We start from the raw sequence: 56,049 nt of genomic DNA, 5'->3' as shown, positions 1-56,049 counted from the left end.
GCACCACCCTGCGCCGGGCCGGCCTTGTGGCCGGTCTCACCTCGGCCGCAGTCCTGGCCGCCGCGGGCGCGGCCTTCGCCCATGTGACGGTTCACCCCGAGAGCTATGCCAAGGGCGCCACGGACGGCGTTCTGACCTTCCGTGTCCCCAATGAGGAGGACACCGCCAGCACCACGAAGGTGCAGGTCTTCCTGCCCACCGACCATCCGGTCCTGGGGGTTCTGGTCACTCCGCAGAACGGTTGGACCGCGCAGGTGACGACGACCAAGCTGAAGACCCCGGTCAAGACGGACGACGGCTCGATCACCGAGGCGGTCTCGGAGATCACCTGGACCGGCGGCAGGATCCGCCACGGGGAGTACCAGGACTTCAACGTCGCCTTCGGTCAGCTTCCGGATGACGCCGACCAGTTGGCCTTCAAGACGCTGCAGACCTACTCGGACGGCAATGTCGTCCGGTGGATCGAGGAGGCGGAACAGGGCGGCGAGGAGCCGGAGAACCCGGCACCGGTGCTGACCCTCACGGCCAAGACGGCGGCCGACTCCGGAGAGGCCGCGTCATCGACCTCGGACTCGACCTCGGACTCCACTTCGGCGGCCGAGAGTTCGACATCGAGCAGTGACTCGACCGCTCGCGGCCTGGGCATCGCCGGTCTGGTCGTGGGTGTCCTCGGCCTGCTCGCGGCCGGATTCGCCCTCGTGCGCGCCCGCGCCGCCCGCTCCTAGCCCGCTGATGGCTGCCGCCCCGCCGGTCTCAACTCCCGTCGGCGGGGCGGCAGCCCACCCCTGCTCCACCTAGGCCGACCGCCAGTAGGCCACCGCCGCGGACCGGACGGCGGTCACTCACTGTTGAGTTGCCAAGGTGCTGTGTCGCTCAGTGCTGCTCCGGTGCGTTCTTCTTGTTGACGAAGATCAGCGCCGCGCCGCCGATCACGACGAGGGCGATGGCTATGCCCCCGATGATCGGGGTGGCGCTGGAGCTGCCGGTCTCCGCGAGGTCGGTGCCGTCGCTGAAGGTACCGGCCGATGTGGCCGGGCTCGGCTCACTGACCGTCTGGGTCGTGACGTCGCTCGCGCTGCCCTGTGTCTCGCAGTCGAGCATGCCGGTGAACCGCTTCTCGAAGCCGTTCTCGCCTGTGGCCGTGAAGTCGTACGACCGGTCCTCCTGGAGCGTCACCGTCACCGTCCGGGACTCGCCCGCCGGGATGGTGTGCTTGATCCCCACCAGCTCGAAGGTGAACGCCTCGTCGCCCTGGTTGGCCGCCGTGATGTCCACGCCGCCCCTGGCGCAGTTCTTCTCGGCGGACAGCGCGGGTATCGCGCCCTCCTTGGCCCAGTTGGCGGTCGCCGTCGCGGAGACCGTCGACTCGCTGGAGCCGGCGAGTATCTGGGTCTGACTGCGGGTCTCCGAGGCGAAGGCGCGCCCGACGGGCACGGTCGTCGACGCCTGCACGGTCAGCGAGGCCGAACCGTCCGTGCTGTCCTTCGGCACGTCGAAGTAGAGCCGGCTGCCATCGGCCGCGGAGGTGATCACCTTGCCGTCCGCGTCCACGATCCGCACTCCGCTGGTGGCGGCGTCCGCTGGTGGCGTCACCGTCACACTGTCCGCGTTGGTGTGCACCGTGACCGGGCCGAGCTTCTCGCCGGCGTGGCCGGAGACCGCCGACGAGTCGAGGGTCAGCGAGGCCGCGGGCTCCGCCAGGTTCTGCGCGTTCTTCTCCAGGTAGTCCGCGAGCTTCTCCGCCTGCGGGTTCACCGCGTCCACGTCGGCGCTGTCCGAGTACCGCCAGATGGCCACCTGGGTGCCGGCCGCCGCGTCCTGCTCGGTGAGACCGCTCGCCCCGGCCTGCTCGGCCAGCGCCGCGAGGTTGTTCACCTGCGGATAGGAGTTCTGCAGGATCCAGCGGATCTTGCCCGCTTCCGCGTTGCCGTTCAGCGAGGTGCCGCTCCAGGAGGTCTCCTGGTACTTGGCGTCCTTCTGTGTCGGGTTGTGGAGGTCGATGCAGTAGGTCTGCAGAGTGCCGCCGTTGTCGACGGACATCTCGAACAGGCCCGCGGACACCTGTAGGTCCTCGCCGTTGTCGTGTATCACGGCGGACCCGTAGGTCTTCAGGCCGCCTATGGTGGCCGTCGCACCACCCTGGTTCTGCGGCGTCTCGTCGGCGACGGCCGTACCTGCGGTGGCCATCGCCCCCGCGGCGACAAGCCCTGACACCAACCCCGCGGCGGCGAGGCGAGCGGCCCCTCGCCTGCACGCGGACAACGCAGAGAACGAAAAAAACACAGAATCCCCTTCGAGCAGGACCCGTTGACATGGGGGGACGGTCCCGCCAGCAGAATGAGAAGCCCAGTGATCCATGAGCTATGTCCGGCATCCTAAGGACGCGGCGCACCACACTCCCCAGTGATGTCATCCGATAACCGATCCGACTCGGAATCGTTATCGCTGAACACGCCTGTGAGCTGCGCTTATCGACAAATCCATGGAGTTGCTGTGAATGTACTTGTCGATAAGCCGCAGTTCGGTCAGGTCGTCTCCGACCCTGACATCACGTCACTCCGGCCGGTTCGGGCTGAGCTCCTGGCTCCGATTCCCAACTGGGTTCCGGCGGAGGGGTAGGACTCGATCCCGTGTCGCCCTTGGACGGACGTCGGTAGGCCGACGTACCGCGTGAAAGGTCGTGGCCGATCGCCACCGCGTCGATGTCGGCCGACGTCCAACTCTGGCCGTCGCGTTGCTCGGTGCGCACCTTCAACCTGCCCTGCACGATGACGGGATCGCCCACCGACAGCGATGCCCCCACATTCGTGGCGAGCGCTCGATTGGCCCACACCGTGAAGAAGTTGGTGTGCCCGTCCGTCCACGCGCTCTTCTCGCGGTCCCAGTACCGAGCCGTCACCGCCAGCCGGAACCTCGCCGATGCCCCGTTGGCCAAGTCCCGGTACACAGGTGGCGTTGCCACGTTGCCCACTGCGCACACCGTCGTCTCGTTCATCCCCGAACCCCTCTCCCGTACGAATGCGCCTGATGCGTTCGACGCGTCTGTCGCGTCTGTCGCGGCGACCGCATGCGCTGCGATCGCCGCGAGTTCAGACTGCCTTCGCCGGGCCGGGCCCGCTGAGCGCTGTGTCCTACCGGCCGGTTGTGGACAACCGCGTCACCCGGCGGGGTGATGCTGCATCGAGCGAACGCGGTTTTGCCGTGTGCAACGGACGCGGTTGTGCTGTGTCGAGCGGACGCGGTCGTGCCGTGTCAGCCGACAGGCGCTGCCGCCCCAATGACCCGTACGTACTGCTCCCGAACCTCCCGGTACCGCAGCAGTTCCGCTGCCACCGGATCGAGCACGCGTGCCCTTCCGCACCCGGCGGCGGCCTCCCGCAGTCGCCGTTCCGCTTCGAGCCCGTAGCGCCGGGCGGGGCCGCGCGCCGCCATCCTGCTGCTCCACTCGACGGCGGGACCGCCGATGATGCCTGTCACCATCAGCAGCACCGGCACCCCGAGATTCGGTGAGGTGATGCCGATGATCTGCCCCAGCAGCCACAGTCCGCCGATGACTTGGAGGATCGTCATCGAGGCCTGCGCCAACACGGCGGCCGGCCACCAGCCGGGCCGCGGCGGCCGGCCCACCGGCGCTGTGGCGCGCGCCGCCATCTCGTCCAGCGCCTCGGGCAGCCCCTGCGCCCCGCGCGCGGCGGCCTCGCGTACCGCCTGCGCCCAGGGAGCGGGCAGTCCGTACGCCGCCCGGTCCGCCACCGTACGTACGGCCTGCTCGACGCGCTGGCGTGCGGTGGCCTCCTCGTCCTCGGGCGCCCGTACGGCCAGCCGCCCGGTCGGGGGCTCGCGCCGGTCCTCGTACCAGCGCCACAGCCGCAGCCAGGGCGTGCCACACGCGCGGTTGGCGTTGCGGCGCCACGCGCGCTCGGCCGCGTCGCCGGCCGCGACAGCGCCCACCGAGTCCGCGAGCCGGGCCGCGAACTCGTCGCGCGCCTCCTCGCTGAGGCCGGCCCGCCGCCCGGTCGCGTAGACCGGGCGCAGCCGCGCCGCCGCGGCGTCCACGTCGGCCGAGATCCGGCGTGCGGCGGCGCCGCGCTCGCCCACGAACTGGCCGAGCGACTCGCGCAGTTCGCCGACGCCGTCCCCGGTGAGCGCCGACAGCGCGAGCACGGTCGCGCCCGGTTCGCCGTACTCGCCGAGCGCGATCCCGTCCTCGTCGAGGAGCCGCCGCAGGTCGTCGAGGACCTGGTCGGCGGCCTCACCGGGCAGCCGGTCCACCTGATTGAGGACTACGAACATGACCTCCGCGTGCCCCGCCATGGGCCGCAGATAGCGCTCATGGATGATCGCGTCCGCGTACTTCTCCGGGTCCACGACCCAGATGACCGCGTCGACGAGCGCCAGGATGCGGTCCACCTGTTCGCGGTGCTGGACCGCCGCGGAGTCGTGGTCCGGCAGATCGACCAGGACGAGGCCGCGCAGTTGCGCCTCCGCCTCTGCGCTCTGCAACGGGCGTCTGCGCAGCCGTCCGGGGATGCCGAGCCGGTCGATGAGCGTCGCCGCGCCGTCGCTCCAGCTGCACGCGATGGGTGCCGCGGTCGTCGGCCTGCGCACACCGGTCTCCGAAATGGCCACCCCGGCGAGCGCGTTGAAGAGCTGCGACTTGCCGCTCCCGGTGGCCCCGGCGATCGCGACGACGGTGTGCTGCCCGGAGAGCCTGCGCCGCGCCGCCGCCTCGTCGAGGACCCGGCCCGCCTCGGCGAGCGTCCGGCTGTCGAGCCGGGTACGGGACAGTCCCACCAGCTCGCGCAGCGCGTCGAGACGTGAGCGCAGCGCTCCGTCGTACGCGAGGGGGGCCGGCGGGGCCTGTACCGCGGGCTTGGGCTCCACCACCGGCGCCGCCTGTGCGTTGGCCGTCTCGGACACGCGCCGCGCGATCAGCCCGTCGTCCCACACGGGGCCGCCCTCCGCACGTGCGGAGGGGTCGTCGGCCTTCACACGTGTGTGCCCTGCTTCTTGACGCTCCAAGGGTGCGTGCCCCCCTTCCTGACGCTCCACGCGCGCGTGGTCGTCTCCTGAGGGGGCGTTGCTGGGAAACTCCTCCTCGGGGGGCTCGCTGTCGCCGGTGTTCTCTTCGGCTTTGCCCTTGCCCTCGTTCTCCGCCTCTTCCTCGGAACTCGCGTTCCCGGAGAGGTCGTTTTCGGATGTGGCCTCTTCGGAGGAGGTGTTTTCGAGCTGGTCCTCCCCGGGCTGGTCCGGGCGGTCGGCTTGATCCGTGTGGTCAGTGACGGCAGTCACCGCGGTCACCTCTCCTTCTGCAGTACGGACAGCGCGGCGATGAGTTCGGCCTGGGGTTCTGGATGTACGTCGAGTGCGTCGAGCGGGGCGAGCCGGCGCTCGCGTTCGGTGTGCAGGGCCTTGTCGAGGTAGTCGGCGAGCAGCCGTCCGCCACGGTCGCGCAGCCGCAGCGCACTGTGTGCCCCGATCCGCTCGGCGAGCCCCTCGCCCGCGGACCGCGCTCTGCGGCCGCCCAGCAGCGCGGTGGCGACCAGTGCGGCCACCACCTCGGCGTCCTGCGCGACGCTCCTGTCGAGGTCGCGCACCTCCTCCTCGGCGTACTCCTCGAGGATGCGCCGCCACCGTCGTACGGCCATTCCGATCCGGTGCTCGGCGCTCTCCAGCGTCGGATCACGGTCGGTCAGACCTGGAGCGCCCGCGGCCGGTTCGCGACGCCAGGTCTCGTCCACGCGCTCGTCGGCGGCTGTCACGGAGCACAGCAGGAGCGAGCCCAGGCTCTCGATGAGCGCGTCGAGCAGTTCGCCCGCGGTGCAGTCGAGCGGATAGGCGCGCCACCGCTTGAGCGCGTCCCCGGAGAGCACGGCCCCGGCCTGGAGACGCCCCCTCACGCGCGCGTGCTCGCTGTCGTACGCCCCGTCGACGGCCGCGGTGAGCCGCAACGCGGCGGCGTACTGAGCGGCGGCCGCACTGGCCAGCTCGGGCATCCGGGACTTCAGCGAGTCGAGGACCCCGTACGCGGTACGGGCCATCGAGTCATGCCGGGCCGCCGGGTCCTCCACCTGGTGCGTGAGCCACGTACGCAGTGGAGCGACGGCGGTGGCGGGCAACAGACCGCCGCCCCAGGCGGACTCGGGCAGCTCGGGCACGGTGAAGCGCGGCACCTCGCCCAGTCCCGCCTTGGTGAGCAGGGCGCCGTACTGCCGCGAGACCTCGGACACCACCTGATGGGGCACCCGGTCGAGGACGGTGACCAGGGTCGCCTTGTGCTCCTTGGCCGTGCGCAGCAGATGCCACGGGACGGCGTCGGCGTACCGGGCGGCGGTGGTGACCATGACCCAGATGTCGGCCGAGCAGATCAGCTCGGCGGCGAGTACGCGGTTGTCGGCGACCAGGGAGTCGATGTCGGGCGCGTCGAGGAGGGCGAGGCCGCGGGGGAGGGTGTCCGCGGTCTCGATCCGCAGCACCCGTTCTCCGCGCTCGCCGAGCGCGGGCAGGTCGTCGCCGGGCTCGTGATGGGGCACCCACACGCGCGCGAGGTCGGGCAGCACGCGCATCCCGCTGAACCAGTGATGGTCCTCCGGGTGGCACACCAGGACCGGCGTACGAGTCGTCGGCCGCAGCACGCCCGCCTCGCTGACCCGGCGCCCCACAAGGGAGTTGACCAGCGTGGACTTCCCTGCGCCGGTCGAGCCTCCGATGACGGCGAGAAGGGGTGCTTCGGGTTCTCTCAACCGGGGCACCAAATAGTCGTCGAGCTGTGCGAGTAGTTCGTCGCGGTTGGCACGCGCGCGTGGAGCCCCCGCCAGGGGCAGCGGGAAGCGTGCGGCGGCGACACGGTCGCGCAGGGCGGAGAGTGCGTCGAGCAGCTGAGGCCGTACGTCCAAGGTCACCACATGCGAAGAATGCCCAATTTTGGAGCCTTTCTGAAGCATATGAGTATGTCTGCGCGCCGACGGGACACACAGGGGCGGAAGGGACGACTGGGGCGCAGGCATAACGAGTGCACAACACCCGATGCGTGAGACGCCAAAAGCGGTGCACGATTCGTACCCGCCTGCGATTATCAGGACCGCTTCACTGAACCTCCACATCGAGCCACGGAGGCGAAGCGCGAGGGACAGGGAATCAGGAGCCCTATCCTTGTCCCCGGCAAGGTCAGGGATCAGCCCACACCCGGGCACCAGGACACAGGCCGCCACACCCGGCCCCCGTAGCTCAGTGGATAGAGCAGGCGCCTTCTAAGCGCTTGGCCGCAGGTTCGAGTCCTGCCGGGGGCGCCTACAGCATCTGTACGCGCCCGTACCTGCCGTGAGCTGGTACTTTCCGGCACGGTAGCGGTACCGCGGTTGCGTCGTCGCTGCTGCTGGCCAACCCCCTGTACGCGGCGCTGATGGGCGATCCGTCCCCGTGGCGTGGCATCGAGCGCAACGGCGTGTGGCGCAACTTCCTCGGCCCGGGCAGCCGGGTCCGTCACACACCGCATGAACAGCGCGCGTTCGAGACCGCACTCGTCGCCGACCTGCGCGCGACCGTCGGCCGATACCCCGCCGGCCAGCACCTACGATGCCTGGTCGGCCAGTTGCGCACGAACAGTGGCCGGTTCGCCGAACTGTGGGACTCCGGCGCTGTCGGCCGAGACGGGGCTGCGCGCAAGACCGTCGAACATCCGCAGGTGGGCGCCTTGACGCTGGACTGCGACGTGCTCAGCGTGGAAGGCAGCGATCTGCGCATCATGATCTACACGGCCGAACCCGGCACCCAGGACGCCGAGCGTCTGGCCCTTCTGTCCGTAGTGGGGACACAGCCAATGGTCGGATGAGCGCCCTGGCCGGGCCACGGGCAGGCCGCCACCGATCAGGTCCTGTGGCAGGTCGTCCTCCGGGTTGCGCCGCGGGGTTCGCCCCACCACCGGCTACTGAACAGGCTGAGCCGCCCCAGGAATTCGTGAGTCCGGTTCACGACGTGGACACCCCCCCCGATCGCCGCTATCACCGTCCGCACGCCGCTGACCAGCCCATTGGCCACCGTGTTCAGGTTGTGTTCAGGCTCGGGCCAGCCTTGGGCAACTCGGGTACCGGAAGCGCCAAAACTCTGGCAAAGGGGTCTGGGGCAAGCGCTGGGCCCCGTGCCATCGTGCCTGCCATGACGACAGATCACCTCACTCACGACCGGCCCCCGCGTCACGCGCGACACGCGGCGAGCAAGGTGCCGGAGGTGACCGTCTACTTCTGGATCATCAAGGTTCTGACGACCGGCATGGGCGAGACGGCCTCCGACTGGCTGGCCCACCTGTTCGGCCCGGTCCCTGCGGTCGGCCTCGGCGGCATCGCCCTGCTGGCCGCCCTGACGGTGCAGTTCGCCGTCCGACGGTACGTGGCCTGGATCTACTGGACTGCGATCGTCATGGTCAGTGTGTTCGGCACGATGGCCGCCGACGTCCTGCACGTCGGCCTCGGCGTGCCCTACGCGCTCTCGACCCCCTTCTTCATGGCCGCGCTGGCTGCCGTCTTCGCCCTCTGGTACCGCAGCGAGAGCACCCTGTCCATTCACAGCGTCCACACCCGGCGCCGCGAGATCTTCTACTGGGCCGCCGTTCTGGCCACGTTCGCGCTGGGCACCGCCGCGGGCGACCTGACCGCCACGATCGGCTTCGGTTACCTGGGTTCCGCCGTCCTGTACGCCGCAGCGATCTCCGTTCCGGCCGTCGCTCACCGCTGGGGCAGCCTGAACGCGGTCGCCGCCTTCTGGGCGGCGTACGTCATCACCCGCCCGCTCGGTGCCTCCGTCGCGGACTGGATGGCCGTCGGCCATGACCGGGGCGGGCTCGGCCTGGGTCTGGGGCCGGTCACGCTGTCCTGGACGGTGGCCATCCTCGGCTTCGTCGGCTATCTGGCCGTCTCTCGCAAGGACATCGGGAACGATATGCCGTGACGTGCGGTACCCCCGGTGGGGCTGTCCGCCGCCGGGATCCGCGCGTTGCCCGGGCTCGAAGTACCGTGAGGCGAACGGGGGCGGTACGACGGCCCCCAGACGCGGGCCGTCGAAGGTGACCGTCAAGTGGTCTGGTGCGTCCAGGAGTTCTGGTGAGCTGGAGGCGCTGGGTGTACGTCGTCCTCGGCGATGGCGACGACGCGGGGTCGGCGGGGGCTTGTCGGCCTCGATGCGTCAGGCCGGGCGGGGCCATCCGTGGTCGCGCAACCGGCCTACCTCGTAGCCCCGTTGCTCACAGGTGTCGAGAATGCGGGGGAGCGCGCCCAGGGCCGAGCGCCAGGCGCCCGGGGCGGACGTGCAGTCGGAGTCGTGGAGCAGGATGGTGCCGCCGCCGTCCAGGTCGGATGTGACGGTGTGGTGGACGGATGCCGGTGTGGCGCGGGCGGTCCAGTCCTCGCCCCAGCAGGTCCACAGCACGGGGGTGAGACGGAGGCGGTGGGCTGCGAGATGGGCGGCGGTCGACATGACGCCGTACGGGGGCCGGAACAGGGTGGGTTGAAGTCCGGTGATGTCGGTGACGGTGTCGCGGGCGCGGGCGAGGTCGTCGTACGTGGCGCGTGGACCGCGTAGCAGCAGCGGGCGGTGCAGCCAGCCGTGGATGCCGATTTCGTGTCCCGCCGTGGCGATCTCGCGGACCAGGCCGGGCGAGCGTTGCGCCTCGCGGCCCAGCAGGAAGAAGGTCGCTCGGATTCGGCGCGCGTCGAGGAGGCGCAGGAAGTGCGGGGTGGACAGCGGGTCGGGTCCGTCGTCGAAGGTCAGGGCGATGTGGTCCGGGCGGCCCCGGCCTGAGAGGCGGGGCATGGTGCGGTTGCGCAGTGGCCCGAAGGTGGAGAGGGCGGGTGCGCAATGGGCGGCTGCGAGGGCGGGCAGGGCGGCGAGAGCGGCGGTACGGAGCAGCCGTGCGGCGGTCACGAGTGATGGCCCTCGGTGTGGGAGGTGAGGCCCGGGGGCGGGTCCTCCGGGTCGTCCGGGTCGAGACTGTGCCCGATGGCGTGGATCATGCCGGGCCCGTCGTACGCGGTGGCGATCCCCGTGCCGACGGCGCAGGCCCACACCGCGCATGCCACGGCGGCTGTGGCGAGTAGTCGGCGTGCCGCGCGGCGCCGTCGTCGCGCGGTGGGCCGGGCGGGCAGCGGGGGCGGCCCTGTGTGGTGAACGCGCGCTATCTCCGTGGCGGGTCCGCCGTCGGGCTCGGTGGCGAAGAGGGCGAGGCCGACCGTGCGTTGGCTCAGTCCGAGCGAGCCGTCGATCAGGTCGCACAGCACGGACTTGAGGCCGGCCGGGTCACGGATCCAGACGGCCGCACCGGCCTTCTCCAGAGCGGCGGCGTTGGTCAGACCGTGGCCCGGTATGCACCGGTAGCTCGCCACGGGCAGACCGGTGGCGAACGCCTCCAGGGAGCTGAGCCCGCCGGCGTTCTGGACCAGCACGTCGGCGGCGTGCATCAGGGCGGGCATGTCGTCGACCCAGCCATAGGTGTGTTCGATGCCGTCCGCTCGAAGCCGCTCGGCCAGCGTCTCGTTGCGGCCGCAGACGACCACGGGGACGGCGGCGCCGCAGTCGCGCAGTTCCAGGGCGACCTGCCGGACGGGGCCGACCCCCCAGGAGCCGGCCACGAGCAGCGCCAGCGGAGCGTTCTCCGGCAGCCCGAAGCGTGCCCGGGCCGCGTCGCGCTCCTGTGCGCTGCCGGGACGGAACCGCGGGTCCACCACCGGGCCTCCCACCCTGACGTTCCGTGCTCCGGCGGCACGCGCCTGGGCGGCGGGCACGGCGTGTGCGGCGAGGTGGACGTCGACACCGTCGGCCACCCACAGCGGGTGCACGGAGAAGTCGGTGAGATAGGTGAGGACGGGCGCGGCGAGCCGCCCGCGCAGCCGCAGGCTGCCCAGGACACGGCTGGCCCCCGGGTACGTGGAGACGACCGCACCGGTGTCGGGGTGCAGGGCGTCCAGCATGCGCTCTTCGGCGGTTCGCAGCAGGGCTCTGGCCAGCGGCCCGCCACCGCCTGCGCGTTCTGTACTGCGGTAGACCCGCTGGTAGGCCCAGGGGGCCTGGACGAGCATGCGGTGGTAGCCGTCCCGGACGAGCCGCCCCAGGCGGGCCGGCAGCAGGTCCAGGAGGTCGAACCGGTCCACGACGAGGCCGTGGGCCGTGAGTCGGCGGGCCAGTTCGGCGGCGGCGCCGTCGTGGCCGGCGCCGATGCTCGCCGAGACGATCGCGACGCGTTCGACCCGTGCCGTGGCCGGCACCGGACCGGGGTGCGGGGTGGCGGCCGCCAGGGCAAGCGGATGTGCCGGACTTCCGAGGTGGGGCATGGGCTCGTTCCTCCGCAGGTGGAGTGGGCGGCCAGACTCTACAACATGTAGTAGGTAAACTCGTACAAGATGTAGTAGTTCCTGTGGTGGAGATTCCCCCGGCGTCCTACATGCCGTAGTAGGTCTGCCGGTAGGCTGGGGTGCCGAACGGAAAGGCGGGTGAACGATGGGCGACCGGACGAGCGGCGGAAGCGGCGGGGCGACCGGCAGAAGGGCACGCGGAGAGCTGGAGAGCGGTGTCCTCGCCGCCCTGTGGGCCGCGCACGAACCGCTGACCGCACGGCAGGTCTTGGAGCGGCTGACCGGAGATCTCGCCTACACGACGGTGCTGACGATCCTGTCGCGCCTGCACGACAAGGGCATGCTCGTACGGCATCCGGCTGGCCGCGGATACGCCTACGCGCCCGTCCGGGACGAGGCGTCCGACACCGCCGTACGGATGCACGGCCTGCTGGAGCGCGGCTCGGACCGGGAGGCGGTGCTCACCCGCTTCGTCGACGAACTCTCCCAACAGGACGAGCAGTTGCTGCACCGCCTGCTGGGTGAGCAGGACGCCGGACGTAGCGACGACGGGCCGTGAACCGGTGACGATCAGCGTCTACATACCCCTCCTTGTCACCGTGGTTCTCGCGGTGCTCGCCCCCCGGGCGGCCCGGCGGCCGGCACCGCGGCCCGCGGCCTGGTTCCTGGCGTGCGCGGCGCTCGTGACGGCGACCGGCTGGCTCGGCTCACTGGCCCTGCTGGCCTTCACCGGGTTCGCACAGATCCCCGAGGTCGCTGAGCAGGGCCACTGGTCGGTGGCCCTGCTGCGCACGCAGGACCCGGTCTCCCTGGGCGTCGCGGCCGTCAGCGCCCTGGCCTTGACGGCGGGGCTCGTATCGCTGGGGGTGGCTGCCGTACGGCAGGGCCGCCACATGCTGTGGGCCCGGCGGGAATGTCTCCGGGTACCGGGAGACACCGAACTGGCGGTGCTCGACGACGAAGCCCCGCAGGCGTTCGCGCTTCCCGGCGCCCCCGGACGGATCGTGGTGTCCCGGGGGATGCTGCGCTGCCTCGGTGACGCGGAGCGTGAGGCCCTCCTGGCGCACGAACGGGCCCATCTCCGAAGCCGTCACCATCTCTTCCAGGCCGTGTGGAGACTCACCGCGGCCGTCAACCCGCTGCTGCGACCGTTGGCTGGGGCAGGCGGGTTTGTACTGGAGCGCTGGGCTGACGAGGAGGCCGCGGCCCAGGTCGGCAGCCGAACAGTCGTCGCCCGCGCCGTCGGGCGGGCGGCTCTCGCCTCTGTCGGCATGCCACGCCCCGCCGCCCTGGCCGCGACCGGCGGGGCTGTGCCCCAGCGAGTGCAGGCGCTGCTGGCCCCGCCGCCCCCACGCCGTACCCTGCCCTTCGTGGCGGGCGCCCTCCTGCTCACCCTGTGCTGCGCGAGCCTGGCCAACGCCGCGTCGGACAGCGAGGGCCTGGTCGACAGCGCGGAGCGGGCCCAGTGCGCCGCGGACGCTGGGGCGTCGGGCGCGGGGCATCCCATGCCGCGGCCGGACGCCTGCTGCGACCACCGCGGAGCCGACGGAGACGGATAGCGCCGCACGTCGTCGCGTAGTAACGCGACGAGCGGGGACGGGAAGCTGGGCAGCCTGCTCGCCTCTGCCGAGACGCCGAGACTTGTTTACTGCGGAACTCTCGCTGGTTGACGACCGGGCAGCGAGACAGCGGAAAGCTCAACGAGACCAGCTGCAGCGCACTCTCGATGGACTCTCGAGCCGACAAGAGAACATCCTCCGCCAGGCCGAGAACGCAGGCCCCGGTGATCCCTTCACGAAGGGGCTCAGGACGATCTGCAACAGGCTGGAGTCAGAGCGAGCGGCTGCTCTGGCAACCCTCGCGGAGCTGAACGCGGCCGACGCCGCCGAACCCGTCCGGCCGACCGAGGAAGACGCGGACCTGCTTGATGCACTGCCGTACTTGGTGCTCAATCTCGTCCATGCGCCCCAGCAGCTTCTTCGGCGGCTGTTCGAGGTCATACAGCTCACGATCCAGCTGCACTACGACCCGAACGAGGCAACCATCCGCATTACGTTGCCCGCCGACATGTTGCCCGACATCGCCACGACCGCGGAAAGGATGCAAGACGTCATGCCTGCCACGTCGAGGTCAGAGGTCCCAAGGTCCACATCACGTACAGATGCTGGCGGCGCCACCCCGGGGGCGCCACTGACGTCCCGTCGGATCGGCGACGTTTCCGCAGGTCGGACTGTAACCAGCTGGTCATCCAGGCGAATTGGACTGCCTCCCTTCGCCGGTGGTGGCGCCCCGGTGTCCTCGGATGTGCCGTTTGCGGTCGCCGATGCCTTTGAGTCGGTGCCCTTCGCGCCGTTCCGGGCGTGGCAGAAGGGCCATGTGGCCGTCTGGCGACAACCGACCGCCGCGTTGGCCTCGGTGGCGGCTGGTCACTGCGGCCGGTGCCTTCCGTTCGTGCCGTGGCGGAAGTACGCAACGTGCCACCACGAGCGAGTAGCCGCCTCAAAGTTCTTTGGCGGTGGATAGGCAACTCCGGTCGCGCCTCGATGAGAGCCATGCGCGAAACATCCGCGCTCACCGGCCCGACGGGCACCGCACCGACGGCCACCTGTCCGTCGTTGTCGGCGTTGCCCATCCCTGCCGCTCTTCCGGGGCCCAGTGGCGGCCCGGCGGTCGCTCCCCTCATGCTGCCCGACGCCCCGGAGGGGTCGATCCCGGCCTGCCGCGCGACGCCCCGATCCGGATGGTGTTCGCCGGTATGAGATTCCTCGATGCCTTCCGAAAGACCTACTCGGACATGGTGACCGACACAGTGTTGGACACTGTGTCCAAAGCGCGCTACGGTCGTATTCGGGTGATCTCGTAGGGCTTCGCCGGAGGAGCCCAGTCAGAGGCTCGCTCGCACGATCTCGACCCACAGCGTTCCCGCCTGGGCCAACCGGATTCGAGGAGGTGCTTTGTCGTGCAGCTACGGGCACACCAGCCCTCCGAACAGTGCACCGGCCCGTTCGTGGCGGCGCTGGCCTTCGCAGGGTTCGTCGCGGCCATCACCCAGACTGTCGCCGTCCCGCTCATACCCAAGTGGCCGAGCCTGCTGCACACATCGGCTCTCTCGGCGTCATGGGTGGTTACGGCGGCTCTGCTGGCCGGCGCCATCGTCAATCCGATCGCCGGACGACTGGCCGACATGTACGGCAAGCGGCTCGTCATCCTGGGGAGTCTGGTGCTGCTCGCCATCGGCTCCCTGATCTGTGCCGTGAGCGAATCGGTGGTACCGGCCGTGATCGGCCGCGCCGTACAGGGCGCCTCGCTGGGGATCATCCCTGTCGGCATCAGCCTCTTCCGGGACCGGTTGCCCGCCCATAAGAGGGGGGTCGCGACGGCGGTGATGAGCTCCATGCTGGGGACCGGTGCCGCCCTCGGTCAGCCGTTCTCCGCCGCGGTGGTGGCCCACTTCGACTGGCACCTGCTGTTCTGGTTCACCGCCGTGCTGGCCGTGGCCGCCCTGCTCTGCGTCGTCGTCGCCGTCCCGGCGGATTCATCCGCGGCCCGGACGGGCTCCTTCGACGGGGTCGGAGCGCTCGGACTCACGGTCGGCCTGGTCTGCCTCCTGCTGCCGATCTCCAAAGGCGAGGAATGGGGGTGGACGGCAACTCGCACCCTGGGGCTGTTCGCCGCCTCCGTGGTCGTGCTGGCGGCATGGGCGGTCTGGGAGCGCAGGTCGCCGGCTCCGCTGATCGACGTGCGGACCTCGATTCACCGCACCGTACTCATCGTCAACGGGGCGGCCGTACTGCTCGGGTTCGCCACCTACGCGATGACCCTGACCATCACTCAACTGCTCCAGTCACCCAGTGCCGACGACGGCCTCGGTCAGTCGGCGCTGACCGCCTCACTGCTCATCGCACCCTCGGGTCTTGTGATGCTGGCCATGTCACCGGTGGCCGCCCGGGTGCTGGCCCGGCGCGGGGCGAAGGCGTGCCTCGCGGCGGGCAGCGCCTTCATGGCGGGCGGCTGGATCCTGGGGCTGGCATCCATGCGAAGCCTCTGGATGCTGGCGATCACAGGCTGTGTGATCGGGATCGGCGTGGCCCTGGCCTATGCGGCGATGCCCATGCTGATCGCGACGGCGGTGCCCGCCGGGCAGACGGCGGCGGCGAACGGACTGAACACGCTGACGAGGTCCATCGGCACTTCTTCGTGCAGCGCCGTCGTCGCCGCCATCCTGGCCGGCGCCGCCAGTTCCCAGGGCATCCCGACCTTGGGCGCGTTCCGTATCGCCTTCCTCTGCGCGACAGCCGCAGCCCTGCTGGCGCTGTGCGCCACCACCTTGCTGCCATCCGCCCAGCGGGAACTGGGCCACGCCGACGGAGATCCCGCCGGGCGCCGTGTCCCAGAGATCCGGCCACCAGGCCGGAATCACTACAAGAAATCTAAGAGGTAGAAGAAATGGAACCGTTCACCCTCACTTCCCCGGCCGTGATGACGATCGGAGGAGCCGCCGTCGACACCGCCACCTCGCTCGATGTCATCAACCCGGCGACCGGCAGGCCCTTCGCATCGGTGCCCGCCGGCGACCGTACTCACGTCGACGCCGCCTTCGAGGCAGCCACCCGCGCCTTCCAGACATGGCGTGAGGACGAGGAGTACCGCCGGCAGTCGCTGCGTGCCATGGCCGATGTGGTCCAGGACGCTGCCGGCGAACTCACCCAAGTGCTCACCGCCGAGCAGGGCAAGCCGCTGAGCGAATCCCAGCGCGAGTTCGCCGGAACCGCTGGGTGGCTGCGCTACTACGCCGACCTTGAGGTGCCGCCGGAAGTCCTCAGGGACGACAGCGAGGCGCGCGTCGAGGTCGTCCGCAGGCCGCTGGGCGCCGTGGCCGCCATCGCGCCGTTCAACTTCCCCATCATGATCGGCTTCGCGAAGGTCGCCACGGCTTTCCGGGCCGGCAGCACCGTGGTCCTCAAGCCCTCGCCGTACACCCCGCTCGCCACGCTCAGGCTCGGCGAGCTGCTGGGTCAGGTCCTGCCGGCAGGGGTGCTCAACGTGCTCAGCGGCGGTGACGAGATCGGGCCGATGATGACCACCCACCCCCTGGCGCGGGCGGTGAGCTTCACCGGCTCGACCGCGACGGGCAGGAAGATCGCGGCAGCGGCCGGGGACGATCTCAAGCGCCTGACTCTGGAACTGGGCGGCAACGACCCGGTGATCGTGCTCGACGATGTCGACGTCGACGCGGTCGTCGAACAGCTCTTCCCCCGGGCGTTCAACAACAACGGCCAGGCGTGCGTGGCTCCCAAACGGATCTACGTCGCCCGGGAGATCCGCTCCGCGCTGGTCGACGCGTTCGCCGACCGGGCGCGGGCGGTGAAGGTGGGCGACGGCTTCCTCCCCGAGACCGTACTGGGGCCGCTGAACAACGCCCCGCAACGGGACCGGGTGGCCACGCTGGTGACCGAGGCCGTGGCCCACGGCGCGAAGGTGGTCACCGGCGGCACGGTGATCGACGGCCCTGGGTACTTCTACGAGCCGACCATCCTGACCGATGTCTCCGACGGGGTCCGGATCGTCGACGAGGAACAGTTCGGCCCCGCGCTGCCGATCGTCGAGTACACGGACATCGAGGACGCACTGCGGCGCGCCAACTCCGGCATGTTCGGTCTCGGCGGCTCTGTCTGGAGCGCGGACACCGACCGGGCCGCGGCTGTCGCGCAACGCCTTGAGACGGGCATGAGCTGGGTCAACACCCACACAGCCATCTCCCCGGCGATGCCCTTCGGCGGTGCCAAGTGGAGCGGCCTGGGCAGCGAGGGTGGCCCGCGCGGCCTGGACGGCTACAGCGACTTCCAGGTGATCTACCGTTCGAAGAAAGTGCCGGGTTCTCGCGTGTGAGCCCTCGCCCGCAGGAGGCGGCCGGGCGTACCGCTGCTCCCGGGCGGCGCCCGGCGCCGCCGAATCCGGCAGGCATCAGCGAGAATTCCGTACAACTCGTCGGCAGGAGACAGCCATGGCTTCAGTGACTCGCCCGCGCTCGGGCCGGCTCAAACGGCGCGCGGAGATCGAGGCCGCCGTGCTTGCCGCCACCGAGCGGCTACTGGCGGACGGGGCCAGTTTCACCGAACTGGGTGTCCAGCGCATCGCCGCGGAGGCCGGGGTGGCCCGGTCGTCCTTCTACATGTGCTTTCCCGACAAGGTCACCGTTCTGGTGCGGCTCGTCGGGAGCATGAAGGACGAACTCTTCGGCAAGGCCACCGAGTGGCGCCCGACCGGGCCGGACGGCGGTGTCGACGGCCTCGCAGCGGTCTTCGCGAGGCAGCTCGCGTTCTACCGCCTCCGGGCACCCCTCCTTGCCGCCATCAACGAGGTCTCCACCTATGATCCGACGCTGCGCGAGGCCACCGCCCAGGAGATCAACCGGTTCGTACAGCACGCCACCGAAGTGCTGGAAGAGGAGCAAAGAGCCGGAAGGATCCCGGCCGATATCGATCCCGTCGTCTCCGGGAAGGTGCTCACCTGGGGTGGCGCGCAGGTCATCGCCCAGCAGATCGCCATGGGGGACCCGGACGGCGACAGTGTGGTGGCACTAGAGCTGGCAAGGTCACAGTGGTACGGCACCTACCGCCGTGGCGCCGGGCCCGCCTGACCCAGGCGCGGTGGGGCGCTGCCGAGTATTTCGGGTCCGCCGCGGGCGCGGCGGACGAGGTCGGCGGCGGCTCCCGGCCACTTGGGGTGGTCGAAGGTGAAGCCTGCTTCGAGCAGGCGGCCGGGGACGACGCGGCGGCTCTTCAGCAGGAGTTCGGTGTCCGAGCGGAGGGCGAACGCGCCGAGTTCCGCCATCCACTTGGTGGCGGGCAGGCCCACCGGGACGCCCCACGCGGCGCGCAGCGCGCGCATGAAGGCGCGCTGCGGCAGTGGAACGGGAGCGGCGAGGTTCACCGGTCCCGAGATGTCCTCCCGGGTGGCCAGGAACTCGACCGCGCGGACGAAATCGTGGTCGTGGATCCAGGACACGTACTGGGCGCCGCCCGCCACCGGGCCGCCGAGGCCGAGCCGGGCCAGCCTCAGCAGGATGTCGAAGACCCCGCCGCGATCGGGGCTCATCACCATGGCGGCGCGCAGGGCGACCTTGCGGGTGTACGGGGTTTCCGCCCGCTCCTGAGCCTGCTCCCAGGCCTTGGCGATCTCGACGCTGTAGGCCCAGTAGTCCGGGACACCGGGTTCCGTGCCGCCCAGTACGCCCGTCGCCTCGTCGTTGGGTGCGTCGAAGCGGTGGGCGTAGACGGTGGCCGTACTCATCTGCAGCCAGAGGTGCGGAGGGTGTGTCGCGGCTGCGATCGCCTCGCCGACCACCTGGGTGGAGCGCACGCGCGAATCCATCATGGCCCGCAGGTTGGCCGGGGTGTAGCGGCAGCTGACGCTGCGTCCGGCCAGGTTGACGACGATGTCGCTGCCGTCGACCACCTCGGTCCAGGGGCCCGGGTTCTCGCCGTCCCAGTGGATTTCACGGTCGCGCGTCGGCCGTCTGGTCAGGACCACGACTTCATGGCCCGCGGCGGTCAGGGCACGGTTCAGGATGGTTCCTACCTGACCTGTTCCTCCGGGTATGACTACCTTCATCGGGCTCCCCCTTGGCGTACGGCGGCTTGAACGGCCGTTGGGGAGGAGCTTAACCCAGAGAGTTGAACACGTTCAAAAATGTCGGAGTGTGGTCAAAGCCATGGAGGCCGGCGCTCGCGGCTGTCCTCAAGGCGGCCTCGATCCGGACAAGAGTGTCCAGCCGCCTGAGTGACGCTCACGCCCCTACGGTCACCACGAGCACGTGCCATCCGGCACCGCGACGGTCACGCCGACATGACCGATCGTTATCCTTCGGCAAAACGTTCAAACGAACTTGCGGTGGTGGGAGGGGCAGGTCATGAGGGAGTCGTCCGGCGTTCGGCACACGCGGATCCTCGCGGTCGTGCGATCGCGAGGTGAGGTCCGGCTCAGCGAACTCGCCGAGGAGATGGAGGTCTCGGTCATCACGATCCGGCGCGATGTCGAAGCGCTCGCCCGGGAGGGCAAACTCCGTCGCGGACATGGAGTGATCCGGCCGGTGGTGCCGGCGCAGCGGGCCGAGGCGGCCCACGAACCACCGGGCGGGACCGTTGCGATCGTGGTCCCGGAGCGGCACGCGTATCTCTACGAGACGATGAACGGCGCCCGCGAGGTTCTGGAGGCGGCCGGCTTGCGGGTCGCCCTGCACATCGCGCCGCAGGCGCCCGGCACCGAACGGCCGCTCGTCGAGCGGGCGCTGGCCGATGGCGCCAAAGGGCTGCTGATCGCACCGCAGTGGCGCAGCGCGGCCGCCGAGCAGGGCGACGACGGCTGGCTCTCCGCCGTTGCCACGACGGTTCCCGTGGTCCTGATGGAACGGCGGCCCCAGGCGGGCAGCGCGCTGCACGCGGTCGACTCCATCTGCTCCGACCACTGGTACGGCATGCACCTGGCCGTCGACCATCTGGCCGGACTCGGGCACCGGCGCATCCTGTTGGCCTCGCGGGACGACAGCCCCACCGCGCGCGCCTTGCGCGTGGCGTTCGCCGGGATCGCCGCCGCCCGGGGCGACATCGAGGACTGGGACGTGGTGCGCAGCGCGCCGGACGCCACCCCCGACGGCCTGTCCGGCCCGCCGGTGGACCTGGCGGCGCGGCTGCGTGACCGCGGTGCCACCGCCGCCGTACTGCACGGTGACGTGGATGCGCTGGTGCTGGTGCAGCAGTTGGCGGACGCCGGACTGAAGGTGCCGCAGGACTGTTCGGTGGTGGCGTACGACGACGTGGTGGCGGCGCTCGGCAGCACACCGCTGACCGCTGTGGCACCCCCCAAGGCGGAGGTGGGCCGGGCGGCGGCCGAACTGCTGCTGCGGCGGTTCACCCACGGGCAGGCTCCTGGCGTGGCGCGGGGGTATCGCGTGGAGCTGCTGCCGGAGTTGAAGGTCCGGGGGTCTGCGCAGCCCCTTTGATTGTTTGACCGCTTTAACTTGTTTCTGATCGATATATTGACCTCACTCGATCATCCGGTCAGGATTCCCGTGTCTCCGACAAGAGCCACGGGAGGTCCTTGTGCCCCGTCGACCAAGCCGCCGATCCCTGCTCGCCGCAACCGCCGCAACCGCTGCCACAGGGACGGCAGTTGCCGTCAGTGGTTGTTCCGGCGGCGCCAGTGGTACGACGCACGGCCGTACCGGTGCCGTGCGCATCAGCTTCTGGTCCGCCCTGCGCGGCAGCCAGGAGGTGGTGGACGCCTTCAATCGCACACACGACCGCATCCAGGTCGACTTCCAGCAGATCCCGTCCGGCAACCAGGGCGGCTACGCCAAGCTGAGCAATGCCGCCCGCGCCGGGAACGCCCCGGACGTCGCCACGATCGAGTACCCGCAGATCCCCGGGTTCGCCATCGACGGTGTCGCCCGGGACATCACCGACCTGGTGGGCGGAGAGCTGCGTGCCAAGCTGCTGCCCCAGGCGTTCGATCTCACCACGTTCGAGAAGCGGGTCTTCTCCGTGCCGCTCGACGTGGAGCCGATGGTGCTCCACTACCGCTCCGACCTGTTCGAGGAGTTCGGCCTCGACGTGCCGCGCACTTGGGAGGAGTTCGCCGACACGGCGCGCGCGGTCCGCCGCACATCCGGCGAACGCCGCCTGGCGCTGTTCCCGACCGACGGGGGTACGCAGTTCGCTGCCTACGCCTGGCAGGCAGGCGCACAGTGGTTCGACACGCGCGGCGGGTCGTGGAACGTCTCCCTTTCGGACGCGCCCACCCGGAAGGCCGCCGCGTACTGGCAGCGCCTCATCGACGAGGACCTGGTGTTCGCCAACGCCGCCGACAGCCGTCAGAGTGACGCCCAGCTCGGCGAAGGCCTCGTGCTGGCGCGGCTCTCGGGCGCGTGGGACGCCGGTGCGCAGATGGGCGCGCGGCCGGGACAGAAAGGGCAGTGGGCACTGGCCCCGCTTCCCCAGTGGGACCTGGACCGTCCCGCCGTCGGCACCCACGGTGGCTCCACCTTCGCCGTCACCAAGGACAGCCGGCACCCGGAAGCGGCGATCGAGTTCATCGCCTGGCAGGTCTCGCACCCCGACGCGCTGCGGGCCCGGCTGTCCAGTGGGACCAGCAGCCAGTTCCCGGCCGCGCCGGCCCTGGTCTCCGTCGGGCGGGCCGCGTTCGACCGGTCCTACTACGAGGGCCAGGACCTCTACCGGCTCTTCGCCGAAGAGGCCGGGAAGATCCGCGACGGCTGGGTCTGGGGTCCGCGCATGTCGGCCACCCAAAGGGTCATGCAGGACGGCTTCGCCCGCGCCGCCGCCGGCCAGGGCTCCCTCCTGGACGCCGTACGAGCGGCGCAGGACGGCACCATGCCGGACCTCAGGTCCCTCGGTCTGTCCACCACCCAGCACAGCACCTGAGAGGCAGGTGACCGACGATGACCACCACCATGAGCCCGGCCCGCACCGGGAACGCGTCCACCGCCGCACCGGCCAGGCGTACCCGGGCCGGTGCGCGACGCCGCGAAGGCGCGGCCTGCGCCGTCCTGATGGCGCCGTTTCTCGCGCTGCTCACGATCGTCTTCCTGATCCCCGTGGGCACCGCCGTGTGGCTGAGCCTGTTCAGCGACGACCAGCCCGGACTCGGCTTCGGCCCGGAACGTACGGTCTTCACCGGCCTGCGCAGCTACGCCGCCGTGCTCACCGACCCGACCTTCCTCGGCGGTCTCGGCACCGTCGTCCTGTACTGCCTGATCTACCTCCCGCTCATGGTGGTCGGCGCGCTCGCCCTCGCCCTGCTGTTTGATTCCGGCGCCGTCCGCCTGCGGGCCTGGGCGCAGTTGGTGCTGTTCCTGCCGCACGCGGTACCCGGCGTCATCGCGGCGATCATCTGGCTGTATCTGTACACCCCAGGCATCAGCCCGGTCGTCGCCCTGCTGGCCAAGGGCGACATCACCGTCGACTTCCTCGGCGTGCACACCGTGCTCCCCTCGATCGTGAACATCGCGCTGTGGAGCAACCTCGGCTACAACATGGTGATCTTCTACGCCGCTCTGCAGGCCGTGCCCCGCGAGGTGATCGAGGCCGCGGTAGTCGACGGCGCCGGACCGGTCCGCACCGCGCTGAGCGTCAAGGCCCCGCTGGTGCGCCCCTCGATCGTCATGGTCGCCGTCTTCACCCTGATCTGGGCACTGCAGCTGTTCACCGAACCGATGCTGCTCAGCCAGTCCACTCCGATGATCAACTCCCGGTTCACACCCAGCATGTACATCTACGACGCGGCTTTCACCCGCAACAACTACAGCCTGGCCGCGGCCGCTTCGGTCATCCTGCTGATCTGCACCATCGCGCTGTCCTACGGCGTCACCCGCTGGACCAACCGCACAGGCAAGGAGGCCGGCCGATGAGCAACGGCTCCGCCACCGCACTGCGCCCCCGGCTGCTGGGCCGCACCGCGGTCAACACCGTCATCGGTGTAGCCGTCCTCTACACCCTCCTGCCGGTGCTGTGGCTGGTGCTCGCCGCCACGAAGAACCGCGACGCCCTCTTTAGCAGCGACCTCTTCAACCTCGGCGACTTCTCCCTCGTACGGAATCTGGGTGACCTGTTCGCCATGGACGGCGGGCTCTACGCCCGGTGGTACGCCAACAGCCTGCTCTACGCCGTGCTGGGCGCCGCGCTCAGCGCCCTGATCAGCGTGGCCTGCGGCTACGCCTTCGACAAGTACCGCTTCCGGCACAAGGAGAAGGTGTTCGGCCTGGTCCTCGCCGCCGTGATGGTGCCGCAGACCGTGCTCGCCCTGCCGCTGTACCTGATGGCCTCCGAGGCCGGCCTGGTCGACACCTTCTGGGCGGTGTTCATCCCCGTGCTGTTCAACCCCTTCGGCGTCTACCTCGGCCGGATCTTCAGCCAGGGATACGTACCGAACGAGGTGCTCGAAGCCGCCCGCGTCGACGGAGCCGGCGAACTGACCACGTACGTACGGGTCTCGCTGCGGATGCTCGGACCCGGCCTGGTCACCGTCTTCCTCTTCCAGTTGACTGCCATCTGGAACAACTTCTTCCTGCCCATGGTGATGCTCTCCGACGAGCACCTCTATCCGCTCAGCCTGGGCCTGTACACCTGGAACAGCTCGGCGACCGTCTCGCCCGAGTACTACCCCGTCGTCGTCACGGGCTCGTTGCTCGCCATCGTGCCGCTGATCGCCGCCTTCATGCTGCTCCAGCGGTTCTGGCGCTCGGGCCTGACCGCAGGAGCCGTCAAGTGACCCTGTCGCAGCACCTCACGCAAGCGGTCCCGGCGCACCGTCCCCGGGCCGCACTCGCCATGTCGACGGACGCGGCGCGCGCCGTGCTCGGACCCGGGGCCCGCGCCGCCCTCGCCCGCGTGTGCGATCTGCACGAAGGGCCCGTGCTCGACGACTTCACCACCGCGTACGCCCGCTCCGTGCTGCGCGACGCCGAACTGCTGGTGACCGGCTGGGGCTGTCCGCCCCTCGACGAAGCCGCTCTCGCGGCGGCGCCTCGGTTGCGTGCCGTCGCCCACACCGCGGGTAGCGTACGCGGCCACCTCACCCCCGCCTGCTGGGAACGAGGCATCGAGGTGTCCTCGGCGGCGGCGGCGAACGCCCTGCCGGTCGCCGAGTACGCCGTCACCATGATCCTTCTCACCGGCAAGTACGTACTGGAACGCGCCCGTGCCTACCGCGCCGCGCGCACTGCCCCCGACCCGCTCGCGGTACCCCACGAGGTCGGCAACCACGGCCGCACGGTGGGCATCCTGTCCGCCTCCCTCATCGGCCGCCGCGTCATCGAACTGCTGCGCCCGTACGACCTGCCCATCCTGCTGCACGACCCGTACGTCTCCGCCGAGGAGGCCCGCGCACTGGGCACCGCGCCGGTCCCGCTCGGTGAACTCTTCGCGCGCAGCGACGTGGTGAGCGTCCACACCCCGCTGCTGCCCGCCACCCGCGGCCTGGTCGACCGCACGCTGATCGACTCCATGCGCCCCGGCGCCGTACTGCTGAACACCGCCCGCGGCGCGGTCGTCGACCAGGACGCACTCACGGACGCCGCCGTCGACGGACGCGTCCGGGCCGTCCTGGACGTCACCGACCCCGAAGTGCTGCCGCCGGAGCATCCGTTGTGGGACTGCGACAACGTGCTGATCACCCCTCACCTGGCGGGCTCCCAGGGCAACGAGTGGGGTCGTCTCGCCGATCTCGCCGTCGCCGAGGTGACCCGCTGGGCCGCGGGCGACGGCTTCGCCCATCCCGTACGACCCGAGAGGCTGGCCTTCCTCGCATGAGTGCCCTGGAACTCCCGGCCGACGCGCGGGAGTTGAGCCCCCGCACCGGCTACACCCGCGACCATTGGGAGGCCGCTGCCGACGGCCTGCTCCGGGCTGCCTGGCGGTGGGCGTCCCCGCGTGGGGCCCTGCTGGACCTGCCGGGGCGCCCCTCTGCCTCCGGCGTGCGGTCGGACGGACTCGAAGGCTATGCCCGCACTTTTCTCGCAGCGGCCTTCCGAGTCGCCGGCGCCGGCGGCAAGGACCCGCACGGCCGGCTGGAGCGGTACGCCGCGGGACTGGCCGCGGGCACGGCCACGCCCGGCCGGGACGACGCCGAGTCGTGGCCGGCCATCCGCGACATCCACGTCCACGGCCAGCCCATGGTCGAGTCCGCGTCCGTGGCCCTCGGGCTGCGCCTGACCCGGCCCTGGCTGTGGGACCTGCTGGAGCCGGACGTACAGGACCGGGCCGAGCAGTGGCTGCGCGGAGCTCTGCGTCATGTGCCCGCGCCCAACAACTGGTACCTCTTCCCCTACACCGTCGCCGGGTTCCTGGAGTCGGTCGGCCGCGGTGACTCGGAGACCACCCGTGCGCGGGAGCGGGCGGAGTACCTGCTCGACACCTGGTACCGCGGCGAGGGCTGGTACGCCGACGGCGACGGCCGTGCCTTCGACCACTACAACGGCTGGGCCCTGCACCTCTACCCGGTGCTTGACGCCCATCTGGCCGACGACAAGGACCGGTTGGCGCGACTTGGCGCGCGACTGCGCGAGCACCTGGACAGCTTCGGCCTGATGTTCGGCGCGGACGGCGCCCCCCTGCATTTCGGCCGCTCCCTCACCTACCGCTTCGCCGCCGGCTCCGCTGTCGCCCTCGGGGCGCTCACAGGGCACACCCCGCTCTCGCCGGGCAGCTCCCGGCGTCTCATCAGCGGCTGCCTGCGCCACTTCCTGGACCGCGGAGCCGTCGACTCGAACGGGCTGCTGAGCCTGGGCTGGTACGGGCCGCACGAGGCCACGCTCCAGCCCTACTCCGGCCCGGCCTCGCCGTACTGGGCGTCCAAGGCGTTTGTGTCGCTGCTCGCCCCGGCCGGACATCCGCTGTGGACCGCGCCGGAGGAGCCCGCGCCCAGCGAGACAGCCGACCGCGTCCTCGCCCTGCCGGGACCCGGCCTGCTGATCCACTCCACTCGCGCGGACGGCATCGTACGGCTGCACAATCACGGAAGTGACCACGTACGGCCACATGAAGGGGAGTCCGCCGCTCAGGACGACCCGCATTACGGACGGTTCGCCTACTCCACCCGCACCGGACCGACCGCGCGCGCCAATGTCGCCGACAACCACGTGAGTGTGGAGGTCGCGGGTGTCGGCAGCGTGCGCCGGCGTATCCGCCCCCTGGGAGCGGGCCACGTCGGGGACTGGGGCTGGGCGGCCTCCTGGCACCTGCCGGTGTTCGTGAGCGGGCCACCGATGGTGCCGGGACTGCGGGTGGAGAGTGTCACCGTGGCGCGCGGCCCCTACGAACTGCGTGTGCACCGGGTGGTGGGCGCCCCGCCCGGCGCCCGCGTGACGCAGAGCGGCTGGGCCACCGAGCCCGGGGATTCCTTGGCCTCCGTCCTGCGGCCGCTGTACGGCTGGAGCGCGGAGGACACGGTGTGCGCGCCGCAGGGCACCGCGTTCGCCCGGTCGTCGGTGCTGGTGCCGCGTCTGACCGGCCCCGCGGACGGCACGTCGGTGTACGTGTCGCTGGCCGCGCTCATCGGCGAACCCACCCCGGCCGCCGCGGCACAGGACACGGTGTCCGGGGTGCGCGTCGCCGACGGGACCGTCGAGGTGCGCTGGACGGACGACGGCTCGCTGACCCGCGTCCGCTTCGAGCCGTTGAGCGTCGAACGGATCGACGGCTCGAAGCAGACGTAGACGTCGAGCGGATCGCGACGGCTCGAAGCAGACGTAGGTCAGGCCGAGTTAGCTCAGGCCGAGTGGCGGATGACCAGTTCGGTGGGGAGGATCAGCGGCGTCGGCTGCTCGCCGTTGATCAGCCGGAGCAGCATCCGGGTCATCTCACGGCCCAGCGCCTCGATGGGCTGGTGGACAGTGGTCAGCGCGGGCTGGGTGTGCTGGGCGGTGACGATGTCGTTGAAGCCGACCACCGCGATCTCGTCGGGTACGGCACGGCCGCGCTCCCGCAACACCTTCAGGGCGCCGGCGGCCATCGCGTCCGAGGCGACGAACACCGCGTCCAGATCCGGGTGTTCGTCCAGGAGCCGGATCATCGCCGCGGCGCCGCTCGGCTCGCTGAAATCACCGTGCGCCACGCGCTTGTCGCTCAGACCCGCGAGGACCACCGCCTCGCGGTAGCCGAGATAGCGGGCGACGCCGACGTACTGGTCCTGCTCGCCGGTGATGGTGGCGATGCGCTGTCGCCCCATGGAGATCAGGTACTCCACGGCCTGCCGGGCGCCGCCCCGGTTGTCGGCGTCCACGTACCACCGCGGTGTCTTCTCCAAGGGGCGTCCGCCGTGCACCACGGGGACCCCGCCCTCCTCGGAGATCTTGGTCAGCGGGTCGTTCTCGCGCAGCGCGAGGAGCATCACGCCGTCGGCACTGCGCGACTGCAGGATCCGGGTGAGCCGGGCGCGCCCTCGTTCGGAGGCCGCCAGGACGAGCAGCAGCTCCAGGTCGGTCTCCTCGATGACGGAGTTGACGCCGGTGATCACCTCGGCGAAGAACTGGTTGGCGAACAGTGCGGGATCGTCGCTGGAGATCGCCAGAACGACCGCACCCCGGCGCTGTGTGGCCAGCGAACGCGCCGCGGCGCTGGGCACATAGCCCAGTTCCGCCACGGCCCGCTGCACCGCCCGCCTGGCCTTCTCGCTGACGTGCGGGGCGTTGTTCATCACGCGCGAGACGGTCCCGCGGGACACACCGGCGCGCTCCGCCACCTGGTCAAGAGTGGGCTGATGATTGCTCATGTACCGAAACACTCCGGGGCGAGGGGGAGAATGCGGGGCAGAGTACCAAGGTTGTGACCGCTCCCAGTCGGATGAGGAACGGCTCGCACCGACAACGGGGTCACAGGGCGCCCCGCTCGATGACACCGGCGTACCAGCGGGCGCTGTTCTTGAGGGTACGGCGCTGGGTGGCGTAGTCGACATGCACGATCCCGAAGCGCTGGGCATAGCCGTAGGCCCACTCGAAGTTGTCGAGCAACGACCAGGCGAAGTATCCCTTCAGCGGTACACCGGAGGCGATGGCCCGGGCGCAGGAGCGCAGATGAGCGTCCAGATAGGCGATGCGGGCGTCGTCGTGCAGGGGTTCGTCGAAGGCGGCGCCGTTCTCGGTGATGTAGAGAGGGAGCGCCGGATAGTCGCGGGCGAGCCCCGACAGCAGGGCGAACAGCCCTTGTTCGTCGATCTCCCAGCCGATGCCGGTGCGGGGCCGACCGCCGTCCATGACGCGTACTTGGGGTGAGCCGACGTACGCGGTCGGGACGGGTTCGGTGGCGGCGCTCACGAGCAGAGGCGCGTAGTAGTTGATGCCGAGGAAGTCCAGCGGAGCGGCGATCGTCTCCAGGTCATCGTCCTGGACGTGGCCGAAGTCCGTGACGTCCGCGAGGTCCTTCTGGACGTCGTCGGGGTAGGCCGCCCTCAGCAGCGGGTCCAGGAAGATCCTGTTCTGAATGCCGTCGATGCGGCGGGCCGCGTCCTGGTCGGCTTCGCCGGCGCTGTGCGGGCGTACGTCCGTCAGGTTGAGGGTGATGCCGACGCGGCTGCCGCCCAGCACCCGGGCGGCGAGGCCGTGCCCGAGCAGCAGGTGGTGGGCGGCGCGCACGGCGGCGGCGGGCTCGCGTCGGCCGGGGGCGTGGCGGCCGGTGGCGTAGCCCAGGAACGCCGAGCACCACGGCTCGTTGAGGGTGGTCCAGTGGGTGACGCGATCGGCCAGGGCCTCGTGGACGATCGCCGCGTACTCCGCGAAGCGCGACGCGGTGTCCCGCTCGGGCCAGCCACCCGCGTCCTCCAGGGGCTGGGGCAGGTCCCAGTGGTAGAGGGTGGGCCAGGGCTCTATGCCCCGCTCAAGGAGTTCGTCGGTCAGGCGGCGGTAGAAGTCCAGGCCACGCTGGTCGACGCGGCCGGAGCCGAGCGGCTGGACGCGCGGCCAGGCGATGGAGAAGCGATAGGCGTCCAGGCCCAGGCCGGCCATGAGCGCGACGTCCTCGCGATAGCGGTGGTAGTGGTCGGCGGCCACGGCGCCGGTGTCCCCGTTGTCGGTGGCACCGGGGGTGGCCGAGAAGGTGTCCCAGATGGACGGCCCGCGGCCGTCCTCGGCGACGGCGCCCTCGATCTGGTAGCCGGATGTCGCGGCGCCCCACAGGAACTCCGGGTCGAAGGTGCTCAAGCCTTCACCGCTCCTTCCATGATGCCGCCGATGATCTGCCGGCCGAACGCGACGAAGACGAAGAAGAGCGGGACGATGGCGACCAGAGCGCCCGCGAACATGAGGGTGTAGTCGGTGTAGTACGTGGTGGAGAGCTGGCTCAGCGAGAACTGCACGGTCGGGTTGTCGGCCTCCAGGACCGCCAGCGGCCACAGGAACTCGTTCCAGGTGCCCATGAAGGTGAACAGACCGAGCACGGCCGCGCCCGGGCGCAGTGCGGGCAGGACGACCGTCCAGTAGATACGGAAGGTGGAACAGCCGTCGACGCGGGCGGCTTCGATGAGTTCGTCGGGTACGGCGCGCTCGGCGTACTGGCGCATCAGGAAGACGCCGAAGGCGGAGACCAGGAAGGGGACGATGACAGCCTGCAGACGGTTCTGCCAGCCGAACTCCACCATGATCATGTAGAGCGGGATGATGCCCATCTGCACCGGGATCATCATGGTGGCGAGGATGACCAGGAGCAGCGCGTTCCGGCCGCGGAACCGCAGTTTGGCGAAGGCGAAACCGGCCAGCGAGCTGAAGAACACCACGGCCACGGTGACCGTTATGGACGCGATCGCGGAATTGAGCATGCCGGTGAGGAAGTTGGCGTCCTCGGCGGCGAACAGGCGGGAGAGGTTGCCGCCCAGCTCGCCGCCCGGCAGCAGTGGCGGCGGCCAGTCGCCGACGACGTCGTTGGTACGGGTGGCGACCACGAACAGCCAGTACAGCGGGAAGACCGACAGGCCGATCGCGACGAGAAGGGTGAGGTAGACCAGCGGTTGGGAGCGGCGCACGGTTATTTCGCCCTTCGCGTGATGAGGAAGTTGACCAGGGTGAGCAGCCCGATGAACAGGAAGATCATCCAGGCGATCGCCGAGCCGTAGCCGAGGTCGAAGTCCCTGAACGCCTTCTCGAACATGTACATCGACACGGTCTGGAACTGCCGCAGACTTCCGCCGGAGATCGCGTACGCGCCCTGTCCGAAGATCAGCGGCTCGGTGAACAGCTGCATCCCCGCGATGGTGGAGACGATCACGGTGAAGACGACAGCGGGCCGGATCATCGGCACGGTGATCGACCGGAGCTGGCGGAAGCTGGACGCGCCGTCGATGCGTGCGGCCTCGTACAGGTCCTTGGGGATCGACTGCATCGCCGCCAGGTAGATGAGCGCGTTGTAGCCGGTCCAGCGCCAGTTGACCATCGCGGAGATGGCGATCCACGACGACCACTTGTCCGCCCGCCAGTCCACCGGGCTCACTCCGACGAGACCGAGCAGGCCGTTCACCATGCCGGCGTCCCGGTCGAAGATCTGGCTGAAGACGATGCCGACCGCCGCGACCGAGGTCACGATCGGGATGAGCACGCCCATGCGCAGGAAGGTCAGCCCGCGCAGCCTCTGGTTGAGCAGGGCGGCGAGTACCAGAGCGATCAGCAGCTGCGGAACAGTGGCGAGGACCAGCATGCCGACGGTGTTGACCACCGCGTTCCAGAAGTCGGGGTCGCCGAACAGCTCGGTGTAGTTGGCCAGTCCGACGAACTCACCCTGGCCGGCGAGTTCCCAGTCGTGCAGGGACACCCAGGCGGTGAAGCCGAGGGGGAAGAGCCCGAATACCCCGAAGATCACGAAGAACGGGGCGATGAAGAGGTAGGGCGAGCCCTTGGCATCCAGGCGGGACAGCAATCCACCGCGTGGGCCGGTGCTTTGGGAAGACCTTCGTCCGCCGGTGGCGGGGGTGGGGGTGGGGGGGCCCGGGTCCCGGGCGCTCTGCCCGGACGCGCGTGGCGGCCGTGTGTCAGTCACCAACTCAGTTCCTTTTGTGCTGGGCGCCGAGCAGTCTCGGGGGAGGGCCGGCTGCGTTCAGCGCGTCTGTGCCCGGCGCGTGCCTGTCCGGGGGTACGTGGCCGTCCGGGGCGGGCGCGGCACCCGCTCCGGGCGCCGCGCCACGGCCGGTCGGGCTACTTCGCCGCGCGCTCCGCGTCGTCGAGGGCCTTCTTCCAGGCCTCGTCCGCGGAGAGCTTCCCCTGCTCCAGGGCGGAAAGCGCGTTGCCGAAACGGTCGTTGATGGGGGTGTTCTCCGGGCCCAGGTAGACGGGCTTGAGCGCCTTCACGCTCTCGCCGAAGATCTTCCCGACCGGGGCGTCGTTGAAGTACGGATTGGTGAAGCCCTGGACCGTCGGGTCGTCGATCGCTTTCAGGGCCGAGGGGAAGTTGTTCTTCGTCTTGAAGGCGGCGGTCTGCCCCTTCGCGCTGGTCAGGAACTTGACCAGGTCGGCGGCCTCCTTCTGGTGCTTGGACTGCTTCGGCACGGCGAGGAAGGAGCCACCGCGCACCGCGCCGTCGCCGGGCACCCTGGCGACGTCCCACTTGTCGGCGTTCTCCGGTCCGGACTGCTTCTCAATGGTGCCGAGCATCCAGGAGGGGCAGGGGATCGTGGCGAAGGTGCCCTTCTTGAATCCGGCGTTCCACTGCGGGCTCCACTGCAGGATGTTCGCCGAGAGCCCGGCGTCGATCATCTCGGCGGTCTGGTCCCAGGCGGTCTTCACGCCGGGGTTGGAGTCGACGACGAGATTGTTCTCCCGGTCGTAGTACGTGTGGTCGCCCTGCTGCATCAGGATGTTCTGGTAGATGCCGCCGGCGGAGTCGAAGAACCGGGCATCGGTCTTGGCGTCGGTGAACTTCTTGCCGGCGTCCAGGTAGGCGTCCCAGGTGGGCCACAGCTCGCCGACCTTCTCGCGATCGGTGGGCAGACCCGCCTTCTTGAACAGGTCGGTGCGATAGCACATGCCCTGCGCGCCGACGTCGGTGCCCAGGCCGACCAGGTTCTTGCCGTCGGGCGTGAGGGCCTGCTTCCACTTCCAGTCGAGGTACTCGCCCTCGAGGTCGGCGGCTCCGTGGTCGAGAAGGTTCACGAACTGGTCGGGGCGCTCCATAAACTTGGAGATGATGCCCTCCTCCAGCGCGACGACGTCGCCCGCGCCGCTGCCGGTGGCCATCCACTGTTGCAGCTTGGGCAGGTAGTCGCCCATCTGTGCGATGTTCTCCTCCTTGATCTCGATGCCGGGGTGGGCGGCCTCGTACTCCTCGTAGAGCTTGTCGTAGCCGAACTGGCTGAAGGTCTTGACGACGAGCGTGGTCTTTCCTGATCCGGATGTGTCACCGGAGTCATTGCCGCAAGCGGTGATGGCGGCGAGGGAGCCGGCGAGAGCTATGGCCGCGAAGTGGCGGACCAGACGTGCGGACATACGGAATCTCCAGTCACGGACGGGGCGGCTTCCGTAAGCGCTAACGGTGTGAATGTGCGCTCACGGAGGCCGGTGAACACCTGTTGAGCTGCGGTGACGCCACGACTCTGCCGGTGCTGCGCTCGCAATCTGCTCAATAATTGGGAGCGGTTACAGCGAGGTTAGGAGCAAGTTGGCTCGTTGTGAAGCCAGTTGCAGCACTCGGATTTGTTTCCGCCCCGGGCATTGACAGCCGTCGCCGGGCGGGAGCAGGATCCGCCACTGACGCCGCGCTGTGCCGGGAACCCGCCATCCGAGAGGGCCCGGTATGACCGTCCCCATCAGGCTGACCGCGCTCGGCCTGCCCCTTGTGCTCCTGCTGGGCGCCACCGCATCAGCGGGCGCCGCCGATGCCGATGCGTACCAACGGGTGCTCAACGGCGCCTTCGAAACCGGGAAGACTCCCTGGTGGAGCAGTGCCAACTCGCCCTCGCGGGTGGAGTCGGGTCGGCTCTGCGCCGACATTCCCGCCGGCACCGTCCAGCCGTGGGAAGCCATGATCGGCCAGAACGACATTCCCGTGGAGGCCGATCAGCCCTACACCCTGCGCTTCACCGCGTCCGCCACCCGCGGCGTCACCATCCGCACCGCTCTGGAGCCGGTGGCGCCGAAGGGGCCCGCGGCCTTCAACAAGCAGGCCCAGCTGACCAGCGTGCCGAGGCAGTTCGAGTTCAGCGGCGTCTCCAGGGCATCGACGCTGCACGCACAGCTCAACTTCCAGGCGGGCGGCGCGCCGGAGCCGTACACCCTGTGCCTGGACGATGTCTCCCTGACCGGCGGCGTCGTCCCGCCGGGCGGCGGCCGTGACTTCGGCTCGCCGGTGCGCGTCAACCAGTACGGCTACGCTGTGAGCGGTCCCAAAAAGGCCAGCATCGTCGACCCCGCCACCGATCCCCTGCCCTGGAAGCTGCGCGACGCCGAGGGCAACGAAGTCGCCTCCGGCCGCACGAGCGTCTTCGGTGACGACCCGATGTCCGGCGACCACGTCCATATCGCCGACTTCTCCCGGCTGCGCACCACCCGGACAGGCCTCACCCTGCACGTGGGCGACCAGGTCAGCGAGCCTTTCGACGTGCTGAAGAACCCCTACGACACGCTGCGCCGGGACTCGCTCGCGTACTTTTACCACAACCGCAGTGGCATCGAGATCGAGGAACAGTACGTCGGAAAGGAGTACGCGCGACCGGCCGGTCACCTCGGTGTCGCGCCGAACAAGGGCGACACGTCCGTGCCCTGCCTGCCCGGCACCTGCGATTACTCCCTCGACGTGCGCGGCGGCTGGTACGACGCGGGCGACCAGGGCAAATACGTCGTCAACGGCGCGCTCGCCGCCTGGCAGCTCATGGACAGCTACGAGCGCTCCCTGCACGCGCGCGACACCGAAGGCGTCGGCGACGGCCTGCTGGCCATTCCCGAACAGGACAACGGCACGCCCGACGTCCTGGACGAGGCCCGCTGGGAGATGGAATTCCTGCTGCGCATGCAGGTGCCCGCCGGTGAACCGCTCGCGGGTATGGCGCATCACAAAATCCACGACGCCGCCTGGACCCCGCACCCGACGCTCCCGCACAAGGACCCCCAGCCCCGGCACCTGTACCCGCCGTCCACGGCCGCCACCCTCAACCTCGCCGCGGCGTCCGCCCAGTGCGCCCGCCTCTTCGCCCGCTGGGACAGGGCCTTCGCCGCCCGCTGCCGCGACGCTGCCGAGACCGCCTTCAAGGCCGCGCTTGCCCACCCTGACCGCCATGCCCCCGACAGGGGCGTCGGCGGCGGTGCCTACGACGACACCGAGGTCGGCGACGAGTTCTCCTGGGCGGCCGCCGAGTTGTACGCCACCACAGGCAGGCGCGGATACCTCCCGTACGTCGACACCGAACTCACCGCCGAGGGGTTCTCCTGGAAGGACACCGGGGCCCTCGCCGACCTCACCGTCCTGCGGCTGCCGCACCGCTTTCCGGCCGCCCGCGCGGCAGCGGCCCAGCGGCGCCTGCTGGCCGTCGCCGACGGCCACCTGCGTGACCTGCGGGCCCAGGGCTACCCCAACCCCTCCCTGCCCGCCGACGGGGAATACGCGTGGGGTTCCAACAGCGCCACCACCAACAGCGCGATGATCCTCGCCATGGCCTACGACCTGCGGCACAGGCCCGCCTACCGGGACGCCGTCCTGGAGTCCATGGACTACCTGCTCGGCCGCAACGCCCTCAACCAGTCGTTCATCAGCGGCTACGGCGAACGCGCCGCCCACAACCAGCATCACCGGCACTGGGCCCACCAGTTGGACCCCACGCTGCCGAGTCCGCCGCCCGGCTCCCTGGCCGGCGGCCCCGACTCGAAACTCCAGGACCCGGTGGCCCAGCAGAACCTTCCGGGCTGCGCCCCGGCCAAGTGCTACATCGACGACATCGGCTCGTACTCCACCAACGAGGTGGCCATCAACTGGAATTCCAGTCTGGCCTGGCTCGCGGCCTTCGCCGACTCGCGCTGAACCACCCGCCGTCGGTCCCGCCCGTGCACGGGACGGTGCGCGTGCGGGACCGAGCCGAGGGCTCCACGGCAGCCCACACCCGATGAGAGGGGATCACCATGCGTGTCCGCAGCCGTCTCACCACGGCCCTGCTCATGCTCGCCGCCCTGACCGTGCTCACCGCACATCCGGCGGCCGCGGCCAGTCCCATCAGTCTGACCAGCGGCTTCTACGTCAACCCCAACTCCTCGCCCGCCACCTGGGCCAGGAACAACGCCGCGGACTCCCGCGCGGCCCGTATCAAGTCCGCGATCGGCGACCGGCCCATCGCCCGCTGGTTCGGCAACGAGAGCGGCGCCGACGCCATCGGGGGCTACGTCGGTGCGGCCGACAGCCACGACAAACTGCCCGTCCTCGTGGCGTACAACATCCCCGGCCGCGACGCCTGTGGCGGGCATTCCGGCGGCGGCGCCGGCAGTGTCGGCGCCTACCGCACCTGGATCGCCACGTTCGCGGCCGCCGTGGGCGACAAGCCCACTGTCGTGATCATCGAGCCGGACGCCCTGGGCGACTTCAGCTGTATGACACAGCAGGCGATCGACGAACGTCTCGGGATGCTCCGCTACGCCACCGAGAAGTTCAAGGAGAAGGCCCCCAACACCTACGCGTATCTGGACGGAGGCAACGCAGGCTGGGTCGCCCCGGCCACCATGGCCGGCCGGCTGGACGCGGCAGGCGTACGCAACGTCCGCGGGTACTCCGTCAACGTCTCGAACTACTACACCACCAGCGCCTCGGTGAACTACGCGAACCAGGTCAACTCCGCCCTGGGCTACAGCGCACCCTTCGTGATCGACACCAGTCGCAACGGCAACGGCTCCAACGGCCAGTGGTGCAATTCGCCCGGCCGCAAGCTCGGCGTCCCGGCCCAGGCCGGCGGGGGTGCCGAGATGCTGCTGTGGGTGAAGACCCCCGGCAACTCCGACGGGGAGTGCGGTATCGCCCCCACCACCCCGGCCGGCCAGTTCAATCCCACGCTGGCCACCCGCCTCATCGACGGAACCTGAACCGGGCGGCGGGGCGCGGCACTTGACGGCCGCGCCCCGTTGTTCCGCGAGTGCCGCGAAACCGGCCACTGGTCCGCGTCGACGTACGGACAGTGGGCCACGGTCACGCGGAACGCTCGGCCGGGAATCCCCGGCCGAGCGTTCCGCGTGAACCGCCTGTGTCAGACCTTGGCCGGCGTCCGCCCCTCCTCGGCAGGCGCGCCCTCGGAGATGCCCAGCCGCTTGTGCACGGCACGCAGTGGCTTCGGCGCGTACCAGGCCGTACGGCCCAGCAACCGCATCGCCGCCGGTACGAGTACGCCGCGGACGGCCACCGCGTCGATCAGGATCGCCAGGCCGCTGCCGAGCCCGAACATCTGGATGAAGCTGACGTTGGCCGTGCCGAAGGCGAAGAAGCTCACCGCGAGCAGGCCGGCTGCCATGGTCACGATGCGGCCGGTGTGGGAGAGGCCGCTGGTGACGGCGGTCTCCGTGTCGGCGCCCGAGTCGTGCAGTTCCTTGATCCGGCTGGTCACGAAGACCTCGTAGTCCATGGACAGACCGAAGGCGATGCAGAACATCAGCACGGTCATCGAGGTGTCCATCGGCTGTGGCGTGAAGCCAAGGAGAGAGGACAGATGGCCGTCCTGGAAGATCCACACCATGACACCGATGGCCGCCGTGAGGCTGATGCCGTTGAGGACCAGCGCCCGCAGCGGCTGGATCACGCTGCCGGTGAAGAGGAAGAGGATCACGAACGTGGTGCCGGCCACGAGGCCGATGGCGAAGGGGAGCCGGTCGGCGATCGAGCCCTTGGAGTCGACGAGTCGCGCGTCGGTGCCGCCGACCAACGTCTCGGTCCCGGCGGGCGGATCGATCGCCCGTACGTCCTTGACCAGGGTCTGCGCCTTGTCCGACTTGGGGGTGAGGTCGCTGACGACGGTGATCCGCTGGGCGTCCGGCCGGCCGAGTGCGGCGGCCGCCGGGCCGGGCGGGGCGGACCGGCCGTCGGTGAAGGTGCCGGCGGAGGTCTCCACGCGGGCCGCGCCGTCGAGCCGCGACAGGTCGGTCGCGTACGCGCTCAGCTCGGCCGGGGCCACGGGCCCGGTCGTGACGATCTGTACGGCGGACTCGTCGCTGCCGGTGAAGTCGTTCTGCACGGCGGTGGCGACCTGCCGGCTCTGGGCGGTCTCCGGCAGTACCCGCTCGTCCGGCGTGCCGAAGGTGACGCCGAGCAGCGGACTCGCGGCGAGCAGCAGGATCGCGAGGACCGGCAGCGCGGTCAGGGCGGGCCTGCGCATGACCGTACGGGCCAGCCGGCCCCAGAGCGGCGCCTCGGCGCTGCGTACGGTCTTCGCCCAGGGCAGCCGGCCGTTGTTGACCCGGTGGCCGAGCACGGCGAGCAGCGCGGGCACGACCAGCAGGGCGCTGACCGCGGCGATGATCACGACGCCGATGCCCGCGTAGGCGAACGAGCGCAGGAAGTACTGCGGGAAGACCAGCAGGGCGGAGAGCGCGATGGCGACGGTCGCGGCGGCGAAGGTGATGGTCCGGCCGGCCGTTCGCACCGTGTGCCGGAGCGCTTCGGGGACGTCGGCGCCCTCCGCGAGGTGTTCGCGGAACCGGCTGATCATGAGCAGCGCGTAGTCGATGCCGAGGCCTAGGCCGAGGGCGGTGGTGAGGTTGATGGAGAACACCGACACGTCGGTCAGGCTGCCGAGGACGTAGAGCTCGGCGAAGGTGCCGGCGATCGCGATCAGCCCGATGACCAGCGGAATCAGCGCCGCGACGACGCTGCCGAAGGCGATCACGAGGAGGATGAGGATCAGGGGTACGGCGATCGCCTCGGCCACCGCGAGGTCCGTGGCGACCTGGCTGGTCACGTCCTTGCCGACCGCGGCCTGGCCGCCGGCCTGCACGGTCAGTCCGTTCCGGTCGCCGGTGTACTCGTCGATGATCGCCGAGGCGTTGTCGGCCTGCTCGCTCTCGTCGCCCTTGATGTGGACCAGCACCAGGGCATCGTTCCCGTCGCGGGAGGTCAGCGAGGAGGCGCCGGTGTCCCAGTACGAGGTCACGTTCGCCACCGTCGGCTCGCCCTTGAGTTCCGAGGTGAGGGTGGAGCCGGCACGCTCGGCGGCGGGTGAGCCGATGCTGCCGTCGTCGGCCCGGACCAGCAGGACCAGGTTGCTCTCACCTCCGAACTTGTCGTCGATGAGCTCCTGGGCGCGCGTCGAGGGCGCGCTCGGATCCTCGAAGCCACCGCCCAGGAGCTTGCCGAACGCCCCGAAGCCGATGACCCCCATGGCGACCACGGCCACCACGGTGAGTGTCAGTACGAGCCGCCCCCGGCGGAGGGCCAGTTCCGTAATTCGGTCGTACATGGTCATCCCCCTTGATGTTTACGCTATTAACATCGACCGTGGCATACAAAGTTAACGGCGTCAACTTTGGGGAGTTAATGGCGTCAACTTGGGGCAGGATGAAGTCGGGACGGAGGCAGGATGAAGCCACGGCAGAGGCAGAATGGGCTCATGGAATCGATCACGGGCGGCAAGTCCCGCTACCACCACGGCGACCTCCGCAACGCGCTGATCGAAGCCGCCTTCGAGCTCGCGGCAGAGGGTGGCCCCGAGCGGGTCGTCCTGCGCGAGGCGGCCCGCAGCGTCGGCGTGTCGCCCACCGCCGCTTACCGCCACTTCAGCGGCCAAGGGGATCTCCTTGAAGCCGTGAAGGTCCGCGGTCAGCAGGCGCTCGCCGAATCGATGGTCGAGGCCGTCCGCGTACTGCCCGCACTCGACGATCCGGGTGAGGAGGCCGTGCGCAGGACCGAGGCGATCGGGCGCGGGTATGTGCGGTTCGCGATCGAGCACCCCGGGCTCTATCGCACCGCCTTCTGTCGTACGCCGACGGAGGACGGTGACTTCACCGGTCTCGAAATCCCTGAGGAGAGGCCGGAGTTCGCGGCGTTCGTAGAGCTTTCGAACACGCTCGACGCGCTGGTGGCAGGGGGGCGGATGCGGCCGGAGAACCGGCCCGCGGCCGAGGTCGCCGCCTGGTCGGCCGTCCACGGCCTCTCCCTGCTCATCCTCGACGGCCCGCTGGCCCGCCTCTCCGCCGACCAGCGCGACGCGGTGGTCGAGCGCACCCTCACGACCATCGTCGCGGGGCTCACGCGACAGGTGTGAGCTGGTGCGGCTGCCGTCCTCGCGAAGGTGGACTGTCAACCGCCACCGCCACCGCCACCGCCACCGCCACCGACGCCGACTGCGCCACCGCCATCGACTGCGCCTTGCCGCGTAGGCATAGGGTGTTGCCTATGACGCAAGGCAATGACGAGCTGGACAGCCTGGTACGGAAACGCATCCGTGCGCTGCGGGTGGCCCAGGGCTGGTCCCTGGAGGAGCTGGCCGGCCGCGCGAAGGTCAGCCAGTCCACGCTCAGCCGCATCGAGAACGGCCGGCGCCGCCTTGCCCTGGACCAGCTCGTCACCCTCGCCCGCGCCCTGGACACCTCCCTCGACCAACTGGTCGAGACCGCCACGGACGACGTCATCTCCAACCCGATGATCGACGGAGCCCACGGGCGGATGCGCTGGCCCATCAAGGCGGAGCCCGGCATGACCGTCGTACGCCAGCGCATGACCGATCCGCCGCCCGACAATCCCTCGCGCATGCGCGCCCACCCGGGCCGCGAATGGCTCGTCGTCCTCTCCGGCACCGCGATCCTGCTCCTGGGCAACCGGCGCCTGCGGATCGAGACGAACCAGGCGGCGGAGTTCCCCACGATGCTTCCGCACGCCATCGGCGCGGAGGGTGGACCCTGCGAGGTCCTGGGAATCTTCGACCGCGACGCCCGCCGCGGTCACCAGCGCGGTGAGGACGCCGGGAAGGCGAACCGCCCGTCACCGTCACCGTGATCGTTTGCGTGTTCCGCGGTCCAGCGGGCCATCGTCTTGCGCATTCCGCAACCTGCCAGGTCGGACACGAATGGCCCGCTTAGCGTGAGCGCATGAATCACCCCTCACCGCACACAGCGCACGACATTCACCGGCATGAGCATGAGCATGAGCACGACGCCGACGACCAGGTGGAGATCCTCGACCTGGACGCGGAAGTACTCGCCGAACACATCGCGTCCATCACCGCCTGGCTGCCCATCGAGACCAGCCCCCGCCGCATCGTGGATCTGGGCTGCGGGACCGGAGCCGGCACCCTCGCTCTGCTCGAGCGTTTTCCCGAGGCAGAGGTGACGGCCGTCGACCTCTCGGCCGCCCACCTGCACCGGCTGCAGGAAAAGGCAGCCGCAGCCGGAGCGGCCGACCGCGTACGCATCGTGCAGGCCGACCTTGATACAACGGGGTGGCCCGAACTCGACGCGATGGCGTGGCCCGAACTCGGCATGCCGCCGGAGCTGGTCTGGGCGTCGGCCTCCATGCACCACGTCGCCGACCCCGACCGCACCCTGCGCCAGGTCCACGACCTGCTGGCACCGGGCGGGCTGTTCGCCGTCGTCGAGCTGGCCGGCTTCCCCCGGTTCCTGCCCGAAGACGCTCCGGAAGGCGCTCCCGGTCTTGAGGAGCGCTGCCACGCCGCGATCGACCATCACCACGCCGAGCAGGTCCCCCACCGAGGCGCCGACTGGGGAACCAAGCTGACGAAAGCCGGCTTCACCGTCGAAGGCGAACGCACCATCACCGTCGACATCGGCCCACCCCAGACCGACGCGGCAGGCCGCTACGCACTCAGCAGCCTGCGCCGCATGCGCGGCGGCGTCGCATCCGCCCTGACCGCCGAGGACCTGGCCGCTTTCGACCAGCTGCTCGACACCGAAAGCCCGCACAGCATCCTGCGCCGCAGCGACCTGGGTGTGCGTACCGAGCGCACGGTGTGGGCCGCCCGCCGCACCTGAGTTCGGGCGTGCGCGACCAGGTGCAGGCCGGCGTGTATGAGCCGGTCCAGGGGGCCCTGAGCGGTGTGATGATGGCGTGATGTGATGATGGCGCACGGATTCCTGTTATGCCGACGCCGACGAGGAACCCTCCTCCAGTCATGACCGAGACATCACACAGCGGGTACGACGGGCCGGACGAGCCCCGGACGCGGGCCGCCCTGGTGCGGTCCGCGCAGGGCGGTGACCAGCGCGCCCTCGACACACTCGTGGCCGACTATCTGCCCCTGATCTACAACATCGTGGGACGCGCGCTGGACGCCCCCGCCGACACCGATGACGTCGTACAGGACGTCATGCTGCAGATGATCCGGGATGTGCCCAAGCTGCGTGACCCGGAGGCGTTCCGGTCCTGGCTGGTGGCCATCGCGATGCGGCAGGTGCGCCGGCACTGGCGGCTGCGGCGGAGCACGCCGGCGACCGCCGGGATCGAGGGGCTGGAGGAGATGGCCCTGCTCGCGGATCCCGGAGCCGACTTCGTCGACCTGACGATCACCGTGCTGAACCTGTCGGGGCAGCGGCAGGAGACGGCCGAGGCCACGCGCTGGCTGGACGCCGACGACCGCCAGCTGCTGTCCCTGTGGTGGATGGAGGTCGCGGGCCGCCTGACCCGTGCCGAACTGGCCACGGCGATGGAGGTGCCGACCCCGCATGCCGCGGTCGCGGTGCAGCGGATGAAGGCCCGGCTGGAATCCGCACGGGCGGTGGTCCGTGCGCTGGGGGCCGTGCCGCGGTGCGCGGAGATGAACACGGTGCTGCGCGGCTGGGACGGGCGCCCCGCCGGCCTGTGGCGCAAGCGGATCGCCCGGCATGTGCGCGCCTGCCCGGAGTGCGGCGGCGTATCGGTCGGCGTGGTGCCGGCGGAGCGGCTGTTGGCCGACCTGGCGCTGGTGGCCGTTCCGCCCGCTCTGCTGGGGCTGGTGACGTTGGGTGCTGGTGCTGGTGCTGGTGCTGGTGCTGGTGCTGGTGCGGGTGCCGGCGCGGGAGGAAGCGACGCGGCCACCGCGTCCTTCCACATTCAGTCCACGGTGGGCACCACGGGCAAGGCAGCGAGCCACGCCCTACGGAAGTCGGCGGGCATGGCCTTCGGCAAGGCAGCGGTCATTTCCTCCGCCGTCGCACTGGCCCTCGTGGCCACCACCGTCGCCTACACGCTCGGAGTGTTCGGGCAGGACAGCCGCGCTGACGACTCCTCAGCCGGTACGACCGTATCGGCGCCGCAGGCCTCCGGCGCCCAGCCGTCCACCACCGCGTCCACGACCCCCACCCCCTCGCCCTCGGCAACCGCGAAGCCGAAGGCCTCGGCCTCGCCCAAGGCCGCCGCGGCACCGAAGCCGGCCGCCGGGAAGGCGGCCACCGTCACCGACACGAAGCTGCCGGTGCGCGCGGCCTTCTACTACCCCTGGTACGACGAGAACTTCACCGACGGCGGCAGCCAGTACACCGCCTCGGCCGGCAAGTACGACGTCGACGACCCGGCCACCGTCGAGCGCCAGATCAAGGACATGCAGTACGGCGGTCTCCAGGCCGGCATCTCCTCCTGGTGGGGCGAGGGCAAGCGCGAGGACGTACGGCTGCCCCTGCTGATGTCCAAGGGAGCGGAACTCGGCTTCTCCTGGACGGTGTACTACGAGCACGAGGCGTACGCCAACCCCTCGGCCGCGGAGATCAGGGAGAGCCTGACCTATCTGCGCAAGTACTCCGACCAGCAGACCTGGCTGCATGTCGACGGCAAGCCGGTGATCTTCGTGTACGGCGGGGGCGGCGACGCGTGCGACATGGCCACCCGGTGGTCGCAGGCCAACGAGACCGAGGGCTACTACGTCGTCCTGAAGGTGTTCGGCGGCTACAAGGACTGCGCGAACCAGCCCGAGGGGTGGCACCAGTACGCCTCCGGCCTGGACGTGCAGAAGGGTTACTCGGCGATCGTGTCGCCCGGTTTCTGGCTGAACACCGCGAAGGAGCCGACGGTTCCGCGCGACCTCGACCGGTTCCGCGAGGAGGCCACCACCGTCGCCACCTCGGGTGAGCCGTTCCAGCTGGTGGTGACGTACAACGAATGGGGCGAGGGCACGGCCGTCGAGTCGGCCACGGACTGGCCGAGCTCCAGTGGCCACGGCGCCTATATGGACATACTGCACGAGGTGTTCACGGCACATCCACGCTGAGGGCCTGAGGGCCTGACGGCCTGAGAGTCCGAGGGCCGGGTGACCGTGATTCGCACGGCGCCCGGCCCGGCCCGGCTCACCTCACGTCAACGGATGCGATGTCCTGCCCGACTCCTGGTCGATCTCGTCGTGCGCCTTGGTCAGCAGCTTCATCGCCAGTTCGTTGAGCGCCCTGGCTCCCGCGACCTCCTCGCCGACCCGCGGCTGGTTCGAGTCGGAGGGGTGGCGGCTCGCGTAACCGTGGGAGCGCACCTCGCTCCCGTCCGGCAGCCGTACGAGTGCGGCGGCGCGCGTGCGGTGAGGATCCTCCTCGAATTCCAGCTCGACATGCCATCCGACAGCGGTCTGCGCCATCACGATCACCTCCGGGTCCCTGTCCATCTCGGGTCCCCTGCCTATGAGTGTCCTCCCTCACCGGTGGGAAGGGACAGGCCACGGAGGACCGCTGAACGGGTTGCCATCGCGGGCGGCCGTCAGGCAAGACGGGCGTGCCGCTTTCCTCATGGAGGATGAGGGGGGTGGGGATCCACGGCTTGCAACATAGTCCCGAGGTGGCTCCCGGGGACCTTTATGCCCACCCCCCTTGACCGCGGACCTCGAAGGTTCTCTGACCGGTCTCACTCCACCAGGCAAACTAGCAAGCCGCACTGACAACGACCTGGCGCCAGGATGGGCTGTTGCGCGCCCATGGGTGTGCCGGCTGCCTGGGCTGGGCCGTCCCTGGGCCGTGTGACGTCGTTCAGCAGTGAGCACCGGCGACAGTCAGTGACGGATCAACTACCGGTGTGATCACCGAACGTCCAGGTCATGGCTCCCGGTACGTCCAGGTCACGGCCCCCGGCCCGAACTGGTTTCCCCCGGGGGCTGGCCGTCAGGCAAGATGGGGTGTATCTGCTCACTGCCGATTTCAAGCGTCCGGACGGTTTCTCTTGGCTGAGTTCATTTACACCATGCGCAAGACGCGCAAAGCGCACGGCGACAAGGTGATTCTTGATGACGTCACCCTGAACTTCCTGCCCGGAGCGAAGATCGGTGTGGTCGGACCGAACGGTGCCGGTAAGTCCACCGTTCTGAAGATCATGGCGGGGCTCGAGCAGCCCTCCAACGGTGAGGCCTACATCTCGCCCGGCTTCAGCGTCGGCATCCTCATGCAGGAGCCGAAGCTGGACGAGTCCAAGACGGTCCTGGAGAACGTGCAGGACGGCGCCGCCGAGCTCATGGGCAAGCTCAACCGTTTCAACGAGGTCGCCGAGCTGATGGCGACCGACTACTCTGACGCGCTCCTCGACGAGATGGGCAAGCTCCAGGAAGACCTGGACCACGCCAACGCCTGGGACCTCGACGCCCAGCTGGAGCAGGCCATGGACGCGCTGGGCTGCCCGCCCGGCGACTGGCCGGTCACCAACCTCTCCGGTGGTGAGAAGCGCCGCGTCGCGCTCTGCAAGCTGCTGATCGAGGCCCCGGACCTGCTCCTCCTCGACGAGCCCACCAACCATCTCGACGCCGAGTCGGTGAACTGGCTCGAGCAGCACCTCTCGAAGTACGCGGGCGCCGTCGTGGCCGTCACTCACGACCGGTACTTCCTGAACAACGTCGCCGAGTGGATCCTCGAGCTGGACCGCGGCCGCGCGATTCCCTACGAGGGCAACTACTCCACGTACCTCGACAAGAAGTCCACCCGCCTCAAGGTCGAGGGCCGCAAGGACGAGAAGCGGCAGAAGCGGCTCAAGGAGGAGTTGGAGTGGGTTCGCTCCAACGCCAAGGGCCGTCAGACCAAGTCCAAGGCGCGCCTCGCCCGTTACGAGGAGATGGCAGCCGAGGCCGACAAGATGCGGAAGCTGGACTTCGAGGAGATCCAGATCCCGCCGGGCCCGCGTCTTGGCTCCATCGTCGTCGAGGTCAACAACCTCTCGAAGGCCTTCGGCGACAAGGTCCTCATCGATGACTTGAGCTTCACCCTGCCGCGCAACGGCATCGTGGGCGTCATCGGCCCGAACGGCGCGGGCAAGACCACGCTGTTCAAGATGATCCAGGGCCTGGAGACCCCGGACTCCGGCGCGATCAAGGTCGGCGACACCGTCAAGATCAGTTACGTCGACCAGAGCCGCGCCAACATCGACCCCAAGAAGACGCTGTGGGCCGTCGTCTCCGACGAGCTCGACTACATCAACGTCGGTCAGGTCGAGATGCCGTCGCGTGCCTACGTGTCCGCCTTCGGCTTCAAGGGCCCGGACCAGCAGAAGCCCGCCGGTGTCCTCTCCGGTGGTGAGCGCAACCGCCTGAACCTGGCGCTGACCCTCAAGGAGGGCGGCAACCTGCTGCTCCTCGACGAGCCCACGAACGACCTCGACGTCGAGACCCTGTCCTCGCTCGAGAACGCGCTGCTCGAGTTCCCCGGTGCGGCCGTGGTCATCTCCCACGACCGTTGGTTCCTTGACCGGGTCGCGACGCACATCCTCGCGTACGAGGGCGAGTCGAAGTGGTACTGGTTCGAGGGCAACTTCGAGTCGTACGAGAAGAACAAGGTCGAGCGACTCGGGGCGGACGCGGCACGCCCGCACCGTGCCACCTACAAGAAGCTGACCCGGGGCTGATCTTGCGGCACATCTACCACTGCCCACTGCGCTGGGCGGACATGGACGCGTACGGCCACATCAACAACGTGGTCTTCCTCCGGTATCTGGAGGAGGCGCGTATCGATTTCCTGTTCCGCCCGGAGAAGGACTTCCAGCAGGGGTCTGTGGTGGCACGCCACGAGATCGACTACAAGCGGCAGTTGGTCCACCGGCACACGCCGGTGGACATCGAGTTGTGGATCACGGAGATCCGGGCGGCGTCGTTCACGATCACCTACGAGGTCAAGGACCCGGACCAGTTGTACGTCCGGGCCGCGACGGTGATCGTGCCGTTCGACTTCAAGGCTCAGCGGCCGCGCCGCCTCACCGCCGAGGAACGGGAGTTCCTCGCGGAGTACCGAGACGACAAGGACGAGGCCGTCGCCGCATGACGGCCCTGTTGCACCTCGCCGACGAAGGGGAGGCGGCGGACCTCGCCGCCTTCCTCGGCCGGCTGATCCACTACGACCGTGCCGCCGCGGTACGCCTCCAGGCGTCCGGCACCACGCTCGCGGTCTTCGGGCGCCCGCCGTCTTTCGAGGTCCTGGCCATCCGTACGGCGCGCCTTGCCAAGCCGTACGAGGACGGGCTCGACGTCCTGCTGGATGTGACCGTCTCCGCCGGTGAACTCCTGGAGTCCATCGACGAGTCGGCGGCCACGGTGGCCGTCCCGGGGGCCGTCACGGGGCCGCCGTGGGCCGGGGTGCTGCCGCCCCGCCGCGGCTGGCGTCCGGAGCCGGGGCTGCCCGCGCCGGACGCCGTGCGCGCGATGGTCACCGCCGCGGTGGCCGAATTCCGGTTCCGTACGCAGGAGTTGGCGGTCGAGCGGCGTACCCGCGGCGAACTCGACGGTATCGGGCGGGAGATCTGGTCCCGGCCGATCGGCGACACGAGCCTGCCGGTACGGGCCGCGCACGCGGCGCAGTCCCTGGGATTCCTGCGCCCCGCACGCCAAGTGACGCCCGACGAAAGCCCGTTGGGGCTGTACTCGTCCGGCGCGTGGCTACGGCTGCGCACCCCGTACGGGTCGATCGCCGTACGCCGGGCCGGACTTGGCGCCCTGGACGTCAGCGTCCGCTGACTCGCGGTCGCGGGCCCCGGGTCAGCCGGCCGTGTTCACCATCGAAGCCGCCGCGTACGTCAGGTAGTTCCACAGCGTGTGCTCGTGTTCCGCGGAGAGGCCGAGCTCGTCCACGGCGACGCGCATGTGCTTCAGCCAGGCGTCGTGCGCGGCCTGGTCGACGGCGAAGGGGGCGTGCCGCATCCGCAGCCGGGGGTGGCCGCGGTTCTCGCTGTACGTCGTCGGGCCGCCCCAGTACTGGATCAGGAACAGGGTGAAGCGTTCCTCGGCAGGACCCAGGTCCTCCTCGGGATACATGGCCCGCAGCACCGGATCCCCGGCGACTCCCTCGTAGAAACGGTGCACCAGGCGGCGGAAGGTCTCCTCCCCACCGACCTGCTCGTAGAAGGTCTGCTCCTGAAGCGTGCCGCGCCGGATCTCTGTCACCCGTCCATGGTCTCAGACGCGGTGACCGAGGTTAAGTACGGACCGTAGGTATCAGAATTGGGGGTGTAAGGGCACACACGGTGATGAGGAGGGGCAATGGCGACCGCAACCGTACAGATAGCCACCGAGGTGGCAACTCGGACCGCGCGGGAGTACCTGCGCGTCAGCAAGGGCCGGGGGCGCACCGCGCGGTCCATCACCGACCAGCACACCCAGAACCTCGCTGCCGAGGCGGAGCACGGTCCGTGGACCTGGGGCGAGCCGTACAAGGACACCGGGTCCGCCTCCAAGTACGCCACCCGGGCCCGAGGCGACTTCGACAAGCTGATGGCCGACCTCACCTCCGGCGCTTTCGGTGAGCCGGGTGACGTGCTGGTGCTGTGGGAGATCAGCCGTCTCGCCCGCGAGACGGGCAAGGGTGTGGCGATCATCGACCTGTGCGAGGCAGGCGGCTACCTGATCCACCTCACCAGTCAGGGCGGGGACCTCGGGCGGACCTACGACCCCCGCAACTGGAGCGACCGGGCCGAGCTGATCTCCGGCATCAACGACGCGGAGAAGGAAGCCCGCAAGCTGTCCGCCCGTACGCTGCGAGGCGTGAACTCCGCCGCCCGCGAGGGTCGCCCGCACGGCCGCATCCCGTTCGGCTATGCCCGGGACTACGAGGTGATCGACGGCCGTCCCCGCTGCGTCCGGCAGTACGCGGACCCCGTCACCGGCCCCCTGATCAAGGAGCTGTTCGAGCGGGCCGCCGGGAGTGACGACGCCCTCCCCGAGCCCGTCTACGCCATCGCCCTGGACTGGGCGGCGCGCGGTATCCGCACACCGGCGGGCAAGCCGTTCCATGACGGCAACCTCCGGGAGATGCTGACCAAGGCCGTCTATGCGGGGCTGCGTGACCACAACGGCACACGGGTGCCGGTGCAGTGGGAGGGCTGGACGCCGATCGTGTCCGAGGAACTGTTCGACCGGGTGCGAAGGGTGTTCGCCGACCCGTCCCGCCGCACCTACCTCGGCACCGGCGTTCAGCATGTCCTGACCAGCACGCTGCGGTGCGACGGATGCGATGGCCCGATCACCGTCCGCTGCCGCAAGACGGGCGTGCCCGGGTACGAGTGCGCCAAGAAGGGCTGCGCCCGCGTCGACAAGACGGAGGTCGACCGGGTCCTCATCGGCGACCTGGAGGCCGACGAGCCGAAGCTGGGTGTCGTCCTGGCCTACCTGTCGGCGCAGCGGTACACCGAGCGTGTGCGCCGGATGGAGGCGAGCACCAGCGAGGCGGAGCAGGAGGCGCGCACCGAACTGGCCTCGCTCCGTGGCGAGTTGGAAGAGCTAGAGGCCGCACCCCGCCCCAAGACGGCACGCGCTCGGCTCACCCGCACCACCGACATGGAGGAGCTGGAGACCGACATCGCCGCCCTGGAGGTGAAGCTGAGCAAGCTCACCGCGCCCGACCCGCTCACGGGCATCCTGCCGTCCGACCCCGGGACGGACCTGGTGCAGTGGTGGAGGTCGGCCGACGTGCACGAGCAGCGCGCCGTAGCCGCGCGCCTGCTCACGCCCGAACTCCTGGGCCAGGTACGGATCAAGGCGTCGCAGGGCTGGAGGGACCCGGTGACCGACCGGCTCAGGTGGGTCACCGCCTGACCCACACACACGGCGACGCCCGGCCGGGCAGCACCACCGGCCGGGCGTCGTGCTGTTGGGGCGGCTACAACTTCCGCCGCTTGACGGCTCTCCACATGATCCGGGCCTCGGGGCACATGGCCTTCGCGCACGCCTGGCACGACTGCCCGTGGTCCAGGAGCCTGCGGTACGCGTCGGCGTCGTACGACGCCACCTTGCCGACGGGCGTGCTCATGCGCGCTCACCCCGGCTCCGGGAGTTGGCGTGAGCCACGCTGGCCGACAGCCGCTCGGCCGCCGTGACCCGCCGCACCCGGTCCGGCAGGCAGTCCCACTCCAAGCCACCGCCGACCGGCCGGAGCTGCACCCGGCCCCCGACCTGTCCCATCATCACGCCGACCCGGCGGCCCGCTTCGTCGTACGCGAGATCACCGACCTCCGGCGCGTTCCCGGTCATGCGCAACCCCCGCCCTGGTGCGCCCGCATCGCCACGTTCAGGTCGGAGACCGCCGACAGGTCACCGGTCCGCCGGGCCGTCGCTCGCTGCTGCGACAGGGCCTCGCACCTGGGGCACCCCTCGGTCGGCTGTGGCTCGGGATCCGGCAGGCCGAGCCGGTACGGGCCGCTCATGGTCGTCTTGCTGATCATCACTCGCTCCCCTCGCAGGTCACCCCGACCAAACCGGTTCGAGTGGATCTCCCACAGGCGCCGGGTAGGGGGCCTACAGGGGGCCTAACCTTGAGGCCCGAGGGGGCCAGGAATGCAGACCACGGAACGCAAGAGGCAGTTTGGGCACTACCTTGCGCGCCTGCGCCGGGAAGCCCGCCTGAGTCAGCGGCAGTTAGCGGACCGGCTGTGCACGCTGTCCGGCGTGCCCACACTCACCCGCAACGAAGTCGGGCGGTGGGAGCAGGGCCGACGGCTGCCGGATGCGTGGCTGCCCGCGCTTGCGACCGCCCTTGGGGTTCAGCTCGGCACACTGGAGCGGGCCGCGTCCTGGGCCCGGGGAGAGCCGGAGGGGCGCCTCCCTGGAGCGTTCGCCACGCTGGCCGAGCTGTTGCCCCCGGGTGACCCGCTTGAGCGGGAGACGGGAACACAGGGCCGCCGTATCGGCCCGTCCACCGTGGCCGCGCTTGCCGGTCGGGTGCACGGACTCCGCCTGGCGGATGACGTGCTGGCCGGGGGTGACCTCATCGTGCCCGCGTTCCGCGAGCTGTCCGGCGCCGTGGTCCTCCACCGCGAGCGCACGTACGACGAGCCGACCGGCCGGGCCCTGCTGGTGCAGATCGGGGAGCTGGCGCAGATCGCCGGGTGGATCGCCTCCGACGCCGGTGAACACTCCCAGGCGGCCGAGGCGTACGCGCTCGGCATCTCCGCCGCCCGGCAGGCCGGTGACGGCACCCTCACTGCCAACCTGGCTGGGTCGCTCGCCTATCAACTATCCAACACCGGTCACGAGTTGGAAGGTGTCGACCTGGCCGAAGCAGCCGTGGCCGAGGCGGGACCCGACGCCCCGCCCGAGACCCGTGCCCTGTTCCACGACCGCGTCGCCTGGGCTCACGCCCGGCTCGGCCGCCCGCACTCCCAATCAGCCATCCGCGCCCTCGGTCAGGCACACGACGCCCTGACGGACGAGGGCGGCCCCGAGGCCCCGCAGTGGGCGTACTGGGTCACCCGCGATGAGCTGGAGGTGATGGACGCCCGGGTGTTCACGGAGCTGGCCCGCCCGCTGCGCGCCGTGCCGCTACTGTCCCGGGTACTGGAGCGCTACGACGCCACCCACGCCAGAGAGTTGGCGCTGTACCTGTCCTGGCTCGCGGTCGCGTACGCCGACGCCAACGAGCCCGAGGCCGCCGCCGACACCGCAGTCCGCATGTTCGAGCTGTCGGCCGACGTCGCCTCCGACCGCACCTCCGAGAGGGGCCGGGTCGTGCTCGGTCGGCTGGCCGAGTTCGAGGACGTGCCCGAGGTGCGGGCCGTGCTCGCCGAGCATCCTCCGGCCGCCTGACGGGCAGCCCTCTGACAGCACCCTGAGAGCCCCTTGCCGGCTCATTAACCGAATCGGTTAAATCCCCAGCTCAGTTGGGTGTCGTACGCCGCCGAATCCTCTGGAACTGAGCGGTACGAGGACGTACGCTGGAACCAGCAAGAAGACCACCAGACCAAGGAACCCGCAGCACGGTTCCTTGGTCTTCTTCGTGTGCGGGTTCCGGGTCCTGACCGGAGGAGCCCACATGGGCGAACCACCCGCCACCTTGGACGAGATCCGCACCTGGCCCGCGCTCGTCCCCCTCGCACAGGCGGCCCGAGCCCTCAACATCGGCCGTACAACTGCCTTCACCCGAGCCGCCCGGGGCGAGTTCCCGGTGCCCGTCGTGCGGTCCGTGGGTGGCCAGCGTGTCCGCACCGCCGACCTGATCGCCTACCTGGCGGCCGACGGGGGTGCGTCGTCGTGATCGGCCTCGTTCTGGTCGTCGTCGCGGTCGACCTCGTCCTGTGCCTGCCCTGGAGGCCATGGGGCCCGGAGAGGGCTCGGGCAGTGCGTGCCGCTCACATCCGCGTGTGGCGCCGGGTATCGCCGCGCCTCGCCCCGTGGGTCTTCCGCTGGCGCCCGGCCCGCAGTTCCCGCAAGGGCGTGCCGCTGGCCCGGCGGGGAGTGCTCGGGCGGTGGGTCAGGGTGCGACTCGCTCAGCACATCCTGATCACCGGCGTCACCGGCTCGGGCAAGTCCTGCGTCCTGCTCGCGCTCGCCGCCTCGGCCCGCTCCCTGGGCATGGACGTCGAGTTCTGGGATGCCAAGGACGGCCTGGAAGGCCAGCCGTACGCGGTGGCCGGGATCCCCGTGATCGAGCTGGAGGACCAGCCCGGCCGCCTGGCGGAGTTGCTGATCACCGAGCTGCCCCGCCGGGCCGACATCCTCAAGGCTCGTGGGGCCCGGCAGTGGGACCCAGGCGTGGACGGGCCCGAACTGGTCGTCATCCTCGATGAGTTGGGCGTCTCGCTCGGCACCCTCTCCATGGCCTCCATGGCGGTGCTGATCAAGAAGTGCCGGGCGTACGGCGTATGGATCTGGGCCGGGGAACAGCTCGGCAAGGCGTCCACGGTCGACACCGACATCCGGTCGCAGTTCCTGTGCAGGATTGCGCTGCGCACCGGCCGCGCCTCCGACTCCCGGATCGTCCTCGGCCCCGAGCCCGTTGCCGACGGGTGGGCGCCTCACGACCTTCTGCCCCGCTGGCTGCTGGTGTTCGACCCCGATCACCGGCGGCCGTGCCCGGCCCGGTGCGCCACCGTCAGCGATGCCCTCCTGACCCGGTACCCGATGCCGCACCGGGTGGTGCTGGAGAAGGCCCCGGTCACCGTCTCCCTGGAGGGCAACGGACCAGGCAACGGCAACGGCAACGGCAACGCTGCTGGTTCCGTGGTGTACCTGATCGGTTCTGAGGCCGCTGGTGGAATGGTGAAGATCGGCCGGACGGTCGACGTACCCAAGCGGCTCGCGACCTTCCAGACCGCCAGCCCCGCCCGGCTGGCCGTTCTGTGGACCACGCCGGGCGGCTCCGCCCTGGAAGCCGCCCTGCACCGGGAGTTCGCGCACCGGCGACGGAACGGCGAGTGGTTCGACCTCGGCCCGGATCCGGTGTCCGCCGTCCGGGACGCGCTCGTCCGGATCGGTCCGAATCCGGATCCGGGGACGGATCCTCTTCCGGATCCGTCGATGGCCGATCTGATCACGGAAACGCTCATGCTGACGCCGGATCCGCTGTCAGGGCGGGAGATCGCCCGGCGCCTCGGCAGCAATCCGGGCACCGTCCACCGGGCCCTGAAGAAGCTCGCCGCCGACGGTGCGGTTGCCAGCGCCGCCGACGGCTTCTCCATCCCCCTCAGCCGCTCCGCAGCAGAAGAAAGGGACCTGACGTGAAGATACGCAGCGCGCACCGTACGCGCACGGTGCCCAAGACGATCGACGGCCGAACTCACCAGGTTGACGAGACGTACACCGTCGAGCTGCCGGTGCCGCCTCCGGACCGCGACGCGCAGGCGCTCAAGGCAGTGACCGGCCTCGCCGTGCTCATCGTGACCGGAGCCATCGTGTGGTCCACCGTGGCCATCGGCGGCCTGCTCTCGATGGCCTTCAACCCGGCTATCAGCTACGGCATCGCGTGCGTTTTCGACGCCACCTGGATAGGCCTGATGACCCTGGAGTGGATCGCCCGGTACGACTCCCAGCGGGCCTCTCTGCCTCGCCGAATGGGCTGGGCGGCCCTGGTTCTGTCCATGGCCCTTATCGCGGCTCACGGGGCCGTGGGCGACTTCCTGTGGATCGGCATCGCGGGTGCCGCCGTCAGCCTCGTGGCCAAGTCCTTCTGGGCCGTGGTCATGAGGACGACCGAGGCCCGGCTCGACCCCGCGACCGCTCAGTGGGTCGCGGCTGAGCGCTCCGAGGTCGACGGACAGCGCGCGCTCGTCGCCGTACGCCGTCAGCTTGAGCGCTCGAAGGCCAAGGCCCGTGATGAGGCGGAGGCACTGTCCTCCGGCGGATCCGTCACCGAGATCGAGTGGCGCACCCCGGCCACCGAGGGCCTGACGGAGGACCGGATCCGGACCGAGGTGGAGCAGGCGGCGGAGCGGATCCGGACGGCGCAGTCCGCCGGATCCGGATCCGCCCGGACCGATCCGGATTCCGGATCCGTCAAGGACCGGGTCCGCGCCCTTTATGACTCCGGCACCACCGACCCGGCCGCCGTGGTGGAGGCGCTGCCGGACGCCAACCCCGAGACCGTCAAGCGAATGGTCCGCCTGGTGCGGACGGAAGGAGGCTACGCATGATCGCCTTCGGTTCTCTGATCGCGCTGGGTGTGCTGCTCGCCGCAGGAAAGCAACACCGCCTAGCCGTCGGAATCGCCATCGTGGCAACGGTTCTCTTGATGGGCAGCTTCGCTCAGTTCGGGGCCTCCCTGACCGGCATTCTCACCTCGCTGGGCTGACCGATGACGGAACCCCGCCGGGTACGCCCGGCGGGGTTCCTGTCATGTTCTCCATGCTGTAGGGGAGTTGCGAGCCGGCAAGCAGCCCACCCAGTTCAGGCGGGCCAGTACCGTCCGTCGTCGTCCCGGCGGACCATCGACCGGCTCCACACCTCGGTGAGGCCGTCGGTGATCAGCAGCCGCATCCGTACGCGGTCGGCGGTAGCCATCAGTTCCGCGCGAGTCAGCCCGGGGTGCGCCTCCACGAACTCCCGCAGTTGCCGCCGCTGTCCGGGATTGATCCGCAGGGGCCGATGGACGGTCAACTGAGTCCCGCCCGGACCAGGTTGTCCGCGATGGCCTCGCGTACGTCTTCCAGCAGCTCGGGCATCAGCTCTCCGAGGGGCCGGGGATCGCCGGGCAGCATCCACTGCCGGACAACACGCATGGCCTCGACGTACGCGGCGGCCTGCCGCTCCATGCGGGCCAGCTCGGGGAAGTGAGCGTCCATGACCGACGGCTTCACGGCGGTCAGCGTGAGGCCGGTCTGCTGCTCCACAACCCGCACCACCGCCGCCGATGCCTCGACCGAGGCGCGCTGAATGTCGGCCAGCGCTTCACGCCCGGCCTGCGCGATCTGCTCGCGCTTTCGGTCCAGATCACCGGACATCGTTCGCCCTCCTCGCCCAGGTGACGCCGAGCCGGAGGAGTACACGCTTCTGCTCGGCCGGGGGCAGGGCCGCGAAGTGTGCCAGGCAGGGCCTCAGGTTGCGGCCTGCGCCCGTGCAGGCGCACCCGTCCGGGGCACTCACGACGGCCGCCTGAAGGGCTTGGGCCTCAGGGCCGCCTGACGGTCGCTCTCCGCGTGCGCGGCGCACTGGTGCTGGACGTCGCAATCGCACCCCGGGGGCACCGTGCTGACGCGCACGTAGCCCGGAACCGGAGTGTGGCTGAAGGTGCCCCGGCGGCGGGCCTGAGCGGTCGTGTCCCGGACGACCGAGGGGTCGATGGTGGACATGGCCTGGGTCGCGCTCCGCAGCCGGGAGGCAGCAGCCTCCGCATCCCTGCGGGCCGCCTGGAACTCCCGCCGGGCGCGGTCCTGTTCGGCCGTCCGCCGGGCGCGCTCCTCGGTGATCCGCAGCCGGGACATGGCGGCCCGGTTCGACTCCGACACGGCCCGCCAGCGCTGGGCGTCCTTTGCGCACGGCTGCCCCAGCAGGATCTTGTATGCGGCCTCGTCCCGGGGCGGGTGGGTCTGGTGAACCTGCGCGCTCATGTGCGCCCAGCAGGTCGGGCAGCCGCCCTCGTGGAGGATGCTGTCCCGGCTGGCTGCCGCCTCCAGGACGTCCCGTCCGAAAATGGCGAACGTGTCTGCGGACAGTGCCCGGAGAGCTTCCCGGCTCCCCGCTGGGGGCAGGTACTCGCTCCCCGGTGGCGCGTGGAGGATCGAGTCGGCCTGCCGAGCCAGCGCGCACAAGTCGCTGCGGCGGCGCATCGCCTCGGCCCGCCGGTCGGCCGACATGCGCTGCACCGACGCCAGCGTGACCCGGGCCGGGTCGGAGCCGGGGGCACGGACAAGACGCCCGGCGCGCAGGGCCTCGTATACGGCGACGTCGGAAATGCTCAGGCGCTGCGCCGCCTCTGCCACGGGAATGTGTTCCATGCTTTTCGCCCCTCATCTGCGGGCTCTGGTTTGTTAAGGAAAAAGGTACAGTGGGGATGGGCCCCCGCCTAATGCCGAATGGCAGCGGATTGATCTACGTCAGGCGGGGGCCCTTTATGTAAATCGAGCAGGCTGCGGGATCGGGGGATTAAACCGATCCATATAAATAGGAAGCTACAAACTTTGCCGTCCGGGCCAGAGGCGGGTTTGCCTCACTATTCAGCTAGGGCAGAATAGGAGTAGATCCGCACCGCTCGTAGGTGCGGCGGGACTGGGGCCCGTACCGGGCCGTGGAGCCGCCAAGCTCCGTCCCGTGATCCTCTCGCTCGCCGTGTGGAGGGGGCCCTGGCAGCCCTGAGCCACGAAGACATCGCGATCTTCGTGGAGCTGCAATGCCCCGGAAGTACACCATGAGCGACAAGGCCCGAGAAGCGCGCCGCAAGGGCGGAATGGCCGCCGGGCGGTCGCTGGACGCCTACATCACACGGATAGTCGACCGCGCACCCGAATTGACTGACGAGCACATCGCCCGACTGCGCAAGGTGCTGCGCCCGGTAAGCGGGGGGTCGGCGGAATGACGACAGCGAAAAGCCCCGGCCAGGCAACCGGGGCTATCACAGAAGACGTGGACGACGTCACGGACAAGAGTACCCGGTCCGGCGCCGGAATAAGCGGTTCGGGTAATTCGGGCT

At 70.0% G+C, this 56,049-nt stretch carries 52 protein-coding genes, 1 tRNA gene and 1 pseudogene (2 of these 54 running past the window's edge); 33 read left to right on the top strand and 21 right to left on the bottom strand.

The genetic code is table 11. The annotated features are described in order from the left end of the window. Positions 1-725 carry the 3' portion of a YcnI family protein gene (locus tag AB0N66_RS19860; RefSeq protein WP_365436376.1) on the top strand. It extends 13 nt beyond the left edge of the window, so 725 of the gene's 738 nt are visible here — the last part of the coding sequence; its start codon lies off the left edge, out of view; it ends in the stop codon at positions 723-725. Between the two features lie 148 nt (positions 726-873). On the opposite strand, the gene AB0N66_RS19855 is transcribed toward AB0N66_RS19860, so the two are convergent. From AB0N66_RS19855 to AB0N66_RS19840, 4 genes are all read right to left on the bottom strand, one after another. Beyond that, the gene (locus AB0N66_RS19855) at positions 874-2,187 is read right to left on the bottom strand and encodes a Cys-Gln thioester bond-forming surface protein (RefSeq protein WP_365436373.1); all 1,314 of its coding nucleotides are present in this window, start codon (positions 2,185-2,187) and stop codon (positions 874-876) included. 361 nt (positions 2,188-2,548) lie between these two features. Beyond that, positions 2,549-2,995 carry a single-stranded DNA-binding protein gene (locus AB0N66_RS19850; protein ID WP_365436370.1) on the bottom strand — a complete coding sequence of 149 codons (447 nt, stop codon included), beginning with the start codon at positions 2,993-2,995 and terminating at the stop codon, positions 2,549-2,551. A 257-nt stretch (positions 2,996-3,252) separates the two neighbouring features. Then, on the bottom strand, positions 3,253-5,292 hold the full coding sequence (locus AB0N66_RS19845) for a YfjP family GTPase (protein ID WP_365436367.1): 2,040 nt from the start codon (positions 5,290-5,292) through the stop codon (positions 3,253-3,255). A gap of 5 nt (positions 5,293-5,297) precedes the next feature. Then, positions 5,298-6,905 (bottom strand): dynamin family protein, encoded by a 1,608-nt coding sequence (locus tag AB0N66_RS19840; RefSeq protein ID WP_365436364.1) that lies wholly within the window; start codon positions 6,903-6,905, stop codon positions 5,298-5,300. Between the two features lie 311 nt (positions 6,906-7,216). Here AB0N66_RS19840 and AB0N66_RS19835 point away from each other — a divergent pair. From AB0N66_RS19835 to AB0N66_RS19825, 3 genes and pseudogenes are all read left to right on the top strand, one after another. Continuing rightward, positions 7,217-7,289: transfer RNA gene (locus AB0N66_RS19835), tRNA-Arg, on the top strand. Positions 7,290-7,366: 77 nt separating this feature from the next. Then, positions 7,367-7,831: pseudogene (locus AB0N66_RS19830) on the top strand (transcriptional regulator); the annotation flags it as partial. 323 nt (positions 7,832-8,154) lie between these two features. Continuing rightward, a complete protein-coding gene (locus AB0N66_RS19825; protein WP_365436361.1) occupies positions 8,155-8,943 on the top strand; it encodes a hypothetical protein in 789 nt (262 codons plus the stop codon). Between the two features lie 234 nt (positions 8,944-9,177). Here AB0N66_RS19825 and AB0N66_RS19820 read toward each other — a convergent pair whose 3' ends face one another. Next, positions 9,178-9,915, bottom strand: a complete 738-nt coding sequence (locus AB0N66_RS19820) for a polysaccharide deacetylase family protein (protein WP_365436358.1) — start codon at positions 9,913-9,915, stop codon at positions 9,178-9,180. After that, the gene (locus AB0N66_RS19815; protein ID WP_365436355.1) at positions 9,912-11,318 is read right to left on the bottom strand and encodes a glycosyltransferase; all 1,407 of its coding nucleotides are present in this window, start codon (positions 11,316-11,318) and stop codon (positions 9,912-9,914) included. The genes AB0N66_RS19820 and AB0N66_RS19815 overlap by 4 nt, the downstream gene beginning before the upstream one ends. A 166-nt stretch (positions 11,319-11,484) precedes the next feature. On the opposite strand from AB0N66_RS19815, the gene AB0N66_RS19810 reads away from it, so the two are divergent. The 6 genes from AB0N66_RS19810 (at position 11,485) to AB0N66_RS19785 (ending at position 17,979) form a co-directional block, all read left to right on the top strand. Continuing rightward, a complete protein-coding gene (locus AB0N66_RS19810) occupies positions 11,485-11,898 on the top strand; it encodes a BlaI/MecI/CopY family transcriptional regulator (protein WP_365436352.1) in 414 nt (137 codons plus the stop codon). Continuing rightward, positions 11,861-12,898, top strand: coding sequence for a M56 family metallopeptidase (locus AB0N66_RS19805; protein ID WP_365436349.1), 1,038 nt, complete (start codon positions 11,861-11,863; stop codon positions 12,896-12,898). The genes AB0N66_RS19810 and AB0N66_RS19805 overlap by 38 nt, the downstream gene beginning before the upstream one ends. A gap of 82 nt (positions 12,899-12,980) precedes the next feature. Next, positions 12,981-13,862, top strand: a complete 882-nt coding sequence (locus AB0N66_RS19800; protein ID WP_365436346.1) for a hypothetical protein — start codon at positions 12,981-12,983, stop codon at positions 13,860-13,862. A 436-nt stretch (positions 13,863-14,298) separates the two neighbouring features. Further along, a complete protein-coding gene (locus AB0N66_RS19795) occupies positions 14,299-15,780 on the top strand; it encodes an MFS transporter (RefSeq protein ID WP_365436344.1) in 1,482 nt (493 codons plus the stop codon). A 5-nt stretch (positions 15,781-15,785) separates the two neighbouring features. Then, positions 15,786-17,228: an aldehyde dehydrogenase family protein gene (locus AB0N66_RS19790; protein ID WP_365436341.1), complete on the top strand. Its 1,443-nt coding sequence runs from the start codon at positions 15,786-15,788 to the stop codon at positions 17,226-17,228. Between the two features lie 115 nt (positions 17,229-17,343). Further along, positions 17,344-17,979 (top strand): TetR/AcrR family transcriptional regulator, encoded by a 636-nt coding sequence (locus AB0N66_RS19785; protein ID WP_365436338.1) that lies wholly within the window; start codon positions 17,344-17,346, stop codon positions 17,977-17,979. Here AB0N66_RS19785 and AB0N66_RS19780 read toward each other — a convergent pair. Continuing rightward, the gene (locus AB0N66_RS19780; protein ID WP_365436335.1) at positions 17,952-18,953 is read right to left on the bottom strand and encodes a TIGR01777 family oxidoreductase; all 1,002 of its coding nucleotides are present in this window, start codon (positions 18,951-18,953) and stop codon (positions 17,952-17,954) included. The genes AB0N66_RS19785 and AB0N66_RS19780 overlap by 28 nt on opposite strands. 298 nt (positions 18,954-19,251) lie before the next feature. Here AB0N66_RS19780 and AB0N66_RS19775 point away from each other — a divergent pair, with 298 nt between their 5' ends. The 6 genes from AB0N66_RS19775 (at position 19,252) to AB0N66_RS19750 (ending at position 26,571) form a co-directional block, all read left to right on the top strand. After that, the gene (locus AB0N66_RS19775) at positions 19,252-20,340 is read left to right on the top strand and encodes a substrate-binding domain-containing protein (RefSeq protein WP_365436332.1); all 1,089 of its coding nucleotides are present in this window, start codon (positions 19,252-19,254) and stop codon (positions 20,338-20,340) included. A 100-nt stretch (positions 20,341-20,440) separates the two neighbouring features. Then, positions 20,441-21,781, top strand: coding sequence for an extracellular solute-binding protein (locus tag AB0N66_RS19770; protein ID WP_365436329.1), 1,341 nt, complete (start codon positions 20,441-20,443; stop codon positions 21,779-21,781). Positions 21,782-21,798: 17 nt separating this feature from the next. Beyond that, entirely contained in the window at positions 21,799-22,767 is a 969-nt protein-coding gene (locus AB0N66_RS19765) for a sugar ABC transporter permease (RefSeq protein WP_365436324.1), read from the top strand. Further along, positions 22,764-23,627 carry a carbohydrate ABC transporter permease gene (locus AB0N66_RS19760; RefSeq protein ID WP_365436321.1) on the top strand — a complete coding sequence of 288 codons (864 nt, stop codon included), beginning with the start codon at positions 22,764-22,766 and terminating at the stop codon, positions 23,625-23,627. The genes AB0N66_RS19765 and AB0N66_RS19760 overlap by 4 nt, the downstream gene beginning before the upstream one ends. Before the next feature lie 59 nt (positions 23,628-23,686). Next, entirely contained in the window at positions 23,687-24,667 is a 981-nt protein-coding gene (locus tag AB0N66_RS19755; protein WP_365436805.1) for a hydroxyacid dehydrogenase, read from the top strand. Continuing rightward, positions 24,664-26,571, top strand: a complete 1,908-nt coding sequence (locus tag AB0N66_RS19750) for a DUF2264 domain-containing protein (protein ID WP_365436318.1) — start codon at positions 24,664-24,666, stop codon at positions 26,569-26,571. Before AB0N66_RS19755 ends, AB0N66_RS19750 begins: the two co-directional genes overlap by 4 nt. A gap of 53 nt (positions 26,572-26,624) precedes the next feature. Here the strand turns inward: AB0N66_RS19750 and AB0N66_RS19745 are convergent, their stop codons facing one another. The 5 genes from AB0N66_RS19745 to AB0N66_RS19725 form a co-directional block, all read right to left on the bottom strand. Next, a complete protein-coding gene (locus AB0N66_RS19745) occupies positions 26,625-27,626 on the bottom strand; it encodes a LacI family DNA-binding transcriptional regulator (protein WP_365436315.1) in 1,002 nt (333 codons plus the stop codon). A gap of 100 nt (positions 27,627-27,726) precedes the next feature. Next, positions 27,727-29,049 carry a GH1 family beta-glucosidase gene (locus AB0N66_RS19740; protein ID WP_365436312.1) on the bottom strand — a complete coding sequence of 441 codons (1,323 nt, stop codon included), beginning with the start codon at positions 29,047-29,049 and terminating at the stop codon, positions 27,727-27,729. Further along, entirely contained in the window at positions 29,046-29,867 is an 822-nt protein-coding gene (locus tag AB0N66_RS19735) for a carbohydrate ABC transporter permease (RefSeq protein ID WP_365436309.1), read from the bottom strand. The genes AB0N66_RS19740 and AB0N66_RS19735 overlap by 4 nt, the downstream gene beginning before the upstream one ends. Before the next feature lie 2 nt (positions 29,868-29,869). Next, the gene (locus tag AB0N66_RS19730; RefSeq protein WP_365436306.1) at positions 29,870-30,754 is read right to left on the bottom strand and encodes a sugar ABC transporter permease; all 885 of its coding nucleotides are present in this window, start codon (positions 30,752-30,754) and stop codon (positions 29,870-29,872) included. Positions 30,755-31,029: 275 nt separating this feature from the next. Beyond that, positions 31,030-32,316: an extracellular solute-binding protein gene (locus AB0N66_RS19725; RefSeq protein ID WP_365436303.1), complete on the bottom strand. Its 1,287-nt coding sequence runs from the start codon at positions 32,314-32,316 to the stop codon at positions 31,030-31,032. Between the two features lie 307 nt (positions 32,317-32,623). Between AB0N66_RS19725 and AB0N66_RS19720 the strand changes: the two genes are divergently transcribed. Together AB0N66_RS19720 and AB0N66_RS19715 are read left to right on the top strand one after the other, a co-directional pair. Next, positions 32,624-34,840, top strand: coding sequence for a glycoside hydrolase family 9 protein (locus AB0N66_RS19720; protein WP_365436300.1), 2,217 nt, complete (start codon positions 32,624-32,626; stop codon positions 34,838-34,840). A gap of 134 nt (positions 34,841-34,974) precedes the next feature. Continuing rightward, positions 34,975-35,886 (top strand): glycoside hydrolase family 6 protein, encoded by a 912-nt coding sequence (locus AB0N66_RS19715; RefSeq protein ID WP_365436802.1) that lies wholly within the window; start codon positions 34,975-34,977, stop codon positions 35,884-35,886. Positions 35,887-36,047: 161 nt separating this feature from the next. On the opposite strand, the gene AB0N66_RS19710 is transcribed toward AB0N66_RS19715, so the two are convergent. Then, positions 36,048-38,246 (bottom strand): MMPL family transporter, encoded by a 2,199-nt coding sequence (locus tag AB0N66_RS19710; protein ID WP_365436297.1) that lies wholly within the window; start codon positions 38,244-38,246, stop codon positions 36,048-36,050. A 150-nt stretch (positions 38,247-38,396) separates the two neighbouring features. Here AB0N66_RS19710 and AB0N66_RS19705 point away from each other — a divergent pair, with 150 nt between their 5' ends. The 4 genes from AB0N66_RS19705 (at position 38,397) to AB0N66_RS19690 (ending at position 42,980) form a co-directional block, all read left to right on the top strand. Continuing rightward, entirely contained in the window at positions 38,397-39,050 is a 654-nt protein-coding gene (locus AB0N66_RS19705; RefSeq protein WP_365436294.1) for a TetR/AcrR family transcriptional regulator, read from the top strand. 131 nt (positions 39,051-39,181) lie between these two features. Further along, positions 39,182-39,781: an XRE family transcriptional regulator gene (locus AB0N66_RS19700; protein ID WP_365436291.1), complete on the top strand. Its 600-nt coding sequence runs from the start codon at positions 39,182-39,184 to the stop codon at positions 39,779-39,781. 92 nt (positions 39,782-39,873) lie between these two features. Further along, positions 39,874-40,773: a class I SAM-dependent methyltransferase gene (locus tag AB0N66_RS19695; RefSeq protein WP_365436288.1), complete on the top strand. Its 900-nt coding sequence runs from the start codon at positions 39,874-39,876 to the stop codon at positions 40,771-40,773. A gap of 140 nt (positions 40,774-40,913) precedes the next feature. Then, positions 40,914-42,980 (top strand): sigma-70 family RNA polymerase sigma factor, encoded by a 2,067-nt coding sequence (locus AB0N66_RS19690; protein ID WP_365436285.1) that lies wholly within the window; start codon positions 40,914-40,916, stop codon positions 42,978-42,980. Between the two features lie 81 nt (positions 42,981-43,061). On the opposite strand, the gene AB0N66_RS19685 is transcribed toward AB0N66_RS19690, so the two are convergent. After that, positions 43,062-43,334, bottom strand: a complete 273-nt coding sequence (locus AB0N66_RS19685; RefSeq protein WP_365436799.1) for a DUF1876 domain-containing protein — start codon at positions 43,332-43,334, stop codon at positions 43,062-43,064. A 575-nt stretch (positions 43,335-43,909) separates the two neighbouring features. Between AB0N66_RS19685 and ettA the strand changes: the two genes are divergently transcribed. From ettA to AB0N66_RS19670, 3 genes are read left to right on the top strand one after another with little or no spacing between them, the layout of a single operon-like run. Continuing rightward, on the top strand, positions 43,910-45,574 hold the full coding sequence (gene ettA / locus AB0N66_RS19680; RefSeq protein ID WP_365436282.1) for an energy-dependent translational throttle protein EttA: 1,665 nt from the start codon (positions 43,910-43,912) through the stop codon (positions 45,572-45,574). A 2-nt stretch (positions 45,575-45,576) separates the two neighbouring features. After that, a complete protein-coding gene (locus AB0N66_RS19675; protein WP_365436279.1) occupies positions 45,577-45,987 on the top strand; it encodes a thioesterase family protein in 411 nt (136 codons plus the stop codon). Beyond that, positions 45,984-46,676 (top strand): hypothetical protein, encoded by a 693-nt coding sequence (locus AB0N66_RS19670; protein ID WP_365436276.1) that lies wholly within the window; start codon positions 45,984-45,986, stop codon positions 46,674-46,676. The genes AB0N66_RS19675 and AB0N66_RS19670 overlap by 4 nt, the downstream gene beginning before the upstream one ends. 21 nt (positions 46,677-46,697) lie before the next feature. Here AB0N66_RS19670 and AB0N66_RS19665 read toward each other — a convergent pair whose 3' ends face one another. Further along, entirely contained in the window at positions 46,698-47,102 is a 405-nt protein-coding gene (locus tag AB0N66_RS19665) for a globin (protein ID WP_365436273.1), read from the bottom strand. Positions 47,103-47,198: 96 nt separating this feature from the next. Between AB0N66_RS19665 and AB0N66_RS19660 the strand changes: the two genes are divergently transcribed. Then, positions 47,199-48,749 carry a recombinase family protein gene (locus AB0N66_RS19660; protein WP_365436270.1) on the top strand — a complete coding sequence of 517 codons (1,551 nt, stop codon included), beginning with the start codon at positions 47,199-47,201 and terminating at the stop codon, positions 48,747-48,749. A gap of 64 nt (positions 48,750-48,813) precedes the next feature. Here the strand turns inward: AB0N66_RS19660 and AB0N66_RS19655 are convergent, their stop codons facing one another. Genes AB0N66_RS19655 through AB0N66_RS19645 form a run of 3 tightly spaced genes read right to left on the bottom strand, consistent with a single transcriptional unit; the run spans position 48,814 to position 49,375 of the window. Beyond that, positions 48,814-48,963, bottom strand: coding sequence for a hypothetical protein (locus tag AB0N66_RS19655; RefSeq protein ID WP_365436267.1), 150 nt, complete (start codon positions 48,961-48,963; stop codon positions 48,814-48,816). Further along, positions 48,960-49,184 (bottom strand): hypothetical protein, encoded by a 225-nt coding sequence (locus tag AB0N66_RS19650; RefSeq protein ID WP_365436264.1) that lies wholly within the window; start codon positions 49,182-49,184, stop codon positions 48,960-48,962. Before AB0N66_RS19650 ends, AB0N66_RS19655 begins: the two co-directional genes overlap by 4 nt. Continuing rightward, a complete protein-coding gene (locus tag AB0N66_RS19645) occupies positions 49,181-49,375 on the bottom strand; it encodes a hypothetical protein (RefSeq protein WP_365436261.1) in 195 nt (64 codons plus the stop codon). The genes AB0N66_RS19650 and AB0N66_RS19645 overlap by 4 nt, the downstream gene beginning before the upstream one ends. Before the next feature lie 112 nt (positions 49,376-49,487). On the opposite strand from AB0N66_RS19645, the gene AB0N66_RS19640 reads away from it, so the two are divergent. The 5 genes from AB0N66_RS19640 (at position 49,488) to AB0N66_RS19620 (ending at position 53,715) form a co-directional block, all read left to right on the top strand. After that, positions 49,488-50,735 (top strand): helix-turn-helix transcriptional regulator, encoded by a 1,248-nt coding sequence (locus AB0N66_RS19640; RefSeq protein WP_365436258.1) that lies wholly within the window; start codon positions 49,488-49,490, stop codon positions 50,733-50,735. Positions 50,736-50,961: 226 nt separating this feature from the next. Beyond that, on the top strand, positions 50,962-51,183 hold the full coding sequence (locus AB0N66_RS19635; protein ID WP_365436255.1) for a DNA-binding protein: 222 nt from the start codon (positions 50,962-50,964) through the stop codon (positions 51,181-51,183). Continuing rightward, entirely contained in the window at positions 51,180-52,649 is a 1,470-nt protein-coding gene (locus AB0N66_RS19630; RefSeq protein WP_365436252.1) for a GIY-YIG nuclease family protein, read from the top strand. Before AB0N66_RS19635 ends, AB0N66_RS19630 begins: the two co-directional genes overlap by 4 nt. Further along, entirely contained in the window at positions 52,646-53,557 is a 912-nt protein-coding gene (locus AB0N66_RS19625; RefSeq protein WP_365436249.1) for a protein transporter Sec31, read from the top strand. The genes AB0N66_RS19630 and AB0N66_RS19625 overlap by 4 nt, the downstream gene beginning before the upstream one ends. Then, a complete protein-coding gene (locus tag AB0N66_RS19620; RefSeq protein WP_365436246.1) occupies positions 53,554-53,715 on the top strand; it encodes a hypothetical protein in 162 nt (53 codons plus the stop codon). Before AB0N66_RS19625 ends, AB0N66_RS19620 begins: the two co-directional genes overlap by 4 nt. 95 nt (positions 53,716-53,810) lie before the next feature. On the opposite strand, the gene AB0N66_RS19615 is transcribed toward AB0N66_RS19620, so the two are convergent. From AB0N66_RS19615 to AB0N66_RS19605, 3 genes are all read right to left on the bottom strand, one after another. Next, the gene (locus AB0N66_RS19615; protein WP_365436243.1) at positions 53,811-54,020 is read right to left on the bottom strand and encodes a hypothetical protein; all 210 of its coding nucleotides are present in this window, start codon (positions 54,018-54,020) and stop codon (positions 53,811-53,813) included. Then, the gene (locus AB0N66_RS19610; protein WP_365436240.1) at positions 54,017-54,364 is read right to left on the bottom strand and encodes a hypothetical protein; all 348 of its coding nucleotides are present in this window, start codon (positions 54,362-54,364) and stop codon (positions 54,017-54,019) included. The genes AB0N66_RS19615 and AB0N66_RS19610 overlap by 4 nt, the downstream gene beginning before the upstream one ends. A 138-nt stretch (positions 54,365-54,502) precedes the next feature. Further along, positions 54,503-55,357: a hypothetical protein gene (locus tag AB0N66_RS19605; RefSeq protein ID WP_365436237.1), complete on the bottom strand. Its 855-nt coding sequence runs from the start codon at positions 55,355-55,357 to the stop codon at positions 54,503-54,505. 392 nt (positions 55,358-55,749) lie between these two features. Here AB0N66_RS19605 and AB0N66_RS19600 point away from each other — a divergent pair, with 392 nt between their 5' ends. Both AB0N66_RS19600 and AB0N66_RS19595 read left to right on the top strand, forming a co-directional pair. Continuing rightward, positions 55,750-55,935, top strand: coding sequence for a hypothetical protein (locus tag AB0N66_RS19600; protein WP_365436234.1), 186 nt, complete (start codon positions 55,750-55,752; stop codon positions 55,933-55,935). 47 nt (positions 55,936-55,982) lie between these two features. Further along, positions 55,983-56,049, top strand: partial view of an AAA family ATPase gene (locus AB0N66_RS19595; protein WP_365436231.1) — the 5' portion only. 2,117 nt of this gene lie beyond the right edge of the window; only the first 67 of its 2,184 coding nucleotides appear in the window; it begins with the start codon at positions 55,983-55,985; its stop codon lies beyond the right edge, outside the window.

This window comes from Streptomyces sp. NPDC093544 (assembly GCF_040683495.1).
GTDB lineage: Bacteria > Actinomycetota > Actinomycetes > Streptomycetales > Streptomycetaceae > Streptomyces.
Note: the sequence above shows the minus strand (reverse complement) of the source record. Positions and strands in the feature narration are given on the sequence as shown.

Excerpts from the sequence above, each read along its gene's own strand:
- AB0N66_RS19855 (WP_365436373.1), bottom strand. The coding sequence starts at position 2,187 with ATGGCCACCGCAGGTACGGCCGTCGCCGACGAGACGCCGCAGAACCAG.
- AB0N66_RS19850 (WP_365436370.1), bottom strand. The coding sequence starts at position 2,995 with ATGAACGAGACGACGGTGTGCGCAGTGGGCAACGTGGCAACGCCACCT.
- AB0N66_RS19825 (WP_365436361.1), top strand. The coding sequence starts at position 8,155 with ATGACGACAGATCACCTCACTCACGACCGGCCCCCGCGTCACGCGCGA.
- AB0N66_RS19815 (WP_365436355.1), bottom strand. The coding sequence starts at position 11,318 with ATGCCCCACCTCGGAAGTCCGGCACATCCGCTTGCCCTGGCGGCCGCC.
- AB0N66_RS19810 (WP_365436352.1), top strand. The coding sequence starts at position 11,485 with ATGGGCGACCGGACGAGCGGCGGAAGCGGCGGGGCGACCGGCAGAAGG.
- AB0N66_RS19790 (WP_365436341.1), top strand. The coding sequence starts at position 15,786 with ATGGAACCGTTCACCCTCACTTCCCCGGCCGTGATGACGATCGGAGGA.
- AB0N66_RS19785 (WP_365436338.1), top strand. The coding sequence starts at position 17,344 with ATGGCTTCAGTGACTCGCCCGCGCTCGGGCCGGCTCAAACGGCGCGCG.
- AB0N66_RS19780 (WP_365436335.1), bottom strand. The coding sequence starts at position 18,953 with ATGAAGGTAGTCATACCCGGAGGAACAGGTCAGGTAGGAACCATCCTG.
- AB0N66_RS19775 (WP_365436332.1), top strand. The coding sequence starts at position 19,252 with ATGAGGGAGTCGTCCGGCGTTCGGCACACGCGGATCCTCGCGGTCGTG.
- AB0N66_RS19765 (WP_365436324.1), top strand. The coding sequence starts at position 21,799 with ATGACCACCACCATGAGCCCGGCCCGCACCGGGAACGCGTCCACCGCC.
- AB0N66_RS19760 (WP_365436321.1), top strand. The coding sequence starts at position 22,764 with ATGAGCAACGGCTCCGCCACCGCACTGCGCCCCCGGCTGCTGGGCCGC.
- AB0N66_RS19755 (WP_365436805.1), top strand. The coding sequence starts at position 23,687 with ATGTCGACGGACGCGGCGCGCGCCGTGCTCGGACCCGGGGCCCGCGCC.
- AB0N66_RS19750 (WP_365436318.1), top strand. The coding sequence starts at position 24,664 with ATGAGTGCCCTGGAACTCCCGGCCGACGCGCGGGAGTTGAGCCCCCGC.
- AB0N66_RS19745 (WP_365436315.1), bottom strand. The coding sequence starts at position 27,626 with ATGAGCAATCATCAGCCCACTCTTGACCAGGTGGCGGAGCGCGCCGGT.
- AB0N66_RS19725 (WP_365436303.1), bottom strand. The coding sequence starts at position 32,316 with ATGTCCGCACGTCTGGTCCGCCACTTCGCGGCCATAGCTCTCGCCGGC.
- AB0N66_RS19720 (WP_365436300.1), top strand. The coding sequence starts at position 32,624 with ATGACCGTCCCCATCAGGCTGACCGCGCTCGGCCTGCCCCTTGTGCTC.
- AB0N66_RS19715 (WP_365436802.1), top strand. The coding sequence starts at position 34,975 with ATGCTCGCCGCCCTGACCGTGCTCACCGCACATCCGGCGGCCGCGGCC.
- AB0N66_RS19710 (WP_365436297.1), bottom strand. The coding sequence starts at position 38,246 with ATGTACGACCGAATTACGGAACTGGCCCTCCGCCGGGGGCGGCTCGTA.
- AB0N66_RS19705 (WP_365436294.1), top strand. The coding sequence starts at position 38,397 with ATGGAATCGATCACGGGCGGCAAGTCCCGCTACCACCACGGCGACCTC.
- AB0N66_RS19700 (WP_365436291.1), top strand. The coding sequence starts at position 39,182 with ATGACGCAAGGCAATGACGAGCTGGACAGCCTGGTACGGAAACGCATC.
- AB0N66_RS19695 (WP_365436288.1), top strand. The coding sequence starts at position 39,874 with ATGAATCACCCCTCACCGCACACAGCGCACGACATTCACCGGCATGAG.
- AB0N66_RS19690 (WP_365436285.1), top strand. The coding sequence starts at position 40,914 with ATGACCGAGACATCACACAGCGGGTACGACGGGCCGGACGAGCCCCGG.
- AB0N66_RS19685 (WP_365436799.1), bottom strand. The coding sequence starts at position 43,334 with ATGGCGCAGACCGCTGTCGGATGGCATGTCGAGCTGGAATTCGAGGAG.
- AB0N66_RS19670 (WP_365436276.1), top strand. The coding sequence starts at position 45,984 with ATGACGGCCCTGTTGCACCTCGCCGACGAAGGGGAGGCGGCGGACCTC.
- AB0N66_RS19660 (WP_365436270.1), top strand. The coding sequence starts at position 47,199 with ATGGCGACCGCAACCGTACAGATAGCCACCGAGGTGGCAACTCGGACC.
- AB0N66_RS19655 (WP_365436267.1), bottom strand. The coding sequence starts at position 48,963 with ATGAGCACGCCCGTCGGCAAGGTGGCGTCGTACGACGCCGACGCGTAC.
- AB0N66_RS19650 (WP_365436264.1), bottom strand. The coding sequence starts at position 49,184 with ATGACCGGGAACGCGCCGGAGGTCGGTGATCTCGCGTACGACGAAGCG.
- AB0N66_RS19645 (WP_365436261.1), bottom strand. The coding sequence starts at position 49,375 with ATGATCAGCAAGACGACCATGAGCGGCCCGTACCGGCTCGGCCTGCCG.
- AB0N66_RS19640 (WP_365436258.1), top strand. The coding sequence starts at position 49,488 with ATGCAGACCACGGAACGCAAGAGGCAGTTTGGGCACTACCTTGCGCGC.
- AB0N66_RS19635 (WP_365436255.1), top strand. The coding sequence starts at position 50,962 with ATGGGCGAACCACCCGCCACCTTGGACGAGATCCGCACCTGGCCCGCG.
- AB0N66_RS19620 (WP_365436246.1), top strand. The coding sequence starts at position 53,554 with ATGATCGCCTTCGGTTCTCTGATCGCGCTGGGTGTGCTGCTCGCCGCA.
- AB0N66_RS19610 (WP_365436240.1), bottom strand. The coding sequence starts at position 54,364 with ATGTCCGGTGATCTGGACCGAAAGCGCGAGCAGATCGCGCAGGCCGGG.
- AB0N66_RS19605 (WP_365436237.1), bottom strand. The coding sequence starts at position 55,357 with ATGGAACACATTCCCGTGGCAGAGGCGGCGCAGCGCCTGAGCATTTCC.
- AB0N66_RS19600 (WP_365436234.1), top strand. The coding sequence starts at position 55,750 with ATGCCCCGGAAGTACACCATGAGCGACAAGGCCCGAGAAGCGCGCCGC.